This window comes from Clostridium sartagoforme (genome assembly GCF_004794105.1).
Lineage (GTDB): Bacteria > Bacillota > Clostridia > Clostridiales > Clostridiaceae > Clostridium > Clostridium sartagoforme_B.
The window spans coordinates 1,441,790-1,499,460 of sequence record NZ_SRYR01000001.1; the positions used below are offsets into that span (position 1 = coordinate 1,441,790).

60 protein-coding genes and 1 other annotated feature (2 of these 61 running past the window's edge) are annotated in these 57,671 nt (G+C 28.3%); of the genes, 13 read left to right on the forward strand and 47 right to left on the reverse strand.

What is annotated here, in order from left to right:
* Both arr and E5347_RS06495 read left to right on the forward strand, forming a co-directional pair.
* Positions 1-140, forward strand: the 3' end of a protein-coding gene (gene arr / locus E5347_RS17235; protein WP_425350434.1) for an NAD(+)--rifampin ADP-ribosyltransferase. The gene continues 286 nt to the left of window position 1, outside the view; only the last 140 of its 426 coding nucleotides appear in the window; the start codon falls outside the window, past its left edge; it ends in the stop codon at positions 138-140.
* A gap of 313 nt (positions 141-453) precedes the next feature.
* Positions 454-579: an LPXTG cell wall anchor domain-containing protein gene (locus E5347_RS06495; RefSeq protein WP_136005646.1), complete on the forward strand. Its 126-nt coding sequence runs from the start codon at positions 454-456 to the stop codon at positions 577-579.
* A 178-nt stretch (positions 580-757) separates the two neighbouring features.
* Here the strand turns inward: E5347_RS06495 and E5347_RS06500 are convergent, their stop codons facing one another.
* Both E5347_RS06500 and E5347_RS06505 read right to left on the reverse strand, forming a co-directional pair.
* Positions 758-1,660, reverse strand: coding sequence for a zf-HC2 domain-containing protein (locus E5347_RS06500; protein WP_136005647.1), 903 nt, complete (start codon positions 1,658-1,660; stop codon positions 758-760).
* Complete coding sequence (locus tag E5347_RS06505; protein ID WP_136005649.1) at positions 1,650-2,141, reverse strand: RNA polymerase sigma factor; 492 nt, start codon at positions 2,139-2,141, stop codon at positions 1,650-1,652. Before E5347_RS06505 ends, E5347_RS06500 begins: the two co-directional genes overlap by 11 nt.
* Positions 2,142-2,658: 517 nt before the next feature.
* On the opposite strand from E5347_RS06505, the gene E5347_RS06510 reads away from it, so the two are divergent.
* The 3 genes from E5347_RS06510 to E5347_RS06520 all read left to right on the forward strand — a co-directional run bounded on the left by E5347_RS06510 (position 2,659) and on the right by E5347_RS06520 (position 4,507).
* Positions 2,659-3,108, forward strand: a complete 450-nt coding sequence (locus tag E5347_RS06510; protein WP_136005651.1) for a hypothetical protein — start codon at positions 2,659-2,661, stop codon at positions 3,106-3,108.
* A gap of 140 nt (positions 3,109-3,248) precedes the next feature.
* On the forward strand, positions 3,249-3,713 hold the full coding sequence (locus tag E5347_RS06515) for an NUDIX hydrolase (RefSeq protein ID WP_136005653.1): 465 nt from the start codon (positions 3,249-3,251) through the stop codon (positions 3,711-3,713).
* A 323-nt stretch (positions 3,714-4,036) separates the two neighbouring features.
* A complete protein-coding gene (locus E5347_RS06520; protein WP_136005654.1) occupies positions 4,037-4,507 on the forward strand; it encodes a hypothetical protein in 471 nt (156 codons plus the stop codon).
* Between the two features lie 502 nt (positions 4,508-5,009).
* Here E5347_RS06520 and ymfI read toward each other — a convergent pair.
* The 3 genes from ymfI to E5347_RS06535 all read right to left on the reverse strand — a co-directional run bounded on the left by ymfI (position 5,010) and on the right by E5347_RS06535 (position 7,831).
* Entirely contained in the window at positions 5,010-5,753 is a 744-nt protein-coding gene (gene ymfI, locus E5347_RS06525) for an elongation factor P 5-aminopentanone reductase (protein WP_136005656.1), read from the reverse strand.
* A 187-nt stretch (positions 5,754-5,940) separates the two neighbouring features.
* Complete coding sequence (locus E5347_RS06530) at positions 5,941-6,873, reverse strand: dipeptidase (RefSeq protein ID WP_136005658.1); 933 nt, start codon at positions 6,871-6,873, stop codon at positions 5,941-5,943.
* Between the two features lies 1 nt (position 6,874).
* Positions 6,875-7,831: a metallophosphoesterase gene (locus tag E5347_RS06535; protein ID WP_136005659.1), complete on the reverse strand. Its 957-nt coding sequence runs from the start codon at positions 7,829-7,831 to the stop codon at positions 6,875-6,877.
* A gap of 151 nt (positions 7,832-7,982) precedes the next feature.
* Between E5347_RS06535 and E5347_RS06540 the strand changes: the two genes are divergently transcribed.
* A complete protein-coding gene (locus tag E5347_RS06540) occupies positions 7,983-9,128 on the forward strand; it encodes an amidase domain-containing protein (protein WP_136005661.1) in 1,146 nt (381 codons plus the stop codon).
* A gap of 190 nt (positions 9,129-9,318) precedes the next feature.
* Here E5347_RS06540 and E5347_RS06545 read toward each other — a convergent pair whose 3' ends face one another.
* From E5347_RS06545 to glyA, 4 genes are all read right to left on the reverse strand, one after another.
* Positions 9,319-10,056 (reverse strand): N-acetylmuramoyl-L-alanine amidase, encoded by a 738-nt coding sequence (locus tag E5347_RS06545; protein ID WP_136005662.1) that lies wholly within the window; start codon positions 10,054-10,056, stop codon positions 9,319-9,321.
* 258 nt (positions 10,057-10,314) lie between these two features.
* On the reverse strand, positions 10,315-11,070 hold the full coding sequence (locus E5347_RS06550; protein ID WP_136005664.1) for an exodeoxyribonuclease III: 756 nt from the start codon (positions 11,068-11,070) through the stop codon (positions 10,315-10,317).
* A 67-nt stretch (positions 11,071-11,137) separates the two neighbouring features.
* On the reverse strand, positions 11,138-12,604 hold the full coding sequence (locus E5347_RS06555; protein WP_136005665.1) for a methyl-accepting chemotaxis protein: 1,467 nt from the start codon (positions 12,602-12,604) through the stop codon (positions 11,138-11,140).
* A gap of 138 nt (positions 12,605-12,742) precedes the next feature.
* Positions 12,743-13,978, reverse strand: coding sequence for a serine hydroxymethyltransferase (gene glyA, locus E5347_RS06560; protein ID WP_136005666.1), 1,236 nt, complete (start codon positions 13,976-13,978; stop codon positions 12,743-12,745).
* A gap of 289 nt (positions 13,979-14,267) precedes the next feature.
* On the opposite strand from glyA, the gene E5347_RS06565 reads away from it, so the two are divergent.
* Both E5347_RS06565 and E5347_RS06570 read left to right on the forward strand, forming a co-directional pair.
* Complete coding sequence (locus tag E5347_RS06565) at positions 14,268-15,032, forward strand: threonine/serine exporter family protein (RefSeq protein ID WP_136005668.1); 765 nt, start codon at positions 14,268-14,270, stop codon at positions 15,030-15,032.
* A 15-nt stretch (positions 15,033-15,047) separates the two neighbouring features.
* Positions 15,048-15,551 carry a threonine/serine exporter family protein gene (locus E5347_RS06570; RefSeq protein ID WP_136005669.1) on the forward strand — a complete coding sequence of 168 codons (504 nt, stop codon included), beginning with the start codon at positions 15,048-15,050 and terminating at the stop codon, positions 15,549-15,551.
* A gap of 97 nt (positions 15,552-15,648) precedes the next feature.
* Here the strand turns inward: E5347_RS06570 and E5347_RS06575 are convergent, their stop codons facing one another.
* The 3 genes from E5347_RS06575 to E5347_RS06585 form a co-directional block, all read right to left on the reverse strand.
* Positions 15,649-15,837, reverse strand: coding sequence for a ferredoxin (locus E5347_RS06575; protein WP_136005671.1), 189 nt, complete (start codon positions 15,835-15,837; stop codon positions 15,649-15,651).
* Between the two features lie 161 nt (positions 15,838-15,998).
* The gene (asnA, locus tag E5347_RS06580) at positions 15,999-17,012 is read right to left on the reverse strand and encodes an aspartate--ammonia ligase (protein WP_136005673.1); all 1,014 of its coding nucleotides are present in this window, start codon (positions 17,010-17,012) and stop codon (positions 15,999-16,001) included.
* A gap of 123 nt (positions 17,013-17,135) precedes the next feature.
* Positions 17,136-17,393: a binding site (T-box leader), on the reverse strand.
* Positions 17,394-17,450: 57 nt separating this feature from the next.
* Positions 17,451-17,723, reverse strand: a complete 273-nt coding sequence (locus tag E5347_RS06585) for a metal-sensitive transcriptional regulator (protein WP_136005675.1) — start codon at positions 17,721-17,723, stop codon at positions 17,451-17,453.
* A 336-nt stretch (positions 17,724-18,059) separates the two neighbouring features.
* On the opposite strand from E5347_RS06585, the gene E5347_RS06590 reads away from it, so the two are divergent.
* Positions 18,060-19,436, forward strand: a complete 1,377-nt coding sequence (locus E5347_RS06590) for an aldehyde dehydrogenase (RefSeq protein WP_136005677.1) — start codon at positions 18,060-18,062, stop codon at positions 19,434-19,436.
* A gap of 76 nt (positions 19,437-19,512) precedes the next feature.
* Complete coding sequence (locus E5347_RS06595; RefSeq protein WP_136005678.1) at positions 19,513-20,679, forward strand: iron-containing alcohol dehydrogenase; 1,167 nt, start codon at positions 19,513-19,515, stop codon at positions 20,677-20,679.
* Positions 20,680-20,695: 16 nt separating this feature from the next.
* Here E5347_RS06595 and E5347_RS06600 read toward each other — a convergent pair whose 3' ends face one another.
* The 3 genes from E5347_RS06600 to E5347_RS06610 form a co-directional block, all read right to left on the reverse strand.
* Positions 20,696-21,388, reverse strand: coding sequence for a TIGR01906 family membrane protein (locus tag E5347_RS06600; protein WP_136005680.1), 693 nt, complete (start codon positions 21,386-21,388; stop codon positions 20,696-20,698).
* 55 nt (positions 21,389-21,443) lie between these two features.
* A complete protein-coding gene (locus E5347_RS06605) occupies positions 21,444-22,223 on the reverse strand; it encodes an EFR1 family ferrodoxin (protein ID WP_136005682.1) in 780 nt (259 codons plus the stop codon).
* A gap of 121 nt (positions 22,224-22,344) precedes the next feature.
* On the reverse strand, positions 22,345-23,685 hold the full coding sequence (locus E5347_RS06610; RefSeq protein ID WP_136005683.1) for an APC family permease: 1,341 nt from the start codon (positions 23,683-23,685) through the stop codon (positions 22,345-22,347).
* Positions 23,686-23,868: 183 nt separating this feature from the next.
* Between E5347_RS06610 and E5347_RS06615 the strand changes: the two genes are divergently transcribed.
* Together E5347_RS06615 and E5347_RS06620 are read left to right on the forward strand one after the other, a co-directional pair.
* Positions 23,869-24,132, forward strand: a complete 264-nt coding sequence (locus tag E5347_RS06615; protein WP_136005684.1) for a DUF1294 domain-containing protein — start codon at positions 23,869-23,871, stop codon at positions 24,130-24,132.
* Positions 24,133-24,140: 8 nt separating this feature from the next.
* Positions 24,141-24,815, forward strand: a complete 675-nt coding sequence (locus E5347_RS06620) for an alpha/beta fold hydrolase (protein ID WP_136005686.1) — start codon at positions 24,141-24,143, stop codon at positions 24,813-24,815.
* An 81-nt stretch (positions 24,816-24,896) separates the two neighbouring features.
* Here E5347_RS06620 and E5347_RS06625 read toward each other — a convergent pair whose 3' ends face one another.
* The 31 genes from E5347_RS06625 to E5347_RS06775 all read right to left on the reverse strand — a co-directional run bounded on the left by E5347_RS06625 (position 24,897) and on the right by E5347_RS06775 (position 55,362).
* Positions 24,897-25,523: an ABC-2 transporter permease gene (locus E5347_RS06625; protein ID WP_136005688.1), complete on the reverse strand. Its 627-nt coding sequence runs from the start codon at positions 25,521-25,523 to the stop codon at positions 24,897-24,899.
* Position 25,524: 1 nt separating this feature from the next.
* Positions 25,525-26,376, reverse strand: a complete 852-nt coding sequence (locus E5347_RS06630) for an ABC transporter ATP-binding protein (RefSeq protein WP_136005691.1) — start codon at positions 26,374-26,376, stop codon at positions 25,525-25,527.
* Between the two features lie 2 nt (positions 26,377-26,378).
* Complete coding sequence (locus E5347_RS06635; protein WP_136005692.1) at positions 26,379-26,753, reverse strand: GntR family transcriptional regulator; 375 nt, start codon at positions 26,751-26,753, stop codon at positions 26,379-26,381.
* Positions 26,754-27,083: 330 nt separating this feature from the next.
* Positions 27,084-28,868: an aspartate--tRNA ligase gene (gene aspS / locus E5347_RS06640; protein WP_136005693.1), complete on the reverse strand. Its 1,785-nt coding sequence runs from the start codon at positions 28,866-28,868 to the stop codon at positions 27,084-27,086.
* Between the two features lie 11 nt (positions 28,869-28,879).
* Positions 28,880-30,130 (reverse strand): histidine--tRNA ligase, encoded by a 1,251-nt coding sequence (hisS, locus tag E5347_RS06645; RefSeq protein WP_136005695.1) that lies wholly within the window; start codon positions 30,128-30,130, stop codon positions 28,880-28,882.
* Positions 30,131-30,141: 11 nt separating this feature from the next.
* The gene (locus E5347_RS06650) at positions 30,142-31,566 is read right to left on the reverse strand and encodes a coproporphyrinogen III oxidase (RefSeq protein ID WP_136005696.1); all 1,425 of its coding nucleotides are present in this window, start codon (positions 31,564-31,566) and stop codon (positions 30,142-30,144) included.
* Positions 31,567-31,577: 11 nt separating this feature from the next.
* Positions 31,578-32,180, reverse strand: a complete 603-nt coding sequence (locus E5347_RS06655; RefSeq protein ID WP_136005698.1) for an MBL fold metallo-hydrolase — start codon at positions 32,178-32,180, stop codon at positions 31,578-31,580.
* 14 nt (positions 32,181-32,194) lie between these two features.
* Positions 32,195-32,644 carry a D-aminoacyl-tRNA deacylase gene (gene dtd, locus E5347_RS06660; RefSeq protein WP_136005700.1) on the reverse strand — a complete coding sequence of 150 codons (450 nt, stop codon included), beginning with the start codon at positions 32,642-32,644 and terminating at the stop codon, positions 32,195-32,197.
* 11 nt (positions 32,645-32,655) lie between these two features.
* Positions 32,656-34,842 (reverse strand): RelA/SpoT family protein, encoded by a 2,187-nt coding sequence (locus E5347_RS06665; RefSeq protein ID WP_136005702.1) that lies wholly within the window; start codon positions 34,840-34,842, stop codon positions 32,656-32,658.
* A 302-nt stretch (positions 34,843-35,144) separates the two neighbouring features.
* Positions 35,145-35,663, reverse strand: coding sequence for an adenine phosphoribosyltransferase (locus tag E5347_RS06670; protein WP_136005703.1), 519 nt, complete (start codon positions 35,661-35,663; stop codon positions 35,145-35,147).
* Positions 35,664-35,738: 75 nt separating this feature from the next.
* Complete coding sequence (locus E5347_RS06675) at positions 35,739-36,590, reverse strand: DHH family phosphoesterase (RefSeq protein WP_136005705.1); 852 nt, start codon at positions 36,588-36,590, stop codon at positions 35,739-35,741.
* Between the two features lie 132 nt (positions 36,591-36,722).
* Positions 36,723-37,604, reverse strand: a complete 882-nt coding sequence (gene secF, locus E5347_RS06680) for a protein translocase subunit SecF (protein ID WP_136005707.1) — start codon at positions 37,602-37,604, stop codon at positions 36,723-36,725.
* Positions 37,597-38,856, reverse strand: a complete 1,260-nt coding sequence (gene secD / locus E5347_RS06685) for a protein translocase subunit SecD (RefSeq protein ID WP_136005708.1) — start codon at positions 38,854-38,856, stop codon at positions 37,597-37,599. The genes secF and secD overlap by 8 nt, the downstream gene beginning before the upstream one ends.
* A gap of 164 nt (positions 38,857-39,020) precedes the next feature.
* Positions 39,021-39,389, reverse strand: coding sequence for a TIGR04086 family membrane protein (locus tag E5347_RS06690; RefSeq protein ID WP_136005710.1), 369 nt, complete (start codon positions 39,387-39,389; stop codon positions 39,021-39,023).
* A 49-nt stretch (positions 39,390-39,438) separates the two neighbouring features.
* The gene (gene yajC, locus E5347_RS06695) at positions 39,439-39,714 is read right to left on the reverse strand and encodes a preprotein translocase subunit YajC (RefSeq protein ID WP_136005711.1); all 276 of its coding nucleotides are present in this window, start codon (positions 39,712-39,714) and stop codon (positions 39,439-39,441) included.
* Positions 39,715-39,818: 104 nt separating this feature from the next.
* A complete protein-coding gene (gene tgt, locus E5347_RS06700; protein ID WP_136005713.1) occupies positions 39,819-40,961 on the reverse strand; it encodes a tRNA guanosine(34) transglycosylase Tgt in 1,143 nt (380 codons plus the stop codon).
* A 21-nt stretch (positions 40,962-40,982) separates the two neighbouring features.
* Positions 40,983-42,011, reverse strand: coding sequence for a tRNA preQ1(34) S-adenosylmethionine ribosyltransferase-isomerase QueA (gene queA, locus E5347_RS06705; protein WP_136005715.1), 1,029 nt, complete (start codon positions 42,009-42,011; stop codon positions 40,983-40,985).
* 32 nt (positions 42,012-42,043) lie between these two features.
* Entirely contained in the window at positions 42,044-43,066 is a 1,023-nt protein-coding gene (ruvB, locus tag E5347_RS06710; RefSeq protein WP_136005717.1) for a Holliday junction branch migration DNA helicase RuvB, read from the reverse strand.
* Positions 43,067-43,077: 11 nt separating this feature from the next.
* Entirely contained in the window at positions 43,078-43,683 is a 606-nt protein-coding gene (ruvA, locus tag E5347_RS06715; RefSeq protein WP_136005720.1) for a Holliday junction branch migration protein RuvA, read from the reverse strand.
* 204 nt (positions 43,684-43,887) lie between these two features.
* On the reverse strand, positions 43,888-44,754 hold the full coding sequence (locus tag E5347_RS06720) for a DegV family protein (RefSeq protein ID WP_136005721.1): 867 nt from the start codon (positions 44,752-44,754) through the stop codon (positions 43,888-43,890).
* A gap of 82 nt (positions 44,755-44,836) precedes the next feature.
* On the reverse strand, positions 44,837-45,988 hold the full coding sequence (gene ftsW, locus E5347_RS06725) for a putative lipid II flippase FtsW (protein WP_136005722.1): 1,152 nt from the start codon (positions 45,986-45,988) through the stop codon (positions 44,837-44,839).
* Positions 45,989-46,006: 18 nt separating this feature from the next.
* Positions 46,007-48,208: a penicillin-binding transpeptidase domain-containing protein gene (locus E5347_RS06730; RefSeq protein WP_136005724.1), complete on the reverse strand. Its 2,202-nt coding sequence runs from the start codon at positions 48,206-48,208 to the stop codon at positions 46,007-46,009.
* Positions 48,209-48,636: 428 nt separating this feature from the next.
* Positions 48,637-49,083, reverse strand: coding sequence for a peptide-methionine (R)-S-oxide reductase MsrB (gene msrB / locus E5347_RS06735; protein WP_136005726.1), 447 nt, complete (start codon positions 49,081-49,083; stop codon positions 48,637-48,639).
* A gap of 42 nt (positions 49,084-49,125) precedes the next feature.
* The gene (locus E5347_RS06740; RefSeq protein WP_136005728.1) at positions 49,126-49,506 is read right to left on the reverse strand and encodes a hypothetical protein; all 381 of its coding nucleotides are present in this window, start codon (positions 49,504-49,506) and stop codon (positions 49,126-49,128) included.
* Between the two features lie 70 nt (positions 49,507-49,576).
* Entirely contained in the window at positions 49,577-50,188 is a 612-nt protein-coding gene (locus E5347_RS06745; protein WP_136005729.1) for a DNA-3-methyladenine glycosylase, read from the reverse strand.
* 251 nt (positions 50,189-50,439) lie between these two features.
* Positions 50,440-51,144, reverse strand: coding sequence for a DUF3784 domain-containing protein (locus E5347_RS06750; RefSeq protein WP_136005731.1), 705 nt, complete (start codon positions 51,142-51,144; stop codon positions 50,440-50,442).
* Positions 51,145-51,236: 92 nt separating this feature from the next.
* Entirely contained in the window at positions 51,237-51,443 is a 207-nt protein-coding gene (locus E5347_RS06755; RefSeq protein WP_136005732.1) for a hypothetical protein, read from the reverse strand.
* Between the two features lie 212 nt (positions 51,444-51,655).
* Positions 51,656-53,074 (reverse strand): transcriptional repressor LexA, encoded by a 1,419-nt coding sequence (gene lexA, locus E5347_RS06760; protein WP_136005734.1) that lies wholly within the window; start codon positions 53,072-53,074, stop codon positions 51,656-51,658.
* A 138-nt stretch (positions 53,075-53,212) separates the two neighbouring features.
* Complete coding sequence (locus tag E5347_RS06765; protein ID WP_136005736.1) at positions 53,213-53,995, reverse strand: endonuclease/exonuclease/phosphatase family protein; 783 nt, start codon at positions 53,993-53,995, stop codon at positions 53,213-53,215.
* Positions 53,996-54,017: 22 nt separating this feature from the next.
* Positions 54,018-54,536, reverse strand: coding sequence for a TIGR04002 family protein (locus E5347_RS06770; protein WP_136005737.1), 519 nt, complete (start codon positions 54,534-54,536; stop codon positions 54,018-54,020).
* Positions 54,523-55,362, reverse strand: coding sequence for a pyridoxamine kinase (locus E5347_RS06775; RefSeq protein ID WP_136005739.1), 840 nt, complete (start codon positions 55,360-55,362; stop codon positions 54,523-54,525). Before E5347_RS06775 ends, E5347_RS06770 begins: the two co-directional genes overlap by 14 nt.
* A gap of 236 nt (positions 55,363-55,598) precedes the next feature.
* On the opposite strand from E5347_RS06775, the gene E5347_RS06780 reads away from it, so the two are divergent.
* Positions 55,599-55,931 carry an antibiotic biosynthesis monooxygenase family protein gene (locus tag E5347_RS06780; RefSeq protein ID WP_136005741.1) on the forward strand — a complete coding sequence of 111 codons (333 nt, stop codon included), beginning with the start codon at positions 55,599-55,601 and terminating at the stop codon, positions 55,929-55,931.
* A 134-nt stretch (positions 55,932-56,065) separates the two neighbouring features.
* On the opposite strand, the gene htpG is transcribed toward E5347_RS06780, so the two are convergent.
* Positions 56,066-57,671: the 3' portion of a molecular chaperone HtpG gene (gene htpG / locus E5347_RS06785; RefSeq protein ID WP_136005743.1), read on the reverse strand. The gene runs 251 nt beyond the window's last position; only the last 1,606 of its 1,857 coding nucleotides appear in the window; its start codon lies off the right edge, out of view; it ends in the stop codon at positions 56,066-56,068.

Below are 57,671 nucleotides of genomic sequence, written 5' to 3' on the forward strand. Positions count from 1 at the left end.
GAAACTTGACATGCTCTTATCGCTCTGAAGCCCCTTTAAGAATTGTAGGTGAAAAAACAGACTGGATGAAAAAGACACCTGAAGAAATTAGCCAATGGCGTGATAAATTAGCTAATAACAAAGGGGAAATTATTAATTAAATATATCTTTAATCATACTTAAGTGAAATACTTTAGGTTAAGTGATTAGAGAATCAGAATAATTTAGGCAATACGGTAGATATTTGAAATAATATCAAGGAATGATTATATTCCTAAAATAGAAGTCATTCATTATATTTTCATACAACGTATATATTGAGTTAATCATATTTTTAATTAATGTACATTTAGAATTTATGTTCTGAGATATAGATTATGAATCTAGATTAAAGTTGATATTCCCTATCCACTGTTTATATTTTTAGTAAATAAAATTGATTGATAATATATTTTTTTGAAAGTAGATAGTTCTATGGGGAAAATAGGAATTTTATTTTCTATTAAAACATCACATCTATTTATTGGAGTAGGACTTGTAATTATTATAGTATTAGGCATCGTTATCTATATGAAAAAAAGAAATTCAGAACAATCTTAATATATTACTAACTAAAGTCCAGTGATTTAAAATCATTGGACTTTTTAATATAGCATATTATACATTTATAATATGTTGTAAATATTATTTTTTAAAACTTTTTATAAAATTACTCTTGATAATTTAAAATCTGCTTTTATTTTTTCTCAATTAAATTTTAACTGTATCTTCTTCATTATTACTCTATTGTTGATTTGTGTTTAATGTTTTTATAAAAGTTAATAATAATCAATAATAAAAAATAAATTGGGATTGAAATAAGCAATATTACAAAAAAATCACGTGTAGCTGAGTATGATGCAGTATTAAATCCTTTAATACAAATAGTTCCAATAACATATGAAATAGGTATTATTAAAATCTTACTTATAATATTTCGTGCTCTTTTACTCTTGTATCCTGCTAACATGACAATAAAAAATATAACTGTTAATACTATTGCAATACCTAAATATCCTGCAAGAAATAATCTTGGCAGAGATATAGTTACATCACCTTCAGCTAAATTTTTTCCATATATTAAAATATCATTTGATTGACCTGCTGAGTAATAATATATTGAAGTTATTTTTTCTCCATTAGGATTTAATACTACAGTCCCAATTTCTCTATTATTAAATAGCTTATCCCACAAAGTTTCCCAAGTAGATATTCGATAATTATAGCTAGAGCCATCTTCAGAAAGGTCTTTATATATATTATAACTAGATACTTTATCACCAAAATCAGCAAATATTTCTCCATTATCTTTTGTATTTATAGATACAATATCATTAGAATATTGTATATAATTTGGTTCTGATAAATAATTAATAACTAATATTGAAATTATCATAGTTAACATTATTGAAAAAATAATTACATTAAACTTCTCCCTATATAATTTAGACTTTACATTTTTAAATCCAGTAGTATTTATATCTATAGGTATATTAGGTGGTGTTTTCATTTCTTCAACTTCTTTTTTGCAATCTATGCACTCATCAATATGGTTTTCTATAAGAACTCTTGTATCTTCACTTACCATTTCTTCAACATACAAGGGCAAAATATCTTTTATAACAGTACAGTTAATCTTCATTTTCATACCTCCATTTACTTTGTATTTTTTTTCTAGCTCGGTGATAAGTAACACAAGCCCAGTTTTCATTCTTTTGAAAAAGTGAACCAATTTGCTTAAAACTTAATTCCCCAAAAGTACGTAGAGAAAATACTTCTTTATATGGTTCCTCTAGACTATGCAAAATCTCATGTATTTCGATAGAAGTTTCTACTGATAGAAATGCTTTATCAATATCAAAACCAGCTTCTTGTTCTTTAAATTGGTCTACATATTCCAATTTCTTATTTTTACGTAGGTAGGAAAAATAGCTATTCTTTGCAATTTGGCATAACCATACTCTAATATCACAATCACCCTTAAAATCATCAATTGACTTAATAGCTTTCATAAATGTTTCTGAAGTAATATCTTGTGCTACATGTTCATCATTAGATAAACTTTTTATATATAAATAGACATCTAGAAAATAATCATTATATATCTTCTCAAATTCCTCCACTTCTTCACCTCCTTATCTATAAGACGCATATACTTCAAATATCTTACAATTAATTAATAAAATTATTTACAGATATAATTAATGGAGTATATTTCTATACTCCATTAACACTTATCTAGAAAATAATATAATTCTCCGCTCTTTATTTAATGTTATATTAACATAAACTTCAATTTTATTCCATAATAACCTCTATTATCAATAAATATATCTACTAAAAGGTTCTACTGAAACAAATGATATAACATTAATACTTTATTATGTGATTTATTATAATATTCATATCTTTGCATCTTAAACTTAACTTTCTGTTCTAAAGTCATCACTTAAATAAATTACTCTATCTAAATTAACCTAAAATAAAAAGCAAACTATAGAATTGTATAGTTTTACTTCCCAAACTACAGCAATAAACTTTCTGCTAAGTTATATTTAAATAATTTCTTCTGGAATTATAATCCATAAATTATGTATAATAAGATTATAAAGGTTTCAATAATTAAAATAGGAGGAATTTATGAGGAGAATATTTTACGCTTTAATCTCTTTAACTATATTATTATTTGTTGGATGCAATAGAACTCCAAAAGCATCTATTCCAGACTTAAAAATATCAACTAATGGTTCAGATATATTAGTTTCAAAAGGTAGTTATGAATGGAGTAATAATGTTGGGCTCTTTACTAAAGAAACCATTAATGCTGATTCAGAAAGTCCAGAACAAATTGCAGAAACTATAGATGGTAATGAAGTAAACCCACAATCAGAGTTGACTTTAGATTTTTCAGAAAAACCAAATAATGTGAAAGTAATTGCTTGGGGCGATTCAAAAGATACCACCTATACTTATACTGATGACAAAATTATTGTTCCTAATGAAAAAGGTATTTACATCTACGAAGTCTTTGGTGAATGGAATCAAGGATATGTATCTTATACAATAAAAATAATAGTTACCAATGAATAATCTTAATAAATTAATACCATAATTATATTTCAAAGTAGTTGATAAAATTTGATTCTTGAAAAGTGAATATCACTTAATTTACAAAATATATTATAATTAACTTATAATTGTAACGAATTTCACATAAGGAGAACTGTTAAATGTCAAATTATATAATGGATTTACGATCTATTGTTGGAAATAGACCATTATTACAGGTAGGAGCAAGTGTAATCGTAGAAGATTATAAAGGACGAATTCTTTTACAAAAAAGAAGCGATAACCATTGCTGGGGGTATTCAGGAGGTTCAGTTGAATTAGACGAAAAAGTTGAGGATACAGCTAAAAGGGAATTATATGAAGAAACTGGACTGACTGCAAATAGTTTAGAACTATTTGGTATATTTTCCGGAAAAGATACACATTATGTTTATCCAAACGGGGATGAAGTATCTAATGTTGATATTGTTTATATATGTAAAGATTATTCAGGTAAATTAAAGATGCAAGAAGATGAAGTTGAGCAGTTAAAGTTTTTCGCTATCGAAGAAATACCAAAGGAAATTTCACCTCCATTAAAGATAGCATTAAATAAATGGGTTGATGGAAAAATAAAAAAACAATAAAATTTAGTTTTTCTAGTATATTTATAGAAATAATTTGAATTTATTGCGAACTAATTAGGAAAGTTTATTCTTTGAAAATTGAATAGTGCGGTATTTACCAAAATATGTTATAATAAATTCATAATAGTATTATTGTACGAGGTAGATTATATGTTAATTAACAGCATAATACCATTTGAATATACTAAATTTAAAGGCTGCAAATAAATGGAGTTTTTATTAATAAACAATAAGGAATTATTTTAATATTATAATGTGGTAAAAAATATAATATAATATAATATAATATAATATAATATTGTATAAATACAGGAGGGTTTTAAATGGTAAAAATATTAAATATGAGAGTTTCTACAAAACTAAAGGTAATAAAGATAACAGATGAAAATGGAGAAGAAATTATTACTTTTAAGAAATCAATAGCATTACCTACAAGATCACGCTATTCCATTATTAATGCTAACAATGAAAATATAGGAACTATAGAAAAAATGAGATATAATTTTGGTTTAGTTGATTTGCCACAAATAGATATTTCAGTAAATAATAATGAAATCAGAATCAAAAGAGATATGAAAGAGTTTAAAGAATTTTACGAGATTATGGGAAGTGACTTTTCAATTGTTGGTAATTTGTTTGGCCCACACTTTATTATCAATAAAAATGAAAAAGCAGTAGCATCAGTTACTATAGAAAAAGAAGAAATAGGAAGAAGCTATTTAGCTGATATTATTGATAAATCAAATGAAGAGCAGGTTATATGTATTTTATTTGCGTTAAGTTGGATTATGTAAGAAGAAAATCACAAAGTACCTATTTAATACCACCACATAACTATGATGAAAAATTAAATATTAATCATTTAAAATACCGTATTATTCAAAATGAATGTGTGGTATTTTTTAGTTCGCAATTCAAATATTATGCGTAAACCAAATTGGAGCTTGCGAGGTCGCATAATCATATAACCATAGATGATATTTCTATTAAACTATGCTTGCATAGTTTTTTCCTTCAGTGTCCGCCGCGTTTATCTTAAGATTTAATATTAGTTATAGAACTCTATACATATTGTGTGAAAGCTGACTTGGAGCTTGCAAGGTCAGCATAATCCCATAACTCAAAATAATACTTCTGTTAAACTATGCCCGCATAGTTTTTTCCTTCCGTGTCCGACCTTTATCTTAAGATTTTATATTAGTTATAGAACTCTATACATATTGTGTGAAAGCTGACTTGGAGCTTGCGACGGATGCTGAGCACAATATGTATAGAGTTCTATTGTTTAATATAATCTTAAAGCATAGCTCCGTCGATTTTTAGGATCTGTCCGTTTATATAAGTACATTTTTCACTACATAAAAATAATACTAATTCCGCAACTTCCTTAGGATCTCCGAATCTTCCTACTGGAATTTCATTTTCTAACTCTTCTCTTTCTTCAGGAGACAAAAATGAATTCATTTCTGTATCTATTACTCCAGGAGCAATTCCATTAACTCTTATTCCCATAGGTGCTAATTCCTTAGCTAATGACTTTGTAAATAAATTTATAGCTCCCTTTGTGCTTGAATATAATACTTCGCAAGAAGCTCCAGATTCACCCCATATAGATGAAATATTAATAATATTACCAGTACCTCGATTTATCATATGAGGTATAACTTCTTTACTTAAGTACATAGCTCCAAATACATTAATTCCAAATATATTTTCAATATTTCTACTTGAAAAGTCCATAAATAATCCTCTGAAGGAAACAGCTGCATTATTAATTAATATATCAATCTTACCAAAAGTTTTTATTATATAATCTATCATTTCCTTGCAAAAATCATAGTTAGATATATCTCCTTTATAAAGCTTAGCATAGCCACCTAACTCTTGAACTTCTTTATATGTTTCTTCTGCTGATATATCATCCTTTGAATAATTAATTATTACTGTAGCACCTTCTTTAATTAACTCTAATGCAATTGCCTTTCCAATCCCTCTAGTACCACCAGTTACTAAAGCAATTTTTCCTTGTAAACTTACCATTTTCTTCTCCTTAACTTTTTATTCCTTAGTAAATTATAAAAGTTTCCTCTTTATAATTTTCCTTCTTTAGTTTTAGGATATAAATCTTATATGCCAGTCACATAAATAGCCCAAATTAATTTATTTTCAAAACTCCTTAGGGAGTTTTTTCATTGTGCGACAGCACCATATAAGACTTATATCATTTTTATAACCATTCTTTAAGTACTCTTTTTACATTTCCATAATAAATTTTATCTATTTCAGTATTTGTAAATCCTTCCTTAATTAATGAATCTCTAAGTTTGCCTATTTCAGCAATATTTTTTATTTCAACTTCATTTTCAATTCCATCAAAATCAGTTCCTAATGCTAGTACATCAACACCCCCAATATTTTTTATATGCTTTAAATGAGCTATCATTGAACTAATTGTTGGCACTTTTTCACTTCCAAGGAAAGGTCCACAGAAATTTAGCCCCATAACTCCACCCTTATTAGCAAGCTTAACTATCATATCATCGGTTAAATTTCTTGAATGATCAGTTATTTCTCTTGCATTTGAATGTGTTGCAATAAATGGTTTTTTGCAAATATTAACCAAATCATAAAATCCACCATCAGATAAGTGAGAACAATCTGGAATTATTCCAACCCTCTCCATTTCTAATACTATTTCCTTACCTCTTTCAGTTAATCCCTTATCTTTATATTTATAGCCTACATTAGGATAGCCTATACTATTTTTAAAGTTCCATGTTAAAGTAATAAACCTTATTCCCATATCATAAAGCTCTTGTACTCTTTCTACCTTACCTTCAAGAACTTCACCTTCTTCAATTGATAAAAAGGCTCCTATTTTTCCTAAGCTATTAACCTCTTCCAATTCTTTTAAATTTCTAACTAATTCTATGCTATCTTCATTTTCCTTTAATTCCTTTGTAAAATTATTATACATCTTTATAAATTCTTCATAAGGATTTTTAACTAAATCTAGCTCTATGAAATGTGCAAATACTTGTGCTAAAGCTTTTCCTTCTTTTAACTTCTTTATATCTACCTTACATATACTTTCTCTTAATTTTAAGTTTTCATATAAAAGTCTACTAGCTGTGTCACAATGTAAATCTATTGAATTCATTTTAATCCCCTTTTCTTTTTTTAGTTTTTTCATCTTCTATCATTCTAATTCTTTCTTGTCTTGCCCATAATAAATACTCTTCTATATTTCTAGGACCAGTAATGATCTTTCGTCTTACCCATAAAACACCTGATTCTTGAGCTTCTATATTCCATTTAACTAAAGAGATCCTTCCACCTTCAATTTCAATTGCAGTAATAGCATAAGGTAAAACTGCACATCCATCGTTAAAGTAAGGCGGCTCTTTACATTCAGGCATTCTACTATTATGAGTATGTCCACACAATATCATCTTACCATTATCTTTAGCCCACTTTTCTAATCTTTTATCTACTTTATTTCCCTTTTTATTATTTTTAGCTGGACTTGAAGGATCTCTAAAACCTGCAATTCCATTTAAAAACTTCCATGGATATCTAACTAAGAATCTAGAAATCATCCAATACCTATAATTAAATTCATCAGCTTGATGACCATGGGTTACTAAAAACTTTTCATTTATTGGAGTATATTTAAAATTTATACCTTCATAAAAATTTAAATCCTTTATAAACTTTAAAAAATTATGACCATAATTATTGCCTATCTTTTTTAAAGCTCTATATTGTGAAATATAAAAATTTTCCCTACTTTTTATTATATCATGATTACCATAAATTATATAAAGTCTATTTTCTTCTTTATACTTGTTTAACACCTTAAAAACATCATTATATATATAAGCTATATCTGTACAATTAATATTTTTCCAAAGTTCATCCCCATCTCCTACTTCTACATAAGTAAAGCCCTTTTTATAATAATAAGATAAAGCTGCCTTATATATATTCTTATTTGGTAGAAATGAATCATAAAAAGTCCCATCTCCTCTATGAATATCAGATATAAATACTATATTATCTCCATTATCAAATTTAACTTCTTTTGAATTTTCATAAAGATAATTAAATCGCTTCATTAATATTCCCCTAAAATTAATTATAAATATTATATGTTTAAATTACAAATTTGCTAAAAGTATCCTAGTTATTTAATTTAAAGATACATATAAATTTTGTTTTTTAGTACAAACTACATATATAGTCTACTTTGAAAGGAGAAGAAAGAATTTGAAGCTAAAATTTAATAAACTTATTCTTATATCCTTATTAGTTTTCAATTTGATACCTTATTTTAAAGTTAAAGCTGATAAAGAAGATTTTGATTTATATAATGAAGAAATTCAATCCTCAAGCTTAATAGATACCTCTTCTGAAGAGATAAAGAGAGAGTTTAAAGTCTTAATAGAAGATTTGTTTACAAAGAGAAATACTGCTATAGTTTCAGCTGATTCAGAGCTTCTTAAGGAATTTTATGATTTGAAAATAAAAGTTAGCTTATGGGCTTATGAAAGTGAAGCCAAGAAAACCCAATACTTAATTAATTGGTCAGAAAAACAATCTGTTAAATTTAAGGATTTAAAATCTATTGTACGAATAAGAAAAGTAGCAGAAAAAGAACCTGGCCTCTATGGAATAATTTGTGATGTTGCTACAGATTTCAATTATTATTATGTAGATAGCCCTGAAACTATAAATCACTTTAGGCTTGGTACTAATCATTATTTGAATTTAAGAAAACAAGATGATCGATATATAATAACTAAAGAATGGTACACTGATCCTTTTGCTGATTCTCTAGATTTAAATAATATAAAGTCTGATGAAATTAAAAGTTACATCCTAAGCCAAACTGCTCCTGAATATACTCCTTCAGAAAAAATTCAAAAGGCAATAGAGTATGCTCATAAGTATTGTGGTGTTTCTGAAGATGAAGAATTCACCTTTAAGTATAATCCTGGCTACAAAGATCATAATCCCGATGGTGGTGATTGTGCTAATTTTGCTTCCCAAATCTTATTTGAAGGTGGTGGTTTTAAAAAGAATGGAACCTGGAATTATGCTGGTAAGGAAGGTACTAAAGCTTGGCTTAATGCTCAAGGCTTTAAAAATTATATGGTTTCAAGCGGTAGAGCTTCTTATATTGCAAAAGGTAGTTATCAAAACATATACAAAGCAGCCTTTAACTTAATACCTGGTGACTTTGTAGCATATGAAAAGAAAGGTAGAATAACTCATGTATCAACAGTAACTGGCTTTGATTCTAAAGGTTATCCTTTAGTAACATGCCATAATACAAATAGATTATTAGTTCCATATGATTTAGGATGGAGTAATGATAATATCAAATTTCACCTAATCCATGTACATTATTAAAAAGTTAAATATTAAAGTAATTTTAAGGGCTATTGCTAGTGGAAATTAATTTCCACTAGCAATAGCCCTATTTCTTATTTACCTTATTTTTAATAAATCTTATAAATTACAAGACTAAAAAGGCTATGCCCTAGCTATAGCCCTAGACTAATCAAATTTTATAATTTAAAATAAGTTTTCTCTTTTATTATTAATTCTTTAATCCCTTTATACCATCTTTATATTGATCTATAGAGTCTGCTACTATACTCATAAGCTTTCTTTGATAGTTTTGGTCACATAACATAGCATCTTCACAACTATTGCTCATAAATCCCATTTCAAATATTACTACTGGAACTCTTGACCAGTTAAAGCCTGTAATATCATTTCTCTCAAATATTCCATTAACCTTAACTCCATTATCTTTTAGGTTAGACTTTAATATTTCAGCGTACTTATTACTTTCATCAAAAATATCTTTTGTGCTTCCCTTGCTAGATGGAACTAAAAGAGTTGCACCTGTTTTACTATTGTCTTTTAAACTATCACAATGAATTCTAATTGTCATATCTGCTTTTGATTTATTAGCTATTTCAGCTCTCTCTGCATTACTTATATTTACATCATGCTCTTCCCTAGTCATAATTACAGTGTAGCCTTTTTCTACAAGTAAGTCTTTTAATATAGCTGCTGCTTCTAAATTAACTACATATTCAGGTTTCTTTGTTGAAATACCTTCAGTACCTTGAGAAACTCTGGGCTTTTTATTACTAGAATTTGGTGAAACATTCTCAAGCTTACTATCACCTTTCTTCTGGTGTCCAGCATCAATACATATAACTAATTTTTTATTTTCCTCTTCTGTAAAAGCTTTTGGATTTAAAGCTAAGCTATTAAAAGAAATAATGGAAACTATTAATATACTAATAAAGTTTTTCTTTTTCATTTTTCCTCCTAAGTTATAAAAATTTTATTGCTCTATGCTTTCAATTAATGTAATTTGACTAAAAATATTTTCGCTTAAAATTTTATGAAACTACAAGATTTAGATTATTTATTGAAACATATATATTAGTTAATTAAATATATATTGTGCATAGCTTGTTTATATTATTCAACTTAGCTTAATATCTAATTCCTTAATGACTCATGTAATTTTTTCCTTTAACATAAAAAGAGCTGCCATAAGACAGCTCTTAAAAAATTATATTTCAATTGTTAATTCTACAGGACAATGGTCAGATCCTAATACTTCAGTATGGATTTTTGCATCAACTAATTTTTCATCTATTGATTTTGAAGTTACAAAATAATCAATTCTCCATCCTGCATTCTTTGCTCTTGCACTAAATCTATATGACCACCAAGAATAGACTCCTGTTAAATCTGGATAAAAGAATCTAAAAGTATCTGTAAATCCTGCATTTAATAATTCAGTAAATTTACCTCTTTCTTCTTCTGTAAACCCAGCATTTCTGGTGTTAGTTTTAGGATTCTTTAAATCTATTTCTTTATGAGCTACATTTAAATCTCCACATACTATAACAGGCTTTTTCTTGTCTAAGTTTACTAAATATTCTCTAAAGGCATCTTCCCACACCATTCTATAGTCTAATCTAGCAAGTTCATTTTTTGAATTTGGAGTATATACAGTTACCATATAGAAATTTTCAAATTCTAAAGTAATTACTCTTCCTTCTTTGTCATGCTCTTCTATTCCTAAACCATATGTAACTGATAAAGGTTCTTTCTTAGTGAAAATTGCTGTTCCTGAATATCCTTTTTTCTCAGCATAATTCCAATATTGATGATATCCTTCTAATTGTAAATCAATTTGACCTGCTTGAAGCTTGCTTTCTTGAATGCAAAATATATCTGCATCCATTTCATTAAAGAAATCTAAAAATCCTTTAGTTACACAAGCTCTTATCCCATTAACATTCCACGATATTAACTTCATTTTAAAATTCTCCTTTGCTATGTTGTAAATATAATTTATTATAACATATTTTAAATTTAATATCATTTTAAGAATAAGTATTCATTTTCTTCGCTAGTCCAACAAGTTCATCTAAAGAGTTCTTAGCTTCAGTTACTTCAGCAAATAATATTTCTACAATTGCAGCAGTACTTTGAGAATTAGCTAGTGTCTCTTCTGAAATTGAAGCTACATTAGTGATCCCATCTGTTATCTTTGAATTATCGCTATCTATAGCTATTATTTTGTTAGTAACGTTCTTAACAAGTTCCTCCATTTTATTTAATCCATTTGTAAGATTATGAAGTCCACTTGTTGTATTTCGGACTATTTTTTCTTCTTCGTTAATAATATTTGTTACATCATTTATAGATTTAGAAACATTTAAAACTTCATTTTCTAAATCTCTTATAATATTATTTATTTCATTAGAAGATTCTTTACTTTGCTCTGCAAGTTTTCTTATTTCTTCTGCTACAACTGAAAATCCTCTTCCATACTCACCAGCTCTAGCAGACTCTATTGCTGCATTTAATGCTAAGAGATTTGTTTTCTCTGAAATATCACTTATTATATCAATTATCATAAGTACTTTAGATGTTTTTTCTTTTAGCTCATTTGCTATAATATAAACCTCAGAGTTTTTAGACTTAACATTTTTCGAATTTTTAGCTACATCTTCTATCATTCCAAATATAGTTTCAAAAGTGTCTCTACTTTCTTTAAACTTCAGTTCCATTTCCTTAGAATTATTAACTGCACTTTCAATATCTAATCTTATATTGCTAGAAGCCTTATTTTGCTCTTCAATATTTGAAGTTGTAACTTCACATCCATTTAGTATTTCTAAAATAGCACTACTAATATTACTAGAAGATGATTCTATTGTATTAAAAGTACCAGAAATTGAAGTAGTATTCTTATTTAATAGTTCTATTGCATCTCTAATTTCATTTAATATTTTTTCTTGTTCTTTAACCATATTAGAACTTTTTCTTTTTTCTAAATCTGCCTCTTCTCTCATTCTATTAGATATCTTTGTTATTATATAAGCCATAATATAAAACATAAAAATACAAACTATTTCAAGAATAATATTTTCTCTCATACTAGGATTTTTTATATTTATAACTACCCAAATTATATTAAATATAGCAGCCCCAACTATTGGAGCAATCATAAATTTATGATCTAAATAAATCATGCATATAACTATAAGTGGTACAATTGCTATTGGTGCAACCATTAAGTTTGACTTAAATAATAAAATTGCATATACAATTGCATACGGTGTTCCAATTATATGCCTAATTTTAATATTCTCTTTATTTTTGAAATAAAATACTAGCATAATAGCTGTAAATATAAATATTATACCAAGAGCTATTAATGCAAAATTCTTATCAATTATATTACTCCCTATCATAAATAGTAATCCTAATGAGTATGTAATTGTAAGGGCTGTTGTTGCTATAACAAATCCTCTATTGGTTTGCCTCGTCACATTGTTTCTCAAATTCTTTTCCCCCTTAATTTTCTTCTATTGTATTCTCGTATTATCCATATCTTCCTTTACATTTTTTTATAAGAATGAAAAAAAGTAGAAATATGAATTAATTTACAATACATATTTCTACTAATTTCATTTACATTTTTAATTATATAAAGGATGCTTATCACATAATGACTTAACTCTTCCCTTTAACTCTTCTATATTAGGGTTTTCTACTGAAAGAGTATCGTTAATTATTGATGCTATTTCCTTCATATCATCTTCATTAAATCCTCTAGTAGATACAGCTGCTGTACCTATTCTTATACCTGAAGTTACAAATGGACTCTTAGTTTCATTCGGAACAGTGTTTTTATTAACAGTAATTCCTATTGAATCTAATATTATTTCTGCATCCTTACCTGTAACATTCTTATTATTTAAGTCAACAAGAATTAAATGATTATCTGTACCACCTGACACTATTTTAAAGCCATAGTTTATTAATTCATTAGCTAGTACGCTACAGTTATTAACAACAGTCTTAATATATTCCTTATAACTTGGATCTAAAGCTTCTTTAAAACATACTGCTTTAGCTGCAATTGTATGTATTAATGGTCCTCCTTGAATTCCAGGGAAGATAGTCTTATCTATTTGCTTTGCATATTTTTCTTTGCAAAGTATTAATCCACCTCTAGGTCCTCTTAAAGTTTTATGAGTAGTTGATGTAACAAAATCTGCATATGGAACTGGTGATGGATGTTCTCCTGCAGCTATTAATCCTGCAATATGAGCCATATCTACCATGAAATATGCTCCAACTTCATCACAAATATCTCTAAAAGCTTTAAAATCAATTATTCTTGAATAAGCACTTGCACCAGCAACAATAAGCTTTGGTCTATGCTTTAAAGCTAATTCTCTTACTACATCATAATCTATAGTTTCAGTTTCCTTATCTACTCCATAAGATACAAAGTTATATAACTTACCAGAAAAGTTAACTGGTGAACCATGAGTTAAATGACCTCCATGGCTTAAGTCCATCCCTAAAACAGTATCTCCTGTTTCAAGAACTGAAAGATATACTGCCATATTTGCTTGTGAACCTGAGTGAGGTTGAACATTAGCATGTTCAGCTCCAAATAGTTCCTTAGCTCTATTTCTAGCTATATCCTCAACTTCGTCTACAACATGGCATCCACCATAATATCTCTTGTTTGGATACCCTTCTGCATACTTATTAGTAAGGAAAGAGCCCATAGCCTCCATTACTGCTTTAGAAGCAAAGTTTTCAGATGCAATTAATTCAATTCCATCCTGCTGTCTTTTTAGCTCCTTTTCAATTAAATCACTAATAGCCTTATCTTCTCTTGAAAGATTTTCAAAATTCATTTTATCACCCCAAATTAATATTTTTTAAAATTACTTTTGAGTAAATTATAAGTTTATTTCCAAGAATAATCAATTGATATTTGTAATTATTTAATTTTTATTGATATTATTTAATAAATAGATTATTAAATATACAAACTACTATAATAAACTATTTCCATATGTTATAATACATAAGTTATAATATATTAACTATATTTCATTGAAAAAATATTTTGCTAGCATCTAAGTAATGCTAGTATTTTTTGAAAATATATAAAGAAATTTTTTAGTTTAAGGAGTAATCTTTATGGATTTAAATGAAATACTTCATGTTGCAACCTTTGCTGGAAAAATAATGTTAGAATCTGGTGGAGAAACTTATAGGGCAGAAGAAATAGTATGGAGAATTTGTAAAATTTACGGAGTTGAAGAAGCTGAAAGTTTTGTTACCACCACAGGTGTCATGGTTTCAATATGCCATGATGGTAAAACTCATTCTTTAATAAGAAGAGTATCAACTCGCACTATAGATTTAGATAAAGTGCATAAGGTTAACGATCTATCTAGAAATATTATAAATAGAGGATTAACAGTTTCTCAGCTTAAAGAGCAATTAAAATTAATTGATAATGGCGAAAGATATAGTGATACAACAGCTATATTAATTTCTGCATTAGGTGCTTTTTGCTTTGTTTTCTTATTTGGTGGAGAACTAAGAGAAGCTCTAGCTGCCTTTTTAATTGGTCTTGTAATAAAATCTGTATCTATTAAATTTGCTAGCTTAGGAATTAACCAATTTTTTATAAATAGCATTTGTGCTGGTGTAGCAGCAATCGTTGCAATTTTTTTATTAAAATCAAACTTAATTGTAGATTTAGATAAAACTATAATAGGATCTATAATGCTTTTAGTGCCTGGTCTTGCTATTACTAATGCTATTAGGGATACAATATCTGGTGACTTACTAGCAGGCCTTACAAGAGCTGTGGAGGCATTTCTAGTAGCTATCTCAATAGCTATAGGTACTGGTGCTGTTCTTAGCTTTTGGATATCAACCTTTGGAACCCTGTAATTTAGGAGGATTATTATGTTAAGTGAATCACTATTTGCTTTTTTTGCTACCCTAGGATTTGGGATACTATTTAATATAAAAGGTAAAAACTTATTTTATGCTGCCCTTGGAGGTGGACTAAGTTGGTTTGTAAGCTTAATTTGTTTTGAATTTGGTTTGGATACAACTTCATCATTTTTTATTTCAGCAATAATATTTAGTATTTATTCAGAAATAATGGCTAGAGTCTTAAAAACTCCAGTTACTTCCTTAATAATTTGCGCCCTTATTCCCCTAGTACCTGGAGGTGGCATGTATTATACAATGTACGAAGCTGTAAATGGCAATATAATGGAATCAATAGAGCTTGGTTTAAATACTTTAGCTAGTGCAGGTTCTTTAGCTTTAGGTGTGATTTTTGTATCTACTATAACAAAACTACTTATGTCAGCCAAAAATAAACGTGAGATAAGAGAAATTGAAAAAATATCTAAAAGAAGGCTATTTAAATACAGACTCGATAATTATAGAAAAAAATAAATTAGACAGTAATACATATTTACAAAAAGGTGGAGTCAAATTAATGAATCCACCTTTTCTTATTGGATAATATCTACTTTGATATTAAACTATTAAATTATTCTTCTACTGATATTGCAGTAACTGGACAGCTATCACAAGCTTCTCTAGTTGCATCTTCATATTCAGCTGGTACTGGACCTTCCTTAGCTTGTGATACTCCTGATTCTAATGAGAAAATTTCAGGACATATCCCTTCACATAATCCACATGATATACAAGTATTTTCGTCTACGAATGCTTTCATAAACCCGCCTCCTTTATTTACATTAAATTTATATCTTCTTAAAATTTAACATGTATAATTATTACCTAATATACCCTCATTATAAATAATTATATAGAAATGTCAATATTAACTACAGTTAATTATTAATAGAAAGCTCTAATTTAAAGTAATTATTTCGCTTATAATAAATTTATTGCATTTTCTCTACATACTTTTAAATTCTTTTCATCCCAGACACTTGATTGAACTTCTCCAATATGGGCTTTATTTAAAAAGAACATACAAATTCTTGATTGTCCAATTCCACCACCAACTGTAAATGGTAGTTCATCATTTAATAGCATCTTATGAAATTCAAACTCTCTTCTAAAATCATTATCTGAAACTCTTAATTGGTAATCTAGTGACTCTTTATCAACTCTAATTCCCATAGATGAAAGCTCAAAAGCTCTATTTAGTAATGGATACCAGAATAATATATCTCCATTTAAATTCCAATCGTCATAGTCTGGACTTCTTCCATCATGCTTTTCACCTGATTTTAACTTATCCCCTATCTTCATTAAGAAAACAGCCTTATGCTTTTTACATATAGCATCTTCTCTTTCTTTACTTGTTAAATCTGGATATAAATCTTCAAGTTCTTGAGTTGTAATAAAGAAAATTTCTTCTGGAAGGTCTATCTCTTTCCCCATACCTTCACTTTTAACAAAAGCTTCAGTTTTCTTAAATACTCCATATATAGTACTAACTATTTCCTTAAGTTTTTCTTCTGTTCTTTCTTCTTTAGTTATAATTTTTTCCCAATCCCATTGGTCAACATATACAGAATGAAGGTTGTCTAATTCTTCATCTCTTCTAATTGCATTCATATCTGTATATAGTCCTTCTCCTACATTAAATCCATATCTATATAAACTTAATCTCTTCCATTTAGCTAACGAATGAACTATTTCTACATCACTGCCTGTTGCTAATATATCAAATTTAACTGGTCTCTCAACTCCATTTAAACTATCATTTACTCCACTGCTGGATTCAACAAATAAAGGTGCAGAAACTCTAGTTAAACTTAATGCCTCAGCTAATGCTCTTTCAAAAAAATCCTTAATTTTTTTAATATGAATTTCAGTTTCAATTAATGTTGAGCTACTTTTGTAGTCTTCTGGTACAATTATTCCATCGATTTTCATAAAAAAATCCCCCTTTAATTTTTGATTAGCTTTTTAATAAAATTTTTTATAAATATACGTATATTTAAACTCTTTAAAGAATTATTAACTTTTTTAGACAAAATAAAAAAACCTTCACCCCTATAAAAGGATGAAAGTTACATTCCATGTTGCCACCTTAATTCGCTATTACTTCACAATAATAACCTTATCAAGTACGTAAGTAAAACTTAGATACTCTATCACTATAACGGGTGCGCCCGATTACCGCCTACTAGTTGTTATCTTTGGGGGTATAGCTCAGAGATGTTATTCAAACTAACTTTCTTATTTTACTTTCAGCCAAGGTAAAACTCTCTTTAAAGATGCATTAATTCTACTTCTTCTCATCATAGCATTTAAAATTTCTTTTTCTATATATTATCATCTAAAAAACAAATTGTAAATAGTTTTTTAAAATTATTTTACGAAAGTATTAATAGTCTTAATTAATTCTTTTAAGGTTTCTTGTTCTTCTGTTCCCTCTTCAATATTTAAGCAATTTTTTGCATAATATTCTATAGTCAATCCACCTGCCCTATTTATCGCTGATCTAATGGCAGAAATCTGAACTAATATATCTGAACAGCAAACGTTTTTCTCAAGCATCCCTTGAATTCCTTTTACTTGACCTTCAATTCTTTTAAGTCTATTTATAATATCTTTTCGTAGCTTTTCATTTTCCTCTTCCATCTTTATACCTCCAACTCAATATACCTCTATAGGGTATCTTTATTCTATCATTTATTAGCTTATCTTTCAATTGATTAAAATATATTTATTATATAATTTTCAAAAAATTTTTATATTTTATTAACTTAATTCATTTATAGAGTGATTCTTAGCTTCAGGTGGAGTTTTCTTAGAAAGTAGTATTTTTCACTAAAAAACATAAGTCATCAAAATATAGATTAATTATTAAAACATAGATTTAAACAATTCTAACTTATTTAAAAACAAAATGTTATAATAAATATATGGTAAATATAATATTTCTATAAAATACTTAGAATTTCTTATGGAGGAATTATGAATAATATACTAGAAACTTTTAATAAACAAAAAGATTTCTTTAATGCTAATACAACTAAAGATTTAGACTTTAGAATAAATGCACTAAAAAAATTAAAAAATATAATTAAATCTTCCGAAAATGATATCTTAGATGCTCTTAATAAAGATTTAAGGAAATCAGATTTTGAGGGCTTTACAACAGAAATAGGTCTTGTTTATGAAGAGATAAATTTGCATATAAAAAAATTGAAAAAGTGGTCTAAAAAAGAAAAAGTTAAATCTTCTATAGCATACTTTCCTGCTAGAAGCTATATTTATAAAGAACCTTATGGTGTAACTCTTATCATTGGACCATTTAATTATCCTTTTCAACTAGTAATATCGCCTCTTATTGGAGCTATATCTGCTGGTAACTGTGCTATTATTAAACCTTCAGAAAACAGTCCAAATACTGCTAAAATATTAGAAGATTTAATAAATAAAAATTTTAAAGAAGATTATATTAAAGTAGTTGATCCTTTAGGGGGAAAAGAAACTGTTTCTTATTTATTAGATTTGAAATTTGATTATATCTTCTTTACTGGAAGTGTTAAAGTAGGAAAAATAATTATGGAAAAGGCAGCTAAAAACTTAACGCCAGTAACCTTAGAACTTGGTGGTAAAAGTCCTTGTATAATAGATGAAACTGCAAATATAGAGCTATCTGCTAAAAGAATTATATGGGGAAAATTAATTAATTCAGGTCAAACCTGCGTGGCTCCTGATTATATTTTAGTAGAAAAATCAATTAAAAATTCTTTAATAGAATCCTTAAAGAAAGAAATTCAAGCTCAATTTTCAACGGATATTGAAAATAATAGTGATTATCCTAGAATTGTAAATATTGAAGCATTAAATAGACTAAAAGGTTACTTAAAGGATGGAAATGTATCCTTTGGTGGAAGATATAATGATGATGATCTTTATTTTGAACCAACTATCCTAACTGATATCAAAGAAGATAGTAAAATTATGGAGGATGAAATATTTGGACCAATTTTACCAATAATTGAATACTCATCTATAGAAGAAGCAATTAACTTTGTTAAATCTAAAGAAAAACCACTTGCATTATATTATTTTTCTGAAGATAAACTTAGGATAAAAACTATTCTTAACTCTTTATCCTTTGGTGGTGGTTGTATAAATGATACTATAATCCATGTAGCTTCTTCTTATCTACCTTTTGGAGGAGTTAATTCTAGTGGCCTTGGAGCTTATCATGGAAAAGCTAGCTTCGATACTTTTTCCCATAAAAAGTCAATTATTAAAAGAGGTACTTTTATAGAATTTCCCATTAGGTTTGCTCCATATAAAAATAAGATATCTTTAGCAAGAAAGTTATTTAAATAAAACTAATCTATTTATTTGAAAGCTTGTATAAGCTTTAGTATTATATAAGTATACTACATAAATTTAAGGAGGATATATGAGAAATTTTAATTACAAAAATCAAACTGAAATTATATTCGGAAAAGACACAGAATCTAAAGTTGGTACTGAAGTAAAAAAATATGCTAACAAAGTATTACTTCATTACGGTGGAGGTAGCATTAAATTTACTGGTTTATATGATAAAATAGTAAATTCACTAAAAAATGAAAATATAGAAATAGTTGAACTTGGAGGGGTTAAACCTAATCCTAGAGTATCCTTAGTAAGAGAAGGTATAGAAATTTGCAGAAAAAATAATATTGATTTTATTCTAGCTGTTGGTGGTGGAAGTGTAATAGATTCTGCTAAAGCTATTGCTGCTGGTGTAAATTATAATGGTGATGTTTGGGATTTATTTATAGGAACTGATATTAACCATACTTGCTTAAAGCTTGCTACTGTATTAACTATTCCTGCTGCAGGTAGTGAAACAAGTTCTGGATGTGTTATAACTAATGAAGATGGACTTTATAAAAGAAGTACAGGCCATCCAACATTAAGACCTATTTTTTCTATACTTAACCCAGAGCTTACTTATACTCTTCCAAAATATCAAACATCTTGTGGTATAGCTGATATGATAGCCCACATTTTGGAAAGATATTTTACAAACGAAAAATATGTTGACTTAACTGATAGATTATGTGAAGCAACATTAAAAACTATTATGGAAAATGCTTTAAGATTAAATAACAATCCTAATGACTATAATGCAAGAGCAGAAATTATGTTATCTGGAATGGTAGCTCATAATGACTGGTTAGGTATTGGTAGACTTGGTGATTGGGCTACCCATGATATAGAACATGAATTAAGTGGTATTTATGATATTGCTCATGGCGCTGGTCTTTCTATAATCTTCCCTGCATGGATGAAATATGTATATAAGCATGATTTAAATAGATTTGCTCAATTTGCAAATAGAGTTTTTGATATAGATATTAACTTAAATAATCTTGAAGAAACTGCCCTTAAAGGCATAGAAGCTTTAGAAAACTTCTTTACTAAAATTGAACTTCCAACTAGATTAAGTCATGCAAATATTAATGATGATCATATAGAAGAAATGTCTAAAAAATTAGTTGCTCATTATGACCATGTTGGAAACTTTGTAGAAATTAGAGAAAAAGAAGCATTAGAAATATTTAAACTTGCTTTATAATATAAAAAGTGAAGGGTTAACCTTCACTTTTTATATTATCATTATGTTTTTCAATTACATAACTACTTCTATTTTTCAAGTAATATACCTTATAAGATACTACTGCAATAAAGATAAATAATAATATAATTAATGCATATAGCTTGAACACTTCTTCCGGTAAAACTTTAATTATTGGATCAGTTCTCTCATCAAAAATCCAGTAATCATTATTGAAAAATATTTTATGAAACGCCGTAAATGCCTTTGAAAAATCTATATAAATACTTAATAATAATGTAGTCAAAAATACTATTAATGTATTTGCTCCATAATTTAATAACTTATATAATTTAACATTCTTACCAATTTTCTTATTAATATAAATATATAATATTGATAATACTATAATTATAAATAATATTAGATAAATGCTTAAAAATATCTTTTTAACTTCATAAAAATGAAATTCACCATTTACACTCATAGGAAAATTTTCAAATCTTAAATCCTTAATTAATGGATTTTGAAGATAATAAATTAAATTATAATAATCATTAAGCAAACTGCTTTTAGATAAATTTACAATAGTATTTAAATTATATTTATCTATTAAATAGCTATATATTATAGTTAAGTTTAAGGCTGCTATAACGCTGATGCCTATAGTCAAAGTAGCTAGAATTATCCCTATTATAGCTTTTTTAAAAAAATGTAAAATCTTATTCATCTCATCCCTCATATCTAGTTTAATATGAAAATTATAGCATAAATATTATAATTTATTAACTAATTATTAAATCTATATTTTCTTTATACTGAGGATGTTCTTTATTATTATATAAAATTGCATTTTTAGGGCATACATTAACACATCTACAACACATTATACAATTATCTCTAAACTTAATCATTTCACCGATATTTTCAATATTCATAGTAGGACAAGAATTTACACATATATTACATTTATCACAGTCATCATTTACTGAAAACTTATCTGAGTTTTTATAAAGGTCTTTAGTTAAAAACTTGTTAATATTTTTATAAAAAATAGCTTGCAAGTTACTAATCTCTTCTTTAACAATATTCTCAGTTAAAAAGTTTACTACTAACTCTTTTATCTCTATTAAAGTTTTCTCGTAAACATCTCTAATATCTTTTCTTGTATTCTTTTCATAACTTTTACTTATAGTAAAACTATTTGGCATTTGAAAGTTTTTTGTAGTTATAACCTTATAATTTTTTTCCCCTAAAACTTTTTCAAGTTCAATAAAATTCGTCACACTCTTATCTCTTCCAGTAGAAAATATCATAGTTTTTATTTCATTATTTGAACACTTTAAGTTATCTCTAATATAATCAAAAAATATTTTAGGCATATCATAAAAATACTTAGGAAACCCTATTACTAAAAAATCATAAGAATTAAAGTCTAAAGAAATTTTATCTTCTATAGAATAAACCTCTAATTCACATCCATTTTTTATAAATTCTTCATATATCTTATTTACTATATACTTGGTATTACCACTTCCACTAAAATATAAAATAATCCCTTTCAAAACAAAGTCCCCCCTATTATTAAATAATATTTTTCAGATTTACACCAAACCCTATTTTACATTATATAATAATTGTAATATTTTGGGAATTATTTTAGTATTTCATTTTTCCTCTTATTTTCTATAAATCTACCATAATATTCGATTTTTCTTTATATCTCCAAAAAAGAACAGCTGATACTAACACTATTCCACAAATAAATGTATATTGCATAAATAATGGATTAGATATACTACCAAAAAGAATAATTAATGAACCAACAGTAGCCAATATAGGGTTGATTTTTCCCTTCCATAACCCCTTAACCTCATTATTCATGCCCATCTTAAATACCTTAACATACAATAATATGTACATAACATAATTTATCGTAATAGATATTTCCGAAATATCACTATTTGGAAGTAAACTATATTTTTGTGTTATAAAATGTATTAATAAACATACTACTGATATTATAAAGGAAACTATTGCAGAATTAACTGGCATTCCTAATTTATCATCAATGATCTTTATTTTTTCCGACTTAGGGAACATTCCTCTTAAAGCTAAAGAATAAGGAAGTCTAATATGTCCCATAACCAATCCATTTACAGTACCTAGTATTGATACTACTACAAAAGTAAGAACCATCTTTGCACCCCATGGTCCAAATAAAGTATTAGCAGCTAAATCAACATGCGCATCTCCTAATGCCATAACCTTTTCAGGTCCAATTAGTACACTAATTCCTATAAAGTATAAAACATAAATAGCTAGTATAAATAATGGTGCAACTACTAAGGCTTTAGGTAAATTTCTTTTAGAATCTCTAATTTCATGTCCTATGGATGTAGCAATTATCCAACCATCAAAAGAAAACGCTATAGGTGCTATAGCAGCTATCCATGTTGCAGATTTCATATGTACAATTTCATTCATCGATACTGATTTGGGATCACCAAAGAAAATACCAGCAATAGCTATTAAAATTAGTGGTATTATCTTAATAACTGTAGATAAATTTTGAAAATATCCCCCAAGCCTTGCAGAAAGAATATTTAATATGTAAAAAATAATAATTGCTCCAAATCCAATAGATGTATGAAGAGTTAGTCCACCATCTATACCAAAAAGCATACAGATATATATTCCTGAAACCCAAGATACAACTGCAATTAAACTTGGGTAATATAAAAATGTGTGAAACCACCCAAAAGCACAGGCAACTGAAGAATTATATGAATTTTCAGCATAAGTTATTATGCCTCCTGCTTTACAATCTCTAGATGCTAATTCTGAAATAGTTAAACTTCCAAAAATTATACCTACTGCGGCTATACAAAAAACTATAACCCCTAAGCTTATACTTCCATTAGTAGCAATAAGTATATTATCACTCTTGAAAAATATACCAGAACCTATTACAATTCCTACTATCATTCCTATGGCTGTAAATAAACCATATTCATTTTTTTTCATAATTTTCACCTCTTTTGTAATGTCTAAAATTAAAATGCCAAATTTCTATGTACACTATATCATATATGGAGTAAAATAAGAATAAAAAATTATTATAATTAAAACTATGTTCAAACATTCATTAATATAATAATTAAAAGGTATTAGGATAATTAAATTAAATTTATTTATTTGGAGATTATTATGAAAATTTATTTGATTTACTACTTAATTTTTATTAATATTATATCTTTTTTAACTATGTTTATAGATAAAAAAAAGGCTATAAAAAGAAAATGGAGAATAAAAGAAAGTACCTTGTTTTTGCTTTCTTTTATAGGGGGTAGTCTTGGTGTAATATTAGGGATATATTCTTTTAGGCATAAAACTAAACATATAAAATTCACTTTAGGAATTCCTTTAATTCTTATAGTACAAGTTTTATTATTTATCTTTATTAAATATTAGGAGGATTTATGTTTATAGAAGTAAATAATATAAAGTTATATTATGAAAAAGTAGGAAGTGGATATCCACTTATTTTACTCCATGGTAATGGAGAAAGTCATGATATTTTTGATATCACAGTTAATATATTAAAAGAATACTTTACTGTTTATACTATTGATACTAGAGGACATGGTAACAGCTCTCCCGTTTCAGAATTACATTATAATGAAATGGCTGAAGATATTTATAGCTTTATCCATAAACTTGAATTAGACAAGCCATTCCTATATGGCTTTAGTGATGGTGGTATTATTGGACTTCTACTCTCTATAAAATATCCTAATCTTTTATCCAGTTTAATCATTAGTGGTGTCAATACAAATCCAAATGGATTGCAGAAAAAGTGGCTTATACTTTTTAAGATAATATATAAATTTAAGAAAACAAAAGAATATAAATTAATGTTAGAAGAGCCTAATATAACTATAGATATGTTGCGCAAAATTACTGTACCTACATACATTACTGTTGGTAGTAAGGATGTAATTAGAGAAAACCATACAAATCTTATACATAATAATATACCTAATAGCCAATTGAAAATTTTTAATAACGAAGATCATGGTAGCTATATTATAAATAGCGATAAGATTGCAAAGTACCTATTAGAAATATTAATTATGAAACATCAAAAAAAGTAGATTCATATATTATAATCTACTTTTCTATTTAAGTTAATTTAATTGACTTAATTAAATATCTTTCATATCTTATTAAATTAATTATACTTCCTTTTTAACAAATAAATTTGAGGTAATAAAATATGATGCTAATACTACTGTAAAAACTATAAGGGCAATTAATATAATTACTATATTGCTGCTTATATCAATTTGTGGTAATAAGTTTACTAGCTCAGTTGAAAATACCATTGGAAATACTGTTAAAAATACTAATGCAATTCTCGCCTTTTCAAACCCAAGTAATAGTTCTAGGGGAATTAATAAAGTCATCATAAATATGCCTATTCCAGCTAATATTAACATTAAAGCCCATAATGGAAAAGTTTCTTCACTACTAATTATATTAAAATTCGTCATAATAAAGTATAGTACAGCCGATATCCCCATAGATATTAAAGTATTTATAGCTACAAAAATATATTTAGATACAATATATTCACTAATCTTAATAGGTAGAGAATACACTAAATAATTTACTTTGCTTTTTTCTTCATAAAAAGCGGAATTATAACAAGTAGCCATTATAAATAGTGAACCAGCAAAAGAAAGCATATTAGGTTGCATAATAACCATAAAAACAGCTATTCCTATTATTAAAGCCATATATTTTTTTAATGCAAATACAGTTTCAAACTGTAACAATATTAAGTTAATAATCTTTTTCATATTACTTCCTCCCTGTATAGTAGAGCATAATATCTTCTAAGTTTGCTCTTTCATAAATAACTTCTTTACCAAATACATCAAAGGCTTTTTCCTTATTATCTGTAAGTCCTTCAAAGTTATATCCTGTAGATTTTACTGATATCAATGCATTCTTTGTATCTTCATCTAATAGCTCATTTTTACCCTTTACAATTGAATGAGTCTCTAATATATAATCTTTTTCCCCCTGAAGTATTACTTGTCCTTTATATATAAAAATTATATAATCAGCACACTTTTCTAAATCACTAGTTATATGAGTAGAATAAAATACTGTATTTTCATCCTCTTCCATCTGCTCTTGTAAAACTTCTAAAAACTCATTCCTAACTACTGGATCTAAATTTGCTGTAGGCTCATCCATTATTAAAACTTTAGGTTTTGTAGCTAAGGCCATAGTAAGTTCGAATTGTTTCTTTTTACCCTTAGATAACTTTCCGTAAACTAATGATTCATCTAAGCCAAATTTTTCTGTAAGTTTTTTATATAAAGTTTCATCCCATTTTGTATAGAATCTTGAAACTGTCTTTTTTATATTTTTAAGTTTACTTTCTTCTAAAAAACCACAAGTATCACCTACAAAAGCTAATGTTTCTTTAATATCTGTATTAGTTTTAATATCTTCTCCTAATACTAATATTTCACCTTTATCTGCTTTTACCATATTCATGATAGCCTTAATAGTAGTTGTTTTTCCTGATCCATTAGGTCCTATAAATCCTGTAATAAAACCTTTTTTTACTATTAGCTCTTTAATATCTAGTTTAAATTTATTGTAGCTCTTTTCTAATTCTTTAATTTCAATAGCTTCCATTTCTATACCTCCTCATATAAGCTCTTAACAATATCAATAGTTTCTTCTAAAGTTAATCCTATTGCTTTTGCAGAAATAATTGCTTCTTCTAACTTATTCTCTATTTCATACATAGCAACTTCTCTTAACCTTTCATTATTAGCTTCAGCAACGAAAGTTCCCTTTCCTACTACTGTTTTTATAAAGCCTTCTTTTTCTAATTCCTCATAAGCTCTTTTAGTAGTTATTATACTTACTTTTAATTCCTTAGCTAAAGTTCTAATAGAGGGCAGAGGCTCTCCAGGTTTTAATAACATATTTACTATTTGATTCTTTATTTGACTTTCTATTTGTTCATATAATGGCACTTGTGAAGAATTACTAATTATAATATTCAACTTTTCACCTCCAAGTGTATACCAAGTGTATATATACTCTATATACATATATTATTACACATACACACTCCTGTCAATATTTATATAAAAAAAGTATGCAAGCTTTTGATTCCTTATCTTTTCTCTAAGTCATCAGAAACTTACATACTCTCCTTCAAATATCTTTATTCTTATTATTGTATTTTTAGTAATTCAGAACAGATTACTTCCTAAATTCTTCATTTTAGATTACAAATTAATAAATTCTCATAAATTACAAAATATTAATTTCTTATAAATTAATAATAAATATTTATAATAAAAAAGGCTACCCTAAGGTAGCCTCCAAGATTAATCTTCTTTTCTATTTATTGATATTCCTAAATCTTCAAGTTGATTTTCATCTACTATATTAGGAGCTTCACTTAAATAACAATAAGCATTTTGATTTTTAGGGAATGCAATAACATCCTTAATATTTTCAGTTCCAGCTAAGAACATTATCATTCTATCTAAACCAAAAGCTAATCCGCCATGTGGTGGTGGTCCAAACTTAAAGGCATCTATTAAGAATCCAAATCTTTCTTGAGCTGATTCTTCAGTAAATCCTAAAGCCTTAAACATTCTTTGCTGAAGCTTAGAATCATGAATTCTTATAGATCCTCCACCTAGTTCTTCTCCATTTAATACTAAATCATAAGCCTTTGATCTAACTTCTCCTGGATTAGATTCTATCATATCTAAATCTTCATCCATTGGTGATGTAAATGGATGGTGAGCTGCATGATATCTTCCTTCCTCTTCGTTATATTCAAATAGAGGGAATTCTGTAATCCAAGTAAAGTTAAATTCATTTTTATCCTTAATTAAATCAAATTGCTTAGCTAGCTCTAATCTTAAAGCTCCAAGACTTTGGAAAACTACTGAATTCTTATCTGCAACTATAAATATAGCATCTCCAACTTCAGCATTCATAGTCTTAATAATTGAATTAGTAACATCATCAGTTAAGAATTTAGCTATTGAAGATTTAACTCCATCTTCTTTAATTTGAATCCAAGCAAGCCCCTTAGCCTTATATGTTTTAACGAATTCACCTAATTTGTCTATTGGTTTTCTTCCTAATGATGCTCCACCCTTTAAGCATAATGCTCTTACAGATCCACCATTTTCTATAGCTGATTTAAATACTACAAAATCCATATCCTTTACGTCTTCAGTAATATTAGTTATTTCCATTCCAAATCTTAAGTCTGGCTTATCTGAACCGTATTTTTCCATAGCATCTTTAAATGTCATTCTCTTTATAGGAAGCTTAACATCTACTCCTGCTACTTCTTTAAATACATGAGCTACTAAGCCTTCATTCATCTTTATTACATCTTCTTCTTCAACAAAACTCATTTCTAAGTCGATTTGAGTAAATTCTGGTTGTCTATTAGCTCTTAAGTCTTCATCTCTAAAACACTTAGCAATTTGATAATATCTATCAAATCCTGATACCATTAATAATTGCTTAAAGATTTGAGGTGATTGTGGAAGTGCATAGAACATTCCTGGATAATTTCTTGAAGGTACAAGGTAATCTCTTGCTCCTTCTGGAGTACTCTTAGTTAAAATTGGAGTTTCTACTTCTAAGAAATTATTTGCATCTAAATAATCACGAACAGATTTAGATACTTTACTTCTGATCATGAATATTCTTTGCATATCAGGTCTTCTAAGATCTAAATATCTATATTTTAATCTTATATTTTCTGCTGCATCTAATCCTTCTTTAATATATATTGGAGGAGTATCTGATTCAGAAAGAATCTTTAATTCTTCACACTTAAGCTCAACAAGTCCTGTTGGCATATTATGATTTGGAGCTTCTCTTAAAACAACTTCTCCAGTTACAGCAATACAATACTCTGGTCTTACGTCCTTAGCCTTTTCAAAAGCTATAGCATTAATTTCTTCACCAAATACTATTTGCATTATGCCTGTTCTATCTCTTAGGTCTATAAATTGTAGACCTCCTAATTTTCTATTTCTTTGTACCCATCCCATTAATGTGATTTTTTGAGAAACATTACTTTCCCTAACTTCTCCACACATAAGGGTTCTCTTTAATCCACCTAAAGCTTCACCCATTTTTCTTCCTCCTAACTATTTAAAACACTTTCTATTTCATCTATATTGTTTAAATTAACTTCAAATTGTTCTCCATCACTCATTCTCTTAAGCTTTAAAACATTATTTTGAAGTTCATCATCACCTAAAATTGTAGTAAAGACAGCACCAATTTTATTAGCATATTTCATTTCTGCCTTTATGCTTCTACCCATATGGTTTACTTCAGCTTTAACATCTTTTGCTCTTAATTTATTAGCAAGAACGAAGGCTGCTGTCTTAGCATCTTCTCCTCTAGCACCAATGTAAAGCTCTATAGTATCTTCCCTTGGAATTTCAATTTCTTCTTTTTCTAGAGTCATTATAAGTCTTTCGAGTCCCATTCCAAATCCAACAGCTGGCATTTCAGGTCCACCAATTTCTTCAATTAGCTTATCATATCTACCGCCACCACAAACTGTAAAATCATCGTTTAGGATTTCAAAAATAGTCTTTGTATAATAATCTAATCCTCTTACTATGCCTGGATCAATAGTATATTTAATATCTAATGCATCAAGATATCTCTTTACTTCTGTAAAGTGAGTATCACATTCCTCACAAATATAATCAAGGATAATAGGAGCACTTTTAGTTATTTCCTTGCAAGATTTTTCTTTACAATCTAAAATTCTCATTGGATTTTTTTCAAATCTAGTTTTACAAATACCGCAAAGATTATCATAATTATCTTGTAAATATTTCTTTAATGCTTCATTATACTTTGGTCTACACTTAGGACATCCTAAATTATTTATGTTTAAACTTAAACTCTTTAAACCAAGTCTTTTTAAAGCTTCCATAGCTAAAGAAATTACTTCAGCATCCATTGATGGTTCTTTAGAACCAAATACTTCTATACCATATTGATGGAATTGTCTAAGTCTTCCTTTTTGAACATTTTCATATCTGAAACATGGAATCATATAATATAGCTTAGTAGGTTGAGCTTCATTAAATAATCTATTTTCAATAAAAGCTCTAACAGTAGGTGCAGTACCTTCTGGTTTTAATGTTATACTTCTATCACCTTTATCATTAAAAGTATACATTTCCTTTTGAACTATATCAGTAGTCTCCCCAACACCTCTTAAAAATAATTCAGTGTGTTCAAATATTGGTGTTCTAATTTCTCTTACTCCAAATGCCTTTGAAACTTTTCTTAAAGTTTCCTCAACATAATGCCATTTATAAGCATCTTGAGGCAGCATATCCTTCGTACCCTTAGGTGCTTGGATTTCCATAATATCTCCTCCTATTTAAGGTAAAGTGTATCTAAAAGTTTTTTCTTTTCCTCTACCATTTCCTTAATTCTATTTGCATATTCTTTTATGTCTTTTACGTTTCCAAATCTCTCAATTCTATTATCTTCTAAAAAGACTACCTTAGATACTGCGTCAGCACCTAAAGCTATAATAGTTTGCTTATCTTCTATCATTTCAATATTATATAAACATTCTTTACCTTCTTTAGAATAACCCAAATTCTCCATATTTCCAACCATATTTTTTTGTCTATACATATAATATGGTTTTATACCTAAACTTTCAGCTAGTTTTCTGCTTATTTCATACATAGAAGATAACTCTTCTTGCTTCTTTATTTGTATTCCCTTTTTAAGAATAAAGTTTTCATATAAAATTGAAGCTCTCTTTAATGATAATCCATGAACTGTAAGACTATCTGGTTTTAGCTTTAATAATTCTTCAGCTGTGTATTCAGCTTCTTTTATTCCTTCACCAGGAAGTCCTATTATCATATCCATATTAATATCATCAAAACCTAGCTCTCTAGCTAAATTAAACTTTTCAATTACATCCTCTGATGAATGACCTCTTCCTATCATTTTTAAGGTTTTATCATTCATAGTTTGAGGATTAATACTTATTCTAGTAGTATTATACTTTTTCATAGTCTGAAGCTTTTCAATAGTAATACTATCAGGTCTTCCACACTCCACAGTAAACTCATAAAGGTCTCTATTATTAACAAAAGCATTATAAATCTCTTTCATAATAGCTTCGAACTCTTCATTATTTACTGCAGTAGGCGTCCCCCCACCAAAGTATACACTTTCTATCTTTAATCCTCTTTCATCAACATATTTTTTCATTTCTCTTATTTCATATGTTAAGGCTTCTAAATAAGGATTAACTAACTTTTTGCTAGCTCCTATTGGATTTGCTGTAAAGGAGCAATAGAAACATCTAGTAGGACAAAATGCCATTCCTATATAAATAGCAATATTCTTCTCATCCTTATTTACAAATTCTTTTTCCTTCTTTGCTACTTCAATACAAAGCTTTGCTTTTTCTTCAGAAGCTAAATGTCTATTTTGAAAAATTTCTATTATTTCTTCTTCACTTTTTCCTTCTTCCAGATATTTTAAGGCAATTTTAGAAGGTCTTATTCCTACTAATATACCCCATGGATAATAATCATTAGTAATATCTTTAAGTGATGAAAAAATAAGCCTCTTTATATCTTCTTTAATATTTTCACCTAAAGAAGCTTCATTAAAGTAATCTCCATATGAAAAATTAATTTTATCTTCTTCAATATTTACTATAAATTCTCCATTATCTTCAAATTTAATTTCTTCTAAAGGATAGTAAATATTAAACATTTGATAAACATCATATCTATATTTTAAATTGTTTAATTTTATAGTTACCTTCATTTATTCTCCCTTTATGCTAAGAATGGATTTCTCATTCTTTCATAAATAATAGTAGATTTAGGTCCATGACCTGGATAAACAACAGTATCCTTATCTAATATCATTAATTTATTTTCTATACTTTCTATAAGCTCATTATAGCTTCCACCTAAAAAGTCAGTTCTTCCAATAGAGCCATTAAATAAAGTATCACCAGTAAATACACTATCAGCTACTATAAAACAAGTACCACCTTTACTATGTCCTGGTGTAAATGTAACTTTAAAAGTTAAATCTCCAACTTTAATTTCTTGACCCTCTTCAAGATACTTATATATCTTTGGAAGCTTTCCAAAAATACCAGTGTTATCACTCTCCATAAACTCTTCTTCAGCTTTATTTAAATATACATCTACATTATATTTTTCTTTAAGCTCAGCAACTGCACCATTATGATCAAAATGGCAGTGAGTTAGTAATATTACATCTATTTCAATTCCTAAATTCTCAATTTCCTTAATTAAGTAACTTGCTTGTGCTCCTGGATCAATTATTGCTGCTTTATTAGTCTTTTCATCTATTGCTAAGTAGCAATTAGTTTGAAGTGACCCAAGAGGATAAGTTTTAACTATCATAATAACCCTCCTAACTAAAACTTCTTTTTACTATCTAATATAAGTGTCACAGGCCCATCATTTTGTATATCAACCTTCATATGAGCCCCAAACTCTCCTGTTTCTACCTTTATATTGTTTTCTTTTAATAGGTCTATAAATCTCACGTACAACGCCTTAGCCTTATCTCCGCCCTCTGCTTCCATAAAGTTTGGCCTTCTACCTTTTCTACAATCTCCATATAAAGTGAATTGAGAAATAGCTAATATTTCTCCTTTTACATCTAAAAGAGAAAGATTCATCTTATCATTTTCATCTTCAAAAATTCTAAGGTTAATAATCTTATCTCTTAAATAAAGTAAATCTTCTTCTGTATCTTCCTTAGAAATTCCTATTAATATATTAAGACCTTTTCCAATTTCACCTATTACTGTATCATCTACAACTACCTTAGATGAAGTTACTCTTTGAACTACTGCCCTCATTTAATACCTCTCTAGTTATTCATTCTATATACATCCATTACGCCTTTTAATCTTCTTATTTTTCTCATAAGTTCTTTTAATTGCTCAATGGAATCTATCTTAACTCTAATAGTAACCATAGCAGTATTAGCCTTAGAGGATTTAGCATTAAGCGCATTTAATGGTAGCTTAGATTCCGAAATAACATTCATAATATCAGTAAGAATTCCAATTCTATCATCAGCCTTAACTTGAACTTCTGCAACATAAGCAGCACCCTTAGATAATCCCCAAGAAACATCTACTACTTTACTTGGATCATAATTAATTAATGATTTTAAATTACTACAATCATTTCTATGAACAGAAACTCCTCTACCTTTAGTTATATATCCTTGTATATCATCTCCTGGTACTGGATTACAACACCTAGCAAACCTAACCATTATGTTATTTACACCTTTAACAGTAACGCCATAAGAGTTTCTACTAGTATTTCCATTTCCCTTATCAAATTTATTATATTGCTCTTCTATAGGTTTATTTAAAGTTTCTTGACTTTGTTTATCTATAATATTTTCTTCTTTTAATTTAGAGATAAATGCTGAAGCAGAAAGTTGGCCAATTCCAATTACCGCATATAAATCTTCAGTGTTATGAATATTATACCTCTTTATAGCTCTTTCATATACTTCACCTTTTGCTATTTCAGCATAGATTACGCCTTGCTTCTTTAACTCTTTTTCAAAAGTTTCCTTACCTTTATCTATATTCTCTTCTTTTTTAATCTTTTTAAACCATTGTCTTATCTTACTTTTCGCTTGATTACTCTTCGCAATATTAAGCCAATCTATATTTGGGCCTTTAGCATTTTTAGAAGTTAGTACTTCAGCTATTTCCCCAGTTTTTAATTTATAGTCTAAAGGTACTATCTTACCATTTACTTTAGCCCCTACACATCTATTCCCTATATCTGTATGAATTCTATAAGCAAAATCAATAGGTGTTGCTCCACTTGGTAAATTAATTACAACACCTTTTGGAGTAAATACAAATATTTCATCTACAAATAAATCTATTTTAAATCCTTCTATAAATTCCTCAGCATCTGATGTTTCTTTTTGCCATTCTAGCATATCCCTAAGCCATGCAAGCTTATTTTCAAAGGAATTTTCTTTTTCTTCTTGATTTTCTCCCTCTTTATACTTCCAATGAGCAGCTATACCATATTCAGCTGTCTTATGCATTTCGAAGGTTCTAATTTGAATCTCAAAAGTCTTACCTTGTGGTCCTATTACAGTTGTATGAAGAGACTGATACATGTTAGGTTTTGGCATTGCTATGTAGTCTTTAAATCTTCCCGGAATAGGTTTATAAATGGTATGAACTATTCCTAAAACCCCATAGCAATCTTTTACCGTATTAACTAAGATTCTTATAGCTGTTAAGTCAAAAATTTGTTCTATACTTTTATTTTTATTAACCATCTTTTTATAGATACTATAAAAATGCTTTGGTCTGCCGTCTATATCTGAATCAATTTCAGATTCCTCAAGCTTTTTACTTAAATCCTCTTTAATTTCAGCAATATAAGTTTCTCTTTCAACTCTCTTTTCAGCTATTTCCTTAACTAAATCATAATATTCCTCTTCATGTAAATATCTAAAAGCTAAGTCTTCTAGTTCCCATTTAATTTTAGAGATACCTAATCTATGTGCTAAAGGTGCATAAATATCTAAAGTTTCTTTAGCTTTTTGCTTTTGTTTTGCCTTTGGCATAAACTTTAAAGTTCTTAAGTTATGAAGTCTATCTGCAAGCTTTATTATGATAACCCTTATATCTTTAGCCATTGCTAAAAGCATTTTCCTTACATTATCAGCTTGCTGTTCTTCTTTAGTCTTATATTCAATCTTACCTAATTTCGTTACACCTTGCACTAAATTTGCAATTTCTTCATTAAAGGAATTTTTAATATCTTCATATGTATATTCAGTATCCTCAATAACATCATGTAAAAGACCTGCAACTATTGTACTAGTATCCATACCCATTTCAGCTAATATTGATGCAACATCAACAGGATGAGTTACATAAGGCTCACCCGACTCTCTTTTTTGCTCTTTATGGGCATCACAAGCTAAATCATATGCTCGCTTTACCATATCTTTATCTATATTATGGCAATTTTCATTAATTTTCTGCATTAAGTCTTCATACATATGGATAATCTCCTTTGATTTAGTCTAAAATAATTGGCTGGTTTTAACAACCAGCCATTTTTTCTTATATTATATACTAATTAATTTAAATTTTCAATAATATATATGTTTCAATAAACAGTCTACATTTTAAGTGCTAATATTATTTCAAGTAAAAAGTAACTTCAATGATAAATCACATCAATTGAAAGCATGAATCTTTTAATTTTTATATAAGTTGATTGTATATTCACATAAATTAAATATTTCTCATATAAAACATGCTTTTATAAAATATATAAACTTTATGGAAAGCTTATATATTAAAACTCATAATCAACTAAGGACATTACTTCATATCCTTCAAGCTTACTTCTTCCATTAAGCCCTGTAAGTTCTATTGCAAAATCTAAAGTAACAACTTCTCCACCAGCTAATTCTACAAGCTTAGCTACTGCTTCAATTGTTCCTCCAGTTGCCAGTAAATCATCTACTATAGCAACTCTTTGACCTTTTTTAATTGCATCCTTATGTATTTGTAGTGTATCACTACCATACTCTAAATCATAAGTCACAGAAACAGTTTCACCTGGTAATTTACCTGGTTTTCTTACTGGAACAAATCCAATTCCCATTGCATAAGCAACAGGTACTCCATAAATAAATCCTCTGGCTTCTGGTCCTACTATTAAATCAATATTTTTATCTTTTAAATGCTCAACTATTTTATCTATAGAATATTTTAATGCTTCTCCGTCACCAATAACTGTTGTAATATCTTTAAAACTTATACCTTCTTTAGGAAAACCTTCAATCACTCTAATTTTTTCTTTTAGATTCATAATAATTCCTCCATTATTAAAAAATTATAAACTATATAAGTACCTATTATTATTTTACAATAATAAATTAAATAATTATATAGTCATATTAGATTTATTCAAATATTTAGTTATTTGTACAGCTCTATCTTTTTTATTAGTAGTTAATAGCTCTATTATTATTCGAGCATTATCCATTTTCCTAACAGCATTAATAGTTGGTGTAATAAGTTCTATAATTTTTAATATGCACTCATCATCCATCTCAACTATATTATAATAATTCATTATAGCTCTTAATCCATAATTATTAGTATTAATTAGGAATTTTCTACCTTCTTTTAGTATGACCCCATTTTCCCCTTTTAAAGGTACTTCTGCCCATTGCTCTCCTATTAATATTAAATCTAAATACTTATTAATGCTTTTTATATTATAATAAATTGCTATGGCTTGCATTAATTTAAAGGTTAACCCGCTAATAGATAAATTTTTATATCTATACTGGCACCCTTTTTGATTCGGATTTATGTAAATATAATTTCTTCCATTATTATCTTCTTTATTTTCCAATACTATCAAATCTATCCCAAGATCCCTACAAAGCTTTTCTTCTTCTTCTGAGCTTAAATCAATTCCTAATGTAATTAAAAGCTGACCTCCTAGAAAGCTAACATTATTTTTTATACTTTCAGAAGTAATTCCAGAACCTGAATCCTCTTCATGAATAACGTACTCTATATCTGCATTTAAATATTTTAAAACTAAATGTAGTGATGATATAGCACACAATCCATCAACATTTGATACACCGTAAATAACTATTTTATTTCTGTTATTTACTGCTTCTACCACATGTTCAATTGCTTTGTTCATATTTTTAAGTATAAAGGGATTATATCCAGTAATATAATTTGGACTATAAATACTCTCCCAAAACTTACGCATTATAAACTCCTCCATAAAACTTAAGAAAACACATATATTATAATGTATAATCGCAAATATTACAAATGTTTTCTTGTAAAAAAATAATAAACCCCCAAAATAATTTGGAGGTTTATACAACATTTTATAATATTATGCTAATTCAGCTTTTGATTTCTTGTTTTTGTTAGCTTTTCTATCTTTTAATATTACCCAAGTAGGAGCTGCTATAAATATAGATGAGTATGCTCCTGCAGCTATACCTATAATTAATGGGAAAGTAAATTCTCTAACTGTAGGTACAAAAATATTAACAGCTATTATTGTAACTAAAGTAGTCAATGTTGTATTAATAGATCTTGACATTGTTTGAGTTAAACTCTTATTAGCAAGTTCTGTGGAAGAAACTCTCCTCATATTCTTAGAGTTTTCTCTAATTCTATCAAAAATTACTATAGTATCATTAATTGAATAACCTACTATTGTTAAAACTGCTGCAATAAATGGTGTATTTACAGGAATATTAAAAATAGCAAACACACTAACTGTTATTAATAAATCATGAACTAATGCAATTATAGCTGCAATACCATAATTAAGTTCAAATCTTATAGCTATATAAACTAACATAGCAGCACAAGCTACAAATAAAGCTAAAATAGAATTTCTAGTTAATTCTTTACCTACTGAAGCACCTATTTCTTCTTGAGATAATAGGTCATCATCTTCTAAATTATATTTTTCTTGAAGCCCTTTGAAAACAGCAGATACCTTAGAACTATCAAAGTCTGTAGCCTTAATTTCATATTGATTTCCCTCAGCCTCATTAGTTACGGCGCCTGGTACAATTTCTTTAACAATTTCATCTGCTTCTGGCTTATTAAATCCTTCATTATATTGAATTACTATCTTAGTCCCGCCTGAGAAATCTATACCAAAGTTTAAACCTTTAGTAAAAGTAAATCCTAATCCTATAACAATTATTATTATTGATAAGGCGAACCATAGCTTAGTTTTTTCTACTATCTTAAGCATTATTTTCACCTCTCTTAACTCTAAATTGTCCAAGACTCTTTAAAAGTCCTATTTCAACAGCTAAATTAATTAGTGTTTTAGTAACTATTAATGCCGTAAATAAACTTAATACTATACCTATCATAAGAGTTACAGCAAACCCTTTTACTGAACCAGATCCTATAAAGTAAAGTATTAATGCAGCAATAAATGTAGTTGAATTTGAGTCTACAATTGAAGACATAGCATTTTCAAATCCTGCTTTAACTGCACTTTTAATAGATATTCCTCTAGAAAGTTCCTCTCTTATTCTTTCAAAAATAAGAATGTTTGCATCAACAGCCATACCAATAGTTAATAATAAAGCTGCTATGCCAGGTAGAGTTAATGTTACTTTCATTTCAGCAAACAATAATAAAACTAATGAAATATATAGAGTTAATGCAATACTAGCAAATATTCCTGGTACTCTATAATATATAATCATAAAAACAAATATAAGTCCTACACCTATTGCCCCTGCTTTTAAAGCATTAGGCAGAGCTTCTGCTCCAAGTTGAGCACCAACATTCTTAACTGAAGCTGCCTCAACAGTTACTGGTAATGCACCAGAACTTATTACTCCTGCAAGCTTCTTCGCTTCATCCATTGAAGACATACCATTAATCACTGCTTTTCCATCAGTAATTGCATTTTGAACTACTGGAGAAGATACAGCTTCACCATCCATATATATACCTATACTTTTTCCTATGTTTTTTGCTGTAACATCAGCAAATTTTGATTGACCATCTTCATTTAACTCTAGTGAAACAACTGGTCTTGATGTATCATCTAATATAGCTGTTGCTTCTTTAACATCTTTTCCAGTTAAAACTACGTTACCCTCTGAATCTTTAAACTCTAAGTTTCCAGTCTTAGTAAGTCCATCAACTATTTCACTTGAATTAAATGCTCCAGGGATATCTATCCTAATTCTTTTGTCACCTTCAACAGTTACTACTGTTTCTGCAACCCCTATTTTATTTACTCTAAGTTCTAATAATTGCTTTGTTCTTTCTAACACATCAGACGAAACATCTTCGTCAACGATTTCCATCAAAACTGAAACTCCACCTTGAAGGTCAAGTCCCTTTGTAATTCCCTCATCAAAAGACTTTACTCTCCAACCTGCAACTTCTAAACCTTTAAACCCAATAAAGGCAAAGGAAATTATAATTACAACTGAAAGTAATAATAACACTGAGCTTTTGCTTTTACTTCTCCTCTTCATGGTTTTCCCCCTCTAGTACATTTTCATTTAAATTATATATCTTATGTTAAGCAATATCAACTACTTTTAGTATTTTATGTAATTCAAATATACTTTACACATAAAAAATACCTTAATATGTAAATAAAGTAAGAGAAAATATATCTCTTACTTTAATAATTTAATTATAGGTTTATTCCAAGCATTCCTGATAGAAGTCCAATTAATATGCATAATGCAAACTTCATAAAATCATAAATAGTTAGTGTAGCTTCAGCTCCAAAAATAATGCCAATTAAATATAAGACTATGTAAAACATGCAACCTACAGCTAATCCAACTACCCACCCCTTGCTTCCATAGTTTTTCACTGCAAAAACAGATCCTACTACAAGAGATAAAGCTGTTATTACTACATAAATAATATTCAGGACATTTTCTTCTATAGGTAATTTATTCATCACTAATGAAAATATAATAGTAGCAATAAATGTAATTACCAAGGCACATAAAAGACCTCTAAAAATACTTTTGAAATAGTTTACCCACTCCATAGAAATCACCCCCTAGTACTAATCTATGATAGCCTAGGGGGCTTTATTCTTATTCTTCTACTTTATTTACCTTAGTAGCTATACCACTTTTTGAAATTTTAAGTTTAGTTCTTTCAGCACTTGACTCAATAACTACATAGTCATCTTCAACGATAACAACTCTTCCCATTATTCCGCCTCTAGTAATTATTTCATCATTTTTTTCTATAGCAGAAATCATTTCATTATATTTTTTTGTTCTCTTCTTTTCTGGTAGTATTAATAAGAAATACATAAGACCGAACATTAATGCAAATGGTAACACTAATGATAATATTGCTTCCATTTAATTCATTCCCTTCATTATAACTTTTGTTTATATATTTTGATAATAAAAACTATAACTTAATAATATAGTACTGTCAATTATATTAACAGATATTTAATACTTTAAGCTCTACCATTCCATTCTTTTAGCTTTTCTTCTTTAAACTCTTTAAAGTATCCTCCATCAATTGCATTTCTGATATCTTCCATAAGTTTATTATAGAAATAAAGGTTATGAAGAACACAAAGTCTCATTGCAAGCATTTCCTTAGCCTTAAATAAATGTCTGATATAAGCCCTTGTATAACTCTTGCAAGCTGGACACTGACAACCTTCATCTATTGGTCTAGTATCAAGTTCAAACTTAGCATTCATTAAATTAATCTTTCCATCCCTCGTAAATACATGACCATGTCTACCATTTCTAGCTGGAAGTACACAATCAAAGAAGTCAACACCTCTGTCTACAGCTTCTAATATATTACTTGGAAGTCCAACTCCCATTAGGTAAATAGGTTTATCTTCAGGTAAATGAGGAACTACAGCATCTATAACTCTATACATTTCTTCATGAGTTTCCCCTACAGCAAGACCTCCAATAGCATATCCATCTAAGTCCATTTTAGTTATAGTTTTAGCATGCTCTATTCTAATATCTTCATAACAACCACCTTGGTTAATACCAAAAAGCATTTGTTCTTTATTTATAGTTTCAGGCAGAGAATTTAACCTATCCATTTCTACCTTACATCTTTCAAGCCATCTAGTAGTTCTTGCTACAGATTTCTCAACATAATCTCTAGTTGAAGGGTTTGGAATACATTCATCAAAAGCCATGGCTATAGTTGAAGCTAAGTTACTTTGTATTTGCATTGATTCTTCTGGTCCCATAAAGATCTTTTTACCATCTATATGAGAAGAGAAATAAACACCTTCTTCTTTTATTTTTCTCATTCCAGATAGAGAAAATACTTGGAATCCGCCTGAATCTGTAAGAATTGGTCTATCCCAGTTCATAAATTTATGTAATCCTCCAAGCTCAGCAACTACCTTGTCTGAAGGTCTTAAATGTAAATGATAAGTATTAGAAAGCTCTACTTGACATCCTATTTCCTTCAAATCCATTGTAGAAACAGCACCCTTAATAACTGCTAATGTTCCTACATTCATAAATACTGGCGTTTCTATAGTTCCATGAGGAGTTTCAAACCTACCTCTTCTGGCCTTGCCATCCTTCTTTAATAAAGTATATCTTTTTTTACTCAAAATTTCACTTCCTCTTCTAGTTTACTCTTTTATAAGCATTGAATCTCCAAAGGAGAAAAATCTATATCTTTCTTTTACTGCTTCATTATAGGCATTCATAACATTTTCTTTTCCTGCAAGAGCAGAAACTAACATAATTAATGTTGACTCTGGTAAGTGGAAATTAGTTATTAATTCATCTATAACCTTATATTTATATCCTGGATAAAGGAAAATATCTGTCCAACCACTTTGTTCTCTAACAAATCCATTTTCATCTCCAATGGTTTCTAATGTTCTTGTTGAAGTAGTACCTACAGCAATAACTTTATTGCCCCTCTTTTTAGTTTCATTAATTATATCTGCATTTTCCTTATCTAAATGATAGAATTCAGAGTGCATAATATGTTCATTAATATCATCTACCTTAACAGGCCTGAAAGTTCCAAGACCAACGTGCAGTGTTAAATATGCTATATTTATACCTTTTGCCTTAATTTCCTTTAATAATTCTTCTGTAAAGTGAAGACCTGCTGTTGGGGCTGCTGCCGAACCTTTTTCCTTAGAGTATACTGTTTGATATCTTTCCTTATCCTCTAGTCTTTCAGTTATATATGGCGGAAGTGGCATTTCCCCTAGTTCATCTAAAACTTGTTCAAATATACCATCATAACTAAATTCAATTATTCTATTTCCTTCTTCCACTATATCAACAACTTCACATTTAAGCTTACCTTCTCCAAAGGTAAATCTTTGCCCTATCTTGGCTCTTTTACCTGGTTTAGCTAAACATTCCCACTTATCTCCTTCTATTCTTTTTAACAGAAGAAATTCTATTTTCCCACCAGTATTTTCTTTTTCACCTATAAGCCTAGCTGGCATTACTCTTGTATTATTTAATACTAAAGTATCTCCTTCATTTAAATAATCTATCACATCATGGAAAGATTTATGTTCTATACTTCCTGTCTTTTTATCTAAAACCATAAGTCTTGAAGCATCTCTTTTTTCTAAGGGATGTTGTGCAATTAATTCTTCTGGCAAATAAAAATCAAAATCACTTACTTTCATTGTATTATCTCCTTATCTATGGTCATTCATTCTTAGAACAACTTTTGTTGCTCACCATTTAACTTTTTATTTTTGCTTCTCCCCAAATGTTCATAAGCCTTATCAGTTGCAATTCTTCCCCTTGAAGTTCTTACTATAAAACCTGTTTGAAGTAAATATGGTTCATATACATCTTCAATAGTTCCAAGCTCCTCTCCAATAAAGTAGGACAATGTTTCTATACCTACTGGTCCTCCATTAAAGTTATCAATAATTGCTTCTAAAATTTTATTATCTACCCTATCAAAGCCTTTATTATCAACTTCAAGCAAATCTAAAGCAGCTTTAGCTTCCTTTGCACTTATTAATGAATTAGAATAAACTTCTGCATAATCTCTAACTCTTTTTAATAATCTATTAGCAATTCTAGGAGTACCTCTAGACCTTCTTGCAAGTTCTAGTGCTCCTTCTTCTGTAATATGGCAGTTTAGGACAAAAGCAGATCTTATTACAATCTCCTTAAGTTGTTCAACTGAATAATACTGCATATCACAAAGAACTCCAAATCTATCTCTAAGAGGAGATGTAAGCATTCCAATTCTAGTAGTTGCCCCTATTAAGGTAAACTTTGGCAAGTCCAATCTTATAGACTTTGCAGCTGCTCCTTTTCCTATTACAATATCTAGAACATAGTCCTCCATTGCAGGATATAATATCTCTTCTACATTTCTATTAAGTCTATGAATTTCATCTATAAATAAAACATCATTATCCTTAAGGGTAGTAAGTATAGCTGCTAAATCACCAGCCCTTTCAATAGCAGGTCCTGATGTTATCTTAAGCTCTCCATCCATTTCTTTAGCTATAATATTAGCTAAAGTTGTCTTACCAAGGCCTGGAGGCCCATAAAGAAGCACATGATCTAAGGCTTCGCTTCTATTTTGAGCAGCCTTAATAAAGATACTTAATCTCTCCTTGACCTTATCTTGCCCTATATATTCCTCTAAACTTTGAGGTCTTAAACTTAATACACTTCCGTCTTCAAATATTTCCTGTGGTGTTATTATTCTTTCCATAATCCACCTCTCTATCCCATTAGAACCTTTAAACAATTCTTAATGATATTTTCTAAACTTTCAGTCTTATCTACCTTACTTAAAGCTGCTTCAGCTTCCTTCTCTGAATATCCTAATGCTAGCAGAGCACTTAAAGCTTCTGCAATATTCATAGTACTATTTGAAGCAATATCCATAAAATCTGATGAACTTTCATTATTACCTGAAATTTCTTCTTTCTTAATTTTATCCTTAAGCTCTAATATAATTCTCCCAGCGGTTTTCTTACCTATACCAGGCGCCTTACATAAGTGCTTATCATCACCCATCATAATTGCATATCGTAAATTATTAATTCTACTAATAGATAATAATGATAACGCTGCCTTTGATCCTACACCATTAATGGATATTAACAATTTGAACATTTCAAGTTCTTCTTTTGTGTCAAATCCATAAAGCCCCATGAAGTCTTGTCTAACTATCTGTTCAAGATATAACTTAACTTCTTCATCTATCTTTGGCATAGCTGACATAGTTGCACCTGAAGTAAACACCTTATATCCAATTCCATTATTTTCAACTATAATATAATCTTTATTTATTCCCTTATATCTTCCCTTTATGTATTCAAACATAGACTGACACTCCTTTATGCATACCAACTATACTTTACATCTTATTTTAATCTACACTATACTTTATCATTATAAATAAAATAATTCAACTTCTACAACTTATATATGTAAACATTCTATACAAAAACTAAAGAGTTCCCTCAAGTATTTCTTGAGGCAACCCTTTTCTTATTCTTATTATGTTAAAAGTTAAATAATGTTTTCTTATCTAGAATCTCCTATAAAGAATAATGCCATTGTTCCAGGCCCTGAGTGACTTCCAATTACCGGTCCAACATTATTTATAATAACATCTTTTACTTTAATTTCACTAGTTATTAATCCCTTTAGATGTTCTGCTTCTTCTAAGCAGTCTCCATGACTAATAAATATAATCTGCTCCTCAGGATTAACAATTCTCTCAACTATCTTTTCCTGTAATACTTTAATAGATTTTTTTCTACCCTTAACTTTAGATACAGGTGTAAGTCTACCTTCATCATCTACATGCATTATAGGCTTTATACTTAACATTGTTCCCACTATAGCAACAGAGCTTGAAACTCTACCACCTCTTTTTAAGTGATTTAAATCATCAACAGTAAACCAGTGATTTACTCTTAACTTGTTTTCTTCAATCCAATTTACTATTTCCTCTTTACCTTTTCCTTCTTTAAGCATTTTAGATGCATAATAAACTAATAATCCTAGTCCCATAGATGCACTTTTCGAATCTATAATTGTAATATCAGCATTTTCATTATCTAATTTAATATTTTCCATTGCTAATCTCGCACTATTAACACATCCACTTAAAGCTGATGAAAATCCTATATATATTATCGAATATCCATCATTAACATACTTTTGGAATCTTTCTTGGAACTCTCCAACATTGGCTTGAGATGTTGTTGGCATTTCTCCATTTCTAATAAGCCTATAAAAATCTTTATAGTTTATACTTTCACCTAAGTCATCTGGAATTTCTTCCCCCTTAAGATTTACTCTAAGGGACATAACTTGAATATTATTTTCTTTTACAAAGTTAATGGGTAAATCACAGCATGAGTCTGTAAATATTATTGTCTTCATTATTCCCCTCCTATCTTTATCGCTATATCTTATACTATAATTATATTACTATTACGAAATAATTCCATAGTCTAATAATATTTTATTTTGCTTCTTCCTTACTTTGCCTAGATATATTAAGCAATATACCTATTGCCCCTAAATTAAAGACCAAGGAGGTTCCACCATAGCTGATAAAAGGCATTGGCACACCTGTTACTGGCATTGAACCTGTAACAACTGCAATATTTATTATTGCTTGAATTGCTATTACTGATATTATTCCAATAGAAATCAAGAATCCGTAGTTATCCCTAGCTTTAATAGCTATTGAAACTCCTTTAATAACAATAAACATAAATAATAAAACTATAAATGTACATCCAATAAGTCCAAGTTCCTCGCCAATAATTGCAAAAATAAAGTCATTATGAGGTTCAGGCATAAAAAGAGCCTTTTGTCTTGAATTTCCAAGTCCTGAACCCAAAATTCCTCCAGAACCAAGAGCATAAAAAGATTGTATTAATTGATAACTTTTTCCTGAAGTATCTGCCCAAGGATCTAAAAATGATGTAAATCTATCTAATCTATAAGGTTGCAAATAAATTAAAAATCCTAATATTACAGCTCCTATTGGTACAAAAGAAAGTAAATGACTTAATTTTCCGCCTCCAACAAATATCATTACAACAGCAACCATCATTACAATTACTGTAATACTTAAATTTTTACCTGCAAGGATTAGCACTGCAAAAGAAGCAGCAATTCCTAAGTAAAATAGTGTTCCTTCCTTAAATTTCTTTATCTTATCTTTTCTTCTATCTATAAGTAAGGCAAGATAAAGAACTAAAACATACTTTGCTAGTTCTGAAGGTTGGAAGGATAGAGGTCCGATCCTTATCCATCTTGTCGCTCCATTAAGATTAACTCCTAAAAATAGTACTAAAACTAAGGCTAGGAAGGTCCCCATCACTAAATATGGAGTCCATTTTTTATAAATATGATAGTCTATGGACATAGTTACTAACATTCCGCATATTCCAACTATTGCCCATACGATTTCTTTAATAAAAAAGAAATCACTATTCTCCTTTTCATATAAGGCATAGTAAGAACTAGAGGAATATACCATAATAATACCTATGAAAAGTAGTATTAAAATTCCACATAGTAGCCCATAATCTATATCTTTCATCTTTATTCTTTTTTTTAGTTTTCTATGTCTTCTTTTACTTCCTCTACTAACTGTATTCATTTTTTCTCCTACTACCCATTATTTTAAATTTAATTTAACTTTAGTTCCTTTTTCAATTAATTTACCTGATAATACATCTTGACTATCTACTACACCAGTACCGTTAGCTTTATAAGTAATATTTAAACTATCTAATATTTTCATGGCTTCCTCTAAAGTTTTTCCTTTTAAATCTGGCATAATAAGTTTATTTCCATCAGTATTATCATCTACTAAATTAACACTTATAGTAGAACCACTTTCCACTAATGATCCTGGATAAGGTTCCATACTATTTACCTTCTTAGTAGTTGATTCAACATCTATATTTAATCCACTTTCTTCTAAAATTTTCTTTGCTTCTTCTGTTGTTTTACCTCTTAATTCTGGCACAACAACTTTTTCCTTTTCATTATATCTATCTGTATAAATTTGAGAATCTAAATAAGTAAATAACTCTCCTAATAAAGATTTTAAAAGTGGAGTTGTAACTGGCCCACCATAATATTGTCCATTACTAGGATTTACAACTTTTATATAAATAGTTACTTGAGGATCCTCTACAGGATATAAGGCTAGTACTGAAGCTATATATTTATCAGATGAATACCCCCCAACTACTGGATCTACAGTTTGAGCTGTACCAGTCTTACCACCTACTCTTCTTTCTGATCCCATCAATGTTCCACCTGGTTGTCCACCATTAATTGTTCTCTCTAAATAGTCTCTTAAAGTTGCTGTGGTTTCTTCTGATATAATATTTTCTTCAATAGTTGGCTTAAATACTTCATCTATTACTTTAGTACCATTTCCTGCATTATAACTTATATCTTTCATAATATGAGGTTGAATTAAATCTCCACCATTTGCTATAGCATTAAATGCTGTTAATAGTTGAAGGCTGTTTACAGTATTAGTTTGACCAAAAGCTATAGTTGCAAGGTCCATTTCACTAGCATCACTAACTGACTTTACAATTCCTTCTGATTCCTGTGGTAAATCAACTTTAGTAACTTGTCCAAAACCAAATTTATCAATATACTCCTTTAACTTTGGATACCCTATTCTAGATCCTAGCTCCATAAATCCAACATTACATGAATTTTGAAGAATTTCAGGTAAGGTTTGAGTACCATGACCAGATAAATTCCAACATTTTATAGTTGTTGATCCAAACTTAACTCCACCATCACAATAGAAGGTATCATTTTCACTAGCTAGTCCTTCTTCTAATACTGCAGCCATTGTTATATTCTTAAATGTTGATCCTGGCTCAAAGGAATTGCTTACTGCATCATTCTTTAACATATTTTGAAGTTTTTCAGAATCATCAGCACCTTCAAACTTTTCATATTCATCATAAGGATTATTAGGATTAAAATCCGGCTTATTTGCCATAGCAAGTATTTCTCCGTTATGAGGATTCATTACTATTACATTTACTTCAGTAGCCTTATTATCAGTCAACGCCTTTCCAGCTACCTTTTCAGCCATTAATTGAATATTCTCATCTATAGTTAAGGATACATTTTTTCCATCAACAGGATTAGCAAATTTAACTGTTTGGAAAGGTAACTCCTTAAGACTTCCATCTACCTCTGCTATTTTATATCCCGGAATACCTGTTAGCTCTGAATCATACTGAAGTTCTACTCCATTTAATCCAACGTTATCAAAATTAACGCTACCTAAAGCATGAGCTAAGAAATTATTATTTGGATAATACCTCTTAGGATTAATAGATATAACAACACCATATATTTTTAAATCTTTAATTCTATCAGCAACTTCCTTATCTATTCCCTTAACTAAAGTAGTTGTAGAAATTCTTACTCCCTCTTCATTTACCGGCTCTAACTTCTTCATGACTTCATCATAAGGTACTCCTGAGGCTTCAGATAATTTTCTTGCAACTTCTTCCTTAGTAGTCTTATTTTCTTCATCTTTAATATAAATATCTATTGCCTTTAAATCTAAATCTACTCTATAAACATCAATAGATGTTGCAAGTATAGATCCATTCCTATCTGTTATATCTCCTCTATCGGCTGCAACTGTTACCTGAGAGTTCCATTGTCCTTGAGCCATATGCTTGTACTCTTTACTCCTATAAATCATTATGTAGGTTAGTCTTCCTATAAGTGCTAGAAAAACCAAACATACTCCTATAGTTACATATAAAGCTCTTTCTCTTGAATTATTATTGTTTTTTTTAGTATTATTTTTAGTTCTTCCCTTCATAATAAACCCCCATGGCACATTCTTCTATTTTCATAGGTTGTACTATTAATTATATCAAATAGAAATTAATTATGTAAATCAGTATATATATGTTTCAATAATTAATTTACATTTTAAGCATCTATATTATTTGGCGTGAAAAATAATTAAAAGTGTAAATTACATTAATTGAAAGCTGCGATTTTTTAATTTTTATATAAGTTGATTCTGTATTAGCTTAACTGAAATATTTTTTATATGAACTAATTTAATAAAATATAAAAACTTTATTACAACTTATATAATAAAATAATGGGCTGCCAAAAGACAGCCCTCTGCAATTAGCAGTTAAGGAAGTAATTTATTCTAAATTACTAAAAAGTATAAATATTATAGATATACCATACTTTTTTATAGTTCTTTTAGGCTATAAAATCTTTAAATACAAATTACTTATTCAATAGTGGTAGATACTCTTCATATCCTTCTTCTTTCATTTTATCTTTTGGGATAAATTTTAATGAAGCAGAATTTATACAATATCTAAGTCCACCTAGCTCTTCAGGCCCATCACAAAATACATGTCCTAAGTGAGAATCAGAGTTTTCACTTCTTACCTCAGTTCTAATCATACCATGGCTTGAGTCCATCTTTTCTTTGATTAGTTTTCTATCTATAGGCTTTGAAAAAGCTGGCCAGCCACATCCTGAATCAAATTTATCAGTAGATACAAATAAAGGCTCTAATGATACAACATCAACATAAATACCTTCTTCAAAATGATCAAAATACTCATTAGTATAAGGTGCTTCAGTTGCACTTTCTTGAGTAACTTTATATTGTAATTCAGTTAATTTCTCTTTAAGCTCTTCTTTACTATATTTTTTCAATTCCATCCCTCCATTATATCTATATTATAAATACATTATCAACTTTGTCTATCTATTCTTAGTTACGAATATTCTTTTTACCACAACTTGAGGTGGATTAGACTTAGTCATAGCTTCAGATAGTCTCATGTAAACTAAATCACCTTTTTGAAGATCTATATTTTCCTTTTTATCATTTAAGGAATTCATAATTTTAGTTTCTTCATTTACAATTCCAACTATTGTAGTCTTTCCTACTTCTACTCCCTTAATATAACCTTCAACAGTTATTCTAGTTGATTTTCCATCTTCATCCTTTTGTATATCGGTTATTTCACCAATAAATAAAGGGCTTTTGCTATTAATCCCTTTTTCCGGATTGGCTCCTATCATAACAAATGAACAAACTAATAATGAAAATATCACTATTAATGACTTTTTAAATTTCATAAAAGTACCTCCTTATAAAATAATCACTAATAGTTTTGTCCTTATCATTATATTTATGCATATTTATATTTTACTTTTTAGAAACGTACATATTATCTTTAATATAAAATCTCCATGGAAAATCCTTTGCTTCTTCCGCATAATCTATCCCTATCCTTGTAGTCTCAACTATTTCAAAATTTTTATTTGGATTGGATTCTATATATAGGATTCCTTCTTTATAAAACTCCATATAATTCTCTTTTTTTGTAATATTTAATGCAGTACAAAGTTTAGAAGGTCCATTAGTTAAATTTTTCTTTTGGCTTTTTGTTAATTCATCATAACTTTTATTAAACCTAACATTAGATAAGTAATCTAAATTATCTATAGGCTCTACTGCCCTAATTAATACAGCTTCTGGCTCATCTTTTATATTAGTTACTATATTTAAGCAATGGTAAAGTCCATAAATAAAATATACATAAGCAATTCCACCTTCTTCAAAAAGAGGTTTTGTTCTTTCAGTTTTCTTATAATTATATGCATGGCAAGCTTTATCTGAGGCTCCAATATAACTTTCAGTCTCAACTATTATTGATTTAATCCTTCTCCCATCTACTTCTCTAACTAAGTAATCTCCTAGTATTTCCTTTGCAACAGTAAGAGCATCCCTTTGATAAAAGTCTTTTTCTATAATCATAAATCCTCCTTATAATTATATAAGTTTATTTTTAACATATACATTTCAGCCATCTTTAATAAAATATAAACTACAGAGAAGCGAGAGCCTTTATTCTTAACATCTAAGTTTTAGCCATACACTCATTAATTAAATATAGATATTATTGCACCTTATATCTTATTATACTATAATATTTGCTTTTAAAACCTTACAATTCTTTTACATATAAATAAAGCAAGAAAATAGAGCCCTAAAGCTCTATTTTCTTGCTATTTTAGATTGTTTAATACTTCTAAGGTTTTATCCTTATCTTTATAATTAATAAAAACAACTTTATCCTTTGAAGTTATTTTTATAAAGGGCCCCTCTTTGCTTTGTATATAAAGCTTTACCTTTTCTCCATTTTCTAATTTAAAATCGCCTTTTTTATTTATTCCATCACTATATCCGTTAGTTCTACTAGATATTTTAGGCAAATTTTCTATTGACTCTATTTCTGTTATATCAATCTTTTTAATAGATGTTCCATAACTTCCATCAATTAATATAGAACTATCTGTAATATTTATTTCATTAGGTTCACTTCCTAAAGAAAAAGTTATTATAATAACTGAAAAAGTAATAAAAGCAACTACTGCTAAAACTACTAACTCAGCTTTACTTTTCTTATTATGATCAAACTTTTGAAGATAAAAAATATACCCAAAAATCACAACTATTAATATTACAGTAAGTGGCATTATAGAAAAGTTAAAATATCCTGTTATAATTCCACCAAAAAATAAAAATGCTGAAATAATATAACACATTCTAGCCATATGTTTAGCTAGTTTTTCAACTTCAATATTTTCTTTTTCAACCTTAGAAGCAGTATTATATCCTGATATAAGCCAATAACATTTATATTTACTTATAGCTACTCCAATTAATATAAATACCAAACTTACTATTGATAATATAATTATTGGAATCATAGAAATCCACTCCTTTAAAGTTAAAAACCACCTCTTATAAGGTTAATTATATCACTTTAGGTGATTAAGTCAATATCTTTTTAGAATATGATTTACCATTCTATTGTTAGAACATTAACATCCTCTTTTGTAAATGAAACCCTATACCCTTCATAAATTAACCATGATAATAATTCTTTTTGTATTTCTTCATCATTACAGACTAAAATAGCTGATACCTTGTTTATATTAACCTCTTTAGCATAATTAATATTATCTAAAAGCTTTCTTTTATGATCTTTTAATACCTCTATATCCATTTCTCCATCTCCCTTCCCTTAATATTATTCATATCTGTATATTTATATGTAAATTATTTAATAAAAAAAATACCACCCATAAGGTAGTATTAATAGAAAATATCTAATTAAAAAATTGAAATTTAATGAAACAATTTATTTAAAGCAAAAAAGATATAGGATAGTTATTACACTGTCTATCCTATATCTATATTATTTTATTTACCAATAAGCTAATTGTTTTTTATTACTCCAATTGCTACTCCTAATATATTAACATCTCTATTCGATAATTCTATAGGTGAATATAATGAGTTAGCTGGCATAAGTTTTGGAGTTTCACTATTTAAATTTAATGTCTTTAATGTAGCCTCTCCATCTAAATTAGCTGCAACTATATCATTATGGTTAGCTGTAGCCTGTTTTTTAATTACTACTAAATCACCATTACAGATATTTTTATCAACCATGGAGTCACCCTTAACTCTTAGAATAAATGTTTCTTTTCCTTTTTCAAGCCAATATTTAGGTAAGTAGAAATTACCTTCAATATTATCATTTATTTCTATTGGGTTACCAGCTGCTATATTATTAAACATAGGAATGTCTAATAATTCATCCTCGTTGAAAATAACATTATTTTCTTCTAATAATTCCTTCGAATTAGAAGCAGTATCTATATTGAAGTCAACAACTTCCTTATTTCTAAGATTAATATATTGATACTTTTCTATAGTATTAATTTCTTTTTTCTTACTTTCGAATTTTAATTTAAAGTTGAAGGTTTTTCCTTTTATATCAAAGCCTAAGGAGTTAAATTTTCTTCCCTTAATCATCCAAGAATTTTCCTTAGTATTAAGCTCACTATTTAAAATTAGAATAAAAGAAGAGTAAGTTTTTTCATTATATATAGCTTTTACTAAGTCTATTTCAGCCTTGGTTAACTTTTCAGTATCATCTAATATTATATGACTATATATTCCACTAAGCTTTTTTACATATTGTAATGCAAATAATACATGATCATATTCATCTATTCTATTACTTGAATATAACTTTTCATTATACATTTCCTTAAGGCTATAAATCCCTTCACGAGTATAAGAAGACTTTTTTATTATTCCTTTTCTGCCTTTTCTATCAACTTTTAAATATTCTTCTAAGGAGAAATTACTTGCTTTTATCCATAGAATTTCATCTAATAAGAATTCATAAGAAGCTTTTTTTATAAATTTTGATTTCTTATAAAATCCTTCTATATATTCTTTTAAATCTTCTAATACCTTTAATGCTTCTCTTCTATGTATATTATTAAATGCTTGTCCTTTTTCTCTTCCATAAGCATTATAATATGTATTAACAAGTTCTTCTAATGTTATAATTTCCACTCTGTTTTTATCTAAAGAAAATAATGAGTAAAAATAATTCTCCTTACTTTCACTATTATATAATTCCTTAGCCTTAAAGTTTTTACTATGGCTAGAAGTAATAAATACTATTTTATCTTCTTCATAAAGACAATAGTTATTTTCTAAGTTTAATAATTTATAAATTGAAGCAGTACTTTTCCCTGTATTTTCTTTTCCCTTTAGTATTTGATATCCTGATGATTTATTATTAATAAACCTTTTTTGGTATTTTGTAAGTTCCACATTTTCACCGCCCTATCTTCTGTATATTTAAATGTATTTTAATAATATATTTTATTGAGATTTATGTCAAATAAGAAAACGACTGTAAGGGCTGTCGCGCAAACAGCCCTAATTAAGAATCAAAAATTAAAAACGGCGTCAGCACCTTTTTAGTTTTAATTCTGCCATCATAGGATAATGATCTGACGGATATCTACCATTTTTATTGTAATATATTATTTCATTATTAATTATTTCAAACTCATCACTTGCAAATATATAATCAATATGTAATCCTGTTTTTACTCCTTTAAATTTCCCCAATGTTGCTCTAGTATATATTTCCTTATTATAATCTTGAACTGCAACAAATCTTTTACTACTATATTTCCCCTGAGTAAATTCTTTAACAGCTTTACTTTTAGGTCCTGCATTTAGGTCTCCCATTAAAATTGCAGGATAATCGTCTTGCTTATGTTTATTTTCAATATATTCTCCAATCTTTTTAAGACCATATTCTCTTGCTTTAGGAAGTAGAAAATCTAAATGAGTATTATATACACGTATAAGGTTTCCCTCTTCTAGTTCTACTAGTGCTGTAGTACAGATTCTTGGAAATACTGAATACCATACAGCACTTCCCATTTTATCTGGTTTATCAGATAACCAAAAAGTGCTGTGTTCAAGTATCCTATGTCTTTTTGCAACTAATATATCGTTTCTTTCTATAAAATATCTAGAGCTTCTTGGATCTCCCACTATATTATAGTTAGAAATCTCAGAAGATAAATCACTATACATTTTATTATTTAGTTCCTGTACGCCAATAACGTCATAATCATTATTATTAATAATTTCATATACTAATTTTTTTCTAGTATTCCACCTATTATTAATATCTAATAAAAAATCAGTCCTTAAGTTAAAGGTTAGTACCTTCATACTTTATCTCCTTATAATCTCTCTATTTTGCAGCAAAAGAAATTTTATCTCTTATTTTTAGCTTATCTAAAACAACCCCTGAAACTACAAATATTATTCCACTTGCAATAGGTTGTATCATCTCCATAAACAAAGTTGCTACTGGTGATAAAAAGTTTCCTGAAATTATTGCTCCAGCTAAATAATATCCAAATACTCCTATTATCCCAGCTAAAAATACTGCAAGAACATTTCTCTTTGAAATTATATTATCACTTTTTGAAGAAAAGCAAAATACCATCATAGGTTTTATTATCATTGTAGGTAATATCCATAATACTCCACCAGTTAATCCATCTGAAAGCGCTCCCCCAATTCCCGCTGCAATCATAGCATAGGGAGTAGGTAATATTACAGCTGTTAAATATATAAAAGCATCACCTAAATGTATATATCCTCCATTAAAGCCTGTAGGTATGTGAAAAAATATTATACTTACACATATTAAAGCTGAAAATAGAGCTGTTAATACTATATTCCTAGTTCTATTACTTGTATTCATTAATTAAAATCAACTCCTTTAAAAAGGCTTCAAACATAATTCCTTCATTAGTATCAGTTTTAAACTTAGATGTAAATTCTATTACTTTATATATGAAGTCAGTTGCATGTTTGATAGCATAGTTTAAATCATGGTTATTCATAAGTAATCCTATAATAATTGATGTAAATACATCTCCCGTTCCACTATAGGACTCATGATTGAATTTTGACTTTACTTTAAAAACCTCGTTTTTTTCTTTATCATAAGCATAGTTATATATATTATTTTCTTTTATTATTCCTGTTATTATTACTTTTTCTGGCCCAAGATTACTTATCTTTTTGCAGATTTCAATAACTTTTTCATCGCTAGTATTATACTTATCGTATTCTTCTCCTGTTAATATGCAAGCTTCTGTTAAATTAGGAGTTACTATATTAGCAATTGAAACTAAGTGTTTCATTTTGCTACACATACTGTTAGTAAAGGTGTCATATTTAACTCCGTTATCTCCCATAACAGGATCAACTACTACTAAAGTATTGTCCCTTTCATTAACAAAATCTAAAACTATATCTATTTGTTTCTCTGATCCTAAGAATCCACTATAGATACAATCAAAATCTATACCAAGTGTTTTCCATGAATCCTTATATTTAACCATCTCATCTGTAATATCTAAAAAAGTGTACTGATCAAATCCAGTATGGCATGATAAAACAGCTGTTGGATATGGACAACATTGTACCCCTAAAGCAGATAATATTGGTATTGCTGCCGTTAAAGAACACCTTCCCACTCCTGATAAATCATTAATTGTTGCTACCTTTTTAACTTCCTTCATAAGTGCACCTACTCTTTTTTAAGTTATTTATATATAATAATCCAAGATTTTCATTTTGTCTATTGTATCGGTACAAACTATGATTTTAAGCAAAATAAAAAAACAAAATAAAAAAACAAAACAAATTAAGACAATAATATGGGTTTAAGAAACATTATGAAATAAACTGACTTCACTTAATTATTATGGTAAAGTTTAATTGTAATATAAATTAGAATTTGAGGAGGTAAATCAAAATGGCAATTACTATAAATATTTATTATACTGGTAAAAACGGAAATGCTAAAAAATTTGCAGAAGAGATGATCTCCAGTGGAGTTGTAAATGATATTCGTACCGAAAATGGAAATATACAATATGAATATTTTTTTCCTATGGATGACGAGGAAACTGTACTTTTAATTGATAGTTGGAAAGACCAACAATCTCTTGATCTACATCATGCTTCACCTATGATGACAAAAATCACCAAACTTAGAGAAAAATACGATTTGCATATGAAATTAGAACGATACATTGCTGCTGAAGTAGGGGTTGATTCTAAAGACAAAAAATTTATTAGGAATTAAGATATCCTCTTTAAAAGAAACTCCTTCTCCTAAGATCGAATTAGTAAGTTCAAGAATCCGAATATAAAATTTGAGCTCTCACTTAAATTTTTATTATTAATAAGGACTGCCCTAAGGCAGTCCTTATTAATTTTCTATAATTCAATAACCATACTTAAAAGCTTATTACTTCTATCTATAAAACTATTCATTTCTTCAGCAGTAAGTTCCTTATTAGATAAAAGTGCAATATCTACAATATAATTACTTATTAATTGAAGCTTTTCTTTATTATCATCATTATTACTTGAAGCGATTTTTTTGATGATAGGATTATTGCTATTTAGAACTAAAGTCTTTTCTTCATTAAACATATTTGGCATATCCATACCACCAAACATTTTACTCATTTCTAACATTCTTCTTGATTCTTCAGAAACTAAAATAATAGCTGGTGTTTCAGTATTCTTTAATCCTTGAACCTTAACTTCTTTTATATCCTTTATATTTAGTTCCTTAAATGTATCTTCTATCTTTTTATTAAAATCTGATGTATCTTCATTATTTTCTTCTTTTAATATATCAGATATATCAGAATCAATTCTTGCAAAAGTAACACCTGGTTCTTTTGCTTCTAAGAAGCTAATAAAATGATTATCTAAAGAACAATCTAAAACTAATGCATCTAAATCTGCATCCTTAAACATCTTTATATATTGAGATTGTTGCTTTTCATCAGTTACATAAAAGACTTTGTTTTCATGCTTTTCCTTATTATTTTCTAGATATTCTTTTAAAGTTATATACTCACCATTTAATCTTCTGAAAATAACTATATCTTTTATCTTCTCATAAAAACTTTCATCTCTTAAGCATCCATACTTAATAAAGATTTGAATGTCTTTCCAGAAATTATTGAAGCTTTCTTTTTCATTTTTAGATAATCCTACTAGCTTATCAGCCACCTTCTTAACTATATGTTTAGATATCTTCATTACATCCTTATCTTTTTGCAGGAAGCTTCTAGAAACATTTAAAGGTAAATCTGGACAATCTATTGTTCCCTTTAAAAGTAGTAAAAAATCTGGTATAACTTCTTTTATATTATCTGCAACAAATACTTGATTGTTGTATAACTTTACTTGACCTTCTGTTGCTTCTAACTCATGCTTTAATTTAGGGAAATATAGTATTCCTTTTAAGTTAAATGGATAATCTACATTTAAATGAATCCAGAATAGAGGATCGTTAAAATCTCTAAATACTTTCTTATAGAAAGCCTTATATTCTTCATCAGTACAATCCTTTGGAGCTTTCATCCATAGTGGATTAGTATCATTTAAAGGTTTCTTATCTTCTTCCTTATTCTCAGAATTTTCATCCTCTAAGTAAATTTCTATAGGTAAGAAAGAACAGTATTTCTCTATTATTTCTCGAACCTTATATACCTCTAAAAAGTCAGTACTATCATCATCAACAAATAAAGTAATAGTAGTACCCCTTGTTTTTCTTTCTAATGATGGTGAGATTTCGTATTCAGTTCCACCTTCACATACCCAAGTTACAGCTTCAGCATCATCAATATATGATAAAGTATCTATTTGAACTCTTTTTGCTACCATAAATGCTGAATAAAAACCTAATCCAAAGTGACCAATAATATCTTTGTCATCATTGATTTGATCCTTATACTTATTGATAAAGTCCTCTGCTCCAGAAAAGGCAACTTGATTTATATATTTTTTCACTTCCTCTTCTGTC

What these genes read in the sequence shown, in the direction of transcription:
- E5347_RS06780 (WP_136005741.1), top strand. Translation starts at nt 55,599, where the DNA reads ATGGCAATTACTATAAATATTTATTATACTGGTAAAAACGGAAATGCT.
- queA (WP_136005715.1), bottom strand. Translation starts at nt 42,011, where the DNA reads ATGAAAGTAAGTGATTTTGATTTTTATTTGCCAGAAGAATTAATTGCA.
- E5347_RS06610 (WP_136005683.1), bottom strand. Translation starts at nt 23,685, where the DNA reads ATGAAAAAAAATGAATATGGTTTATTTACAGCCATAGGAATGATAGTA.
- msrB (WP_136005726.1), bottom strand. Translation starts at nt 49,083, where the DNA reads ATGGAATTGAAAAAATATAGTAAAGAAGAGCTTAAAGAGAAATTAACT.
- E5347_RS06535 (WP_136005659.1), bottom strand. Translation starts at nt 7,831, where the DNA reads ATGAAGCGATTTAATTATCTTTATGAAAATTCAAAAGAAGTTAAATTT.
- E5347_RS06570 (WP_136005669.1), top strand. Translation starts at nt 15,048, where the DNA reads ATGTTAAGTGAATCACTATTTGCTTTTTTTGCTACCCTAGGATTTGGG.
- ftsW (WP_136005722.1), bottom strand. Translation starts at nt 45,988, where the DNA reads ATGAATACAGTTAGTAGAGGAAGTAAAAGAAGACATAGAAAACTAAAA.
- glyA (WP_136005666.1), bottom strand. Translation starts at nt 13,978, where the DNA reads ATGAATTTTGAAAATCTTTCAAGAGAAGATAAGGCTATTAGTGATTTA.
- E5347_RS06630 (WP_136005691.1), bottom strand. Translation starts at nt 26,376, where the DNA reads ATGGAAGCTATTGAAATTAAAGAATTAGAAAAGAGCTACAATAAATTT.
- E5347_RS06600 (WP_136005680.1), bottom strand. Translation starts at nt 21,388, where the DNA reads ATGAATAAGATTTTACATTTTTTTAAAAAAGCTATAATAGGGATAATT.
- E5347_RS06500 (WP_136005647.1), bottom strand. Translation starts at nt 1,660, where the DNA reads ATGAAGATTAACTGTACTGTTATAAAAGATATTTTGCCCTTGTATGTT.
- E5347_RS06565 (WP_136005668.1), top strand. Translation starts at nt 14,268, where the DNA reads ATGGATTTAAATGAAATACTTCATGTTGCAACCTTTGCTGGAAAAATA.
- E5347_RS06575 (WP_136005671.1), bottom strand. Translation starts at nt 15,837, where the DNA reads ATGAAAGCATTCGTAGACGAAAATACTTGTATATCATGTGGATTATGT.
- E5347_RS06770 (WP_136005737.1), bottom strand. Translation starts at nt 54,536, where the DNA reads ATGAATACAAGTAATAGAACTAGGAATATAGTATTAACAGCTCTATTT.
- secF (WP_136005707.1), bottom strand. Translation starts at nt 37,604, where the DNA reads ATGCTTAAGATAGTAGAAAAAACTAAGCTATGGTTCGCCTTATCAATA.
- E5347_RS06690 (WP_136005710.1), bottom strand. Translation starts at nt 39,389, where the DNA reads ATGGAGTGGGTAAACTATTTCAAAAGTATTTTTAGAGGTCTTTTATGT.
- aspS (WP_136005693.1), bottom strand. Translation starts at nt 28,868, where the DNA reads ATGGGTGAAGCTTTAGGTGGATTAAAGAGAACCCTTATGTGTGGAGAA.
- E5347_RS06745 (WP_136005729.1), bottom strand. Translation starts at nt 50,188, where the DNA reads ATGATTATAGAAAAAGACTTTTATCAAAGGGATGCTCTTACTGTTGCA.
- secD (WP_136005708.1), bottom strand. Translation starts at nt 38,856, where the DNA reads ATGAAGAGGAGAAGTAAAAGCAAAAGCTCAGTGTTATTATTACTTTCA.
- E5347_RS06765 (WP_136005736.1), bottom strand. Translation starts at nt 53,995, where the DNA reads ATGAAGGTACTAACCTTTAACTTAAGGACTGATTTTTTATTAGATATT.
- E5347_RS06775 (WP_136005739.1), bottom strand. Translation starts at nt 55,362, where the DNA reads ATGAAGGAAGTTAAAAAGGTAGCAACAATTAATGATTTATCAGGAGTG.
- E5347_RS06590 (WP_136005677.1), top strand. Translation starts at nt 18,060, where the DNA reads ATGAATAATATACTAGAAACTTTTAATAAACAAAAAGATTTCTTTAAT.
- E5347_RS06620 (WP_136005686.1), top strand. Translation starts at nt 24,141, where the DNA reads ATGTTTATAGAAGTAAATAATATAAAGTTATATTATGAAAAAGTAGGA.
- E5347_RS06755 (WP_136005732.1), bottom strand. Translation starts at nt 51,443, where the DNA reads ATGGATATAGAGGTATTAAAAGATCATAAAAGAAAGCTTTTAGATAAT.
- E5347_RS06625 (WP_136005688.1), bottom strand. Translation starts at nt 25,523, where the DNA reads ATGAAAAAGATTATTAACTTAATATTGTTACAGTTTGAAACTGTATTT.
- E5347_RS06510 (WP_136005651.1), top strand. Translation starts at nt 2,659, where the DNA reads ATGAGGAGAATATTTTACGCTTTAATCTCTTTAACTATATTATTATTT.
- E5347_RS06730 (WP_136005724.1), bottom strand. Translation starts at nt 48,208, where the DNA reads ATGAAGGGAAGAACTAAAAATAATACTAAAAAAAACAATAATAATTCA.
- E5347_RS06750 (WP_136005731.1), bottom strand. Translation starts at nt 51,144, where the DNA reads ATGATTCCAATAATTATATTATCAATAGTAAGTTTGGTATTTATATTA.
- ruvA (WP_136005720.1), bottom strand. Translation starts at nt 43,683, where the DNA reads ATGTTTGAATACATAAAGGGAAGATATAAGGGAATAAATAAAGATTAT.
- E5347_RS06515 (WP_136005653.1), top strand. Translation starts at nt 3,249, where the DNA reads ATGTCAAATTATATAATGGATTTACGATCTATTGTTGGAAATAGACCA.
- E5347_RS06665 (WP_136005702.1), bottom strand. Translation starts at nt 34,842, where the DNA reads ATGTATGAAGACTTAATGCAGAAAATTAATGAAAATTGCCATAATATA.
- E5347_RS06585 (WP_136005675.1), bottom strand. Translation starts at nt 17,723, where the DNA reads ATGGAAGAGGAAAATGAAAAGCTACGAAAAGATATTATAAATAGACTT.
- E5347_RS06615 (WP_136005684.1), top strand. Translation starts at nt 23,869, where the DNA reads ATGAAAATTTATTTGATTTACTACTTAATTTTTATTAATATTATATCT.
- E5347_RS06530 (WP_136005658.1), bottom strand. Translation starts at nt 6,873, where the DNA reads ATGAATTCAATAGATTTACATTGTGACACAGCTAGTAGACTTTTATAT.
- E5347_RS06675 (WP_136005705.1), bottom strand. Translation starts at nt 36,590, where the DNA reads ATGCGTAAGTTTTGGGAGAGTATTTATAGTCCAAATTATATTACTGGA.
- E5347_RS06595 (WP_136005678.1), top strand. Translation starts at nt 19,513, where the DNA reads ATGAGAAATTTTAATTACAAAAATCAAACTGAAATTATATTCGGAAAA.
- hisS (WP_136005695.1), bottom strand. Translation starts at nt 30,130, where the DNA reads ATGGAAATCCAAGCACCTAAGGGTACGAAGGATATGCTGCCTCAAGAT.
- E5347_RS06655 (WP_136005698.1), bottom strand. Translation starts at nt 32,180, where the DNA reads ATGATAGTTAAAACTTATCCTCTTGGGTCACTTCAAACTAATTGCTAC.
- ymfI (WP_136005656.1), bottom strand. Translation starts at nt 5,753, where the DNA reads ATGGTAAGTTTACAAGGAAAAATTGCTTTAGTAACTGGTGGTACTAGA.
- E5347_RS06650 (WP_136005696.1), bottom strand. Translation starts at nt 31,566, where the DNA reads ATGAAGGTAACTATAAAATTAAACAATTTAAAATATAGATATGATGTT.
- yajC (WP_136005711.1), bottom strand. Translation starts at nt 39,714, where the DNA reads ATGGAAGCAATATTATCATTAGTGTTACCATTTGCATTAATGTTCGGT.
- ruvB (WP_136005717.1), bottom strand. Translation starts at nt 43,066, where the DNA reads ATGGAAAGAATAATAACACCACAGGAAATATTTGAAGACGGAAGTGTA.
- dtd (WP_136005700.1), bottom strand. Translation starts at nt 32,644, where the DNA reads ATGAGGGCAGTAGTTCAAAGAGTAACTTCATCTAAGGTAGTTGTAGAT.
- E5347_RS06520 (WP_136005654.1), top strand. Translation starts at nt 4,037, where the DNA reads ATGGTAAAAATATTAAATATGAGAGTTTCTACAAAACTAAAGGTAATA.
- E5347_RS06545 (WP_136005662.1), bottom strand. Translation starts at nt 10,056, where the DNA reads ATGAAAAAGAAAAACTTTATTAGTATATTAATAGTTTCCATTATTTCT.
- E5347_RS06720 (WP_136005721.1), bottom strand. Translation starts at nt 44,754, where the DNA reads ATGAAGACAATAATATTTACAGACTCATGCTGTGATTTACCCATTAAC.
- E5347_RS06495 (WP_136005646.1), top strand. Translation starts at nt 454, where the DNA reads ATGGGGAAAATAGGAATTTTATTTTCTATTAAAACATCACATCTATTT.
- E5347_RS06670 (WP_136005703.1), bottom strand. Translation starts at nt 35,663, where the DNA reads ATGAATCTAAAAGAAAAAATTAGAGTGATTGAAGGTTTTCCTAAAGAA.
- E5347_RS06550 (WP_136005664.1), bottom strand. Translation starts at nt 11,070, where the DNA reads ATGAAGTTAATATCGTGGAATGTTAATGGGATAAGAGCTTGTGTAACT.
- E5347_RS06740 (WP_136005728.1), bottom strand. Translation starts at nt 49,506, where the DNA reads ATGAAATTTAAAAAGTCATTAATAGTGATATTTTCATTATTAGTTTGT.
- asnA (WP_136005673.1), bottom strand. Translation starts at nt 17,012, where the DNA reads ATGAAAATCGATGGAATAATTGTACCAGAAGACTACAAAAGTAGCTCA.